Source organism: Cutibacterium nasicola (assembly GCF_052654715.2).
Genome location: NZ_CP199745.2, coordinates 1553414 through 1609225 on the forward strand (window position 1 = coordinate 1553414; position 55812 = coordinate 1609225).

Annotated in this window: 56 protein-coding genes, 1 other RNA gene, 3 pseudogenes and 1 riboswitch (2 of these 61 only partly in view); of the genes and pseudogenes, 30 read left to right on the top strand and 30 right to left on the bottom strand. The window is 63.6% G+C overall.

The annotated features are described in order from the left end of the window. Both ACUCCZ_RS07215 and ACUCCZ_RS07220 read left to right on the top strand, forming a co-directional pair. Nucleotides 1-54: the end of a hypothetical protein gene (locus ACUCCZ_RS07215; protein WP_435916886.1), read on the top strand. Its footprint begins 426 nt before the window's first position; only the last 54 of its 480 coding nucleotides appear in the window; its start codon lies beyond the left edge, outside the window; it ends in the stop codon at nt 52-54. A 9-nt stretch (nt 55-63) separates the two neighbouring features. Next, nucleotides 64-774 carry an A24 family peptidase gene (locus tag ACUCCZ_RS07220; RefSeq protein ID WP_435916887.1) on the top strand — a complete coding sequence of 237 codons (711 nt, stop codon included), beginning with the start codon at nt 64-66 and terminating at the stop codon, nt 772-774. On the opposite strand, the gene trpD is transcribed toward ACUCCZ_RS07220, so the two are convergent. The 3 genes from trpD to ACUCCZ_RS07235 form a co-directional block, all read right to left on the bottom strand. Continuing rightward, nucleotides 761-1813 (bottom strand): anthranilate phosphoribosyltransferase, encoded by a 1053-nt coding sequence (trpD, locus tag ACUCCZ_RS07225; RefSeq protein WP_435916888.1) that lies wholly within the window; start codon nt 1811-1813, stop codon nt 761-763. The two genes, ACUCCZ_RS07220 and trpD, sit on opposite strands and share 14 nt — an antisense overlap. A 14-nt stretch (nt 1814-1827) precedes the next feature. Then, the gene (locus ACUCCZ_RS07230) at nt 1828-2271 is read right to left on the bottom strand and encodes a response regulator transcription factor (protein WP_435916889.1); all 444 of its coding nucleotides are present in this window, start codon (nt 2269-2271) and stop codon (nt 1828-1830) included. A 226-nt stretch (nt 2272-2497) separates the two neighbouring features. Further along, nucleotides 2498-2815, bottom strand: coding sequence for an MGMT family protein (locus ACUCCZ_RS07235; RefSeq protein WP_435916890.1), 318 nt, complete (start codon nt 2813-2815; stop codon nt 2498-2500). On the opposite strand from ACUCCZ_RS07235, the gene ACUCCZ_RS07240 reads away from it, so the two are divergent. Continuing rightward, nucleotides 2814-4340, top strand: coding sequence for a GuaB1 family IMP dehydrogenase-related protein (locus ACUCCZ_RS07240; protein WP_435916891.1), 1527 nt, complete (start codon nt 2814-2816; stop codon nt 4338-4340). The two genes, ACUCCZ_RS07235 and ACUCCZ_RS07240, sit on opposite strands and share 2 nt — an antisense overlap. Before the next feature lie 65 nt (nt 4341-4405). Continuing rightward, nucleotides 4406-5062 (top strand): NAD(P)H-binding protein, encoded by a 657-nt coding sequence (locus tag ACUCCZ_RS07245; protein WP_435916892.1) that lies wholly within the window; start codon nt 4406-4408, stop codon nt 5060-5062. A gap of 490 nt (nt 5063-5552) precedes the next feature. On the opposite strand, the gene erpA is transcribed toward ACUCCZ_RS07245, so the two are convergent. From erpA to ACUCCZ_RS07260, 3 genes are all read right to left on the bottom strand, one after another. Further along, a complete protein-coding gene (gene erpA, locus ACUCCZ_RS07250) occupies nt 5553-5906 on the bottom strand; it encodes an iron-sulfur cluster insertion protein ErpA (protein ID WP_435916893.1) in 354 nt (117 codons plus the stop codon). Nucleotides 5907-6079: 173 nt separating this feature from the next. Next, nucleotides 6080-6370 (bottom strand): PspA-associated protein PspAA, encoded by a 291-nt coding sequence (pspAA, locus tag ACUCCZ_RS07255; RefSeq protein WP_435916894.1) that lies wholly within the window; start codon nt 6368-6370, stop codon nt 6080-6082. Then, complete coding sequence (locus ACUCCZ_RS07260) at nt 6367-7170, bottom strand: PspA/IM30 family protein (RefSeq protein WP_435916895.1); 804 nt, start codon at nt 7168-7170, stop codon at nt 6367-6369. The genes pspAA and ACUCCZ_RS07260 overlap by 4 nt, the downstream gene beginning before the upstream one ends. A gap of 199 nt (nt 7171-7369) precedes the next feature. Between ACUCCZ_RS07260 and ACUCCZ_RS07265 the strand changes: the two genes are divergently transcribed. The 5 genes from ACUCCZ_RS07265 to lipB all read left to right on the top strand — a co-directional run bounded on the left by ACUCCZ_RS07265 (nt 7370) and on the right by lipB (nt 12851). After that, entirely contained in the window at nt 7370-8122 is a 753-nt protein-coding gene (locus ACUCCZ_RS07265) for a DUF3043 domain-containing protein (protein ID WP_435916896.1), read from the top strand. Between the two features lie 80 nt (nt 8123-8202). Beyond that, nucleotides 8203-8421, top strand: a complete 219-nt coding sequence (locus tag ACUCCZ_RS07270; protein WP_435916897.1) for a hypothetical protein — start codon at nt 8203-8205, stop codon at nt 8419-8421. Nucleotides 8422-8574: 153 nt separating this feature from the next. Further along, nucleotides 8575-10101 (top strand): leucyl aminopeptidase, encoded by a 1527-nt coding sequence (locus ACUCCZ_RS07275; RefSeq protein ID WP_435916898.1) that lies wholly within the window; start codon nt 8575-8577, stop codon nt 10099-10101. Between the two features lie 160 nt (nt 10102-10261). Then, entirely contained in the window at nt 10262-11959 is a 1698-nt protein-coding gene (gene sucB, locus ACUCCZ_RS07280; RefSeq protein ID WP_435916899.1) for a 2-oxoglutarate dehydrogenase, E2 component, dihydrolipoamide succinyltransferase, read from the top strand. Between the two features lie 73 nt (nt 11960-12032). After that, nucleotides 12033-12851, top strand: a complete 819-nt coding sequence (lipB, locus tag ACUCCZ_RS07285; protein WP_435916900.1) for a lipoyl(octanoyl) transferase LipB — start codon at nt 12033-12035, stop codon at nt 12849-12851. Between the two features lie 106 nt (nt 12852-12957). On the opposite strand, the gene ACUCCZ_RS07290 is transcribed toward lipB, so the two are convergent. Further along, a complete protein-coding gene (locus ACUCCZ_RS07290) occupies nt 12958-13080 on the bottom strand; it encodes a hypothetical protein (RefSeq protein WP_435917072.1) in 123 nt (40 codons plus the stop codon). A 46-nt stretch (nt 13081-13126) separates the two neighbouring features. Between ACUCCZ_RS07290 and ACUCCZ_RS07295 the strand changes: the two genes are divergently transcribed. The 4 genes from ACUCCZ_RS07295 (at nt 13127) to ACUCCZ_RS07310 (ending at nt 18111) form a co-directional block, all read left to right on the top strand. Further along, the gene (locus tag ACUCCZ_RS07295; RefSeq protein WP_435916901.1) at nt 13127-14119 is read left to right on the top strand and encodes a lipoyl synthase; all 993 of its coding nucleotides are present in this window, start codon (nt 13127-13129) and stop codon (nt 14117-14119) included. A 227-nt stretch (nt 14120-14346) separates the two neighbouring features. Continuing rightward, nucleotides 14347-15117: a DUF4191 domain-containing protein gene (locus ACUCCZ_RS07300; RefSeq protein ID WP_435916902.1), complete on the top strand. Its 771-nt coding sequence runs from the start codon at nt 14347-14349 to the stop codon at nt 15115-15117. 7 nt (nt 15118-15124) lie between these two features. Further along, nucleotides 15125-16927 carry an ABC-F family ATP-binding cassette domain-containing protein gene (locus ACUCCZ_RS07305; RefSeq protein ID WP_435916903.1) on the top strand — a complete coding sequence of 601 codons (1803 nt, stop codon included), beginning with the start codon at nt 15125-15127 and terminating at the stop codon, nt 16925-16927. Nucleotides 16928-17016: 89 nt separating this feature from the next. Continuing rightward, nucleotides 17017-18111 carry a glycosyltransferase 87 family protein gene (locus ACUCCZ_RS07310; RefSeq protein ID WP_435917057.1) on the top strand — a complete coding sequence of 365 codons (1095 nt, stop codon included), beginning with the start codon at nt 17017-17019 and terminating at the stop codon, nt 18109-18111. Nucleotides 18112-18118: 7 nt separating this feature from the next. On the opposite strand, the gene ACUCCZ_RS07315 is transcribed toward ACUCCZ_RS07310, so the two are convergent. From ACUCCZ_RS07315 to ACUCCZ_RS07330, 4 genes are all read right to left on the bottom strand, one after another. After that, the gene (locus ACUCCZ_RS07315; protein ID WP_435916904.1) at nt 18119-18571 is read right to left on the bottom strand and encodes a PTS sugar transporter subunit IIA; all 453 of its coding nucleotides are present in this window, start codon (nt 18569-18571) and stop codon (nt 18119-18121) included. Next, nucleotides 18571-18801, bottom strand: coding sequence for a glucose PTS transporter subunit EIIB (locus ACUCCZ_RS07320; protein ID WP_435916905.1), 231 nt, complete (start codon nt 18799-18801; stop codon nt 18571-18573). Before ACUCCZ_RS07320 ends, ACUCCZ_RS07315 begins: the two co-directional genes overlap by 1 nt. A 129-nt stretch (nt 18802-18930) precedes the next feature. Beyond that, nucleotides 18931-19179 (bottom strand): glucose PTS transporter subunit EIIB, encoded by a 249-nt coding sequence (locus tag ACUCCZ_RS07325; RefSeq protein ID WP_435916906.1) that lies wholly within the window; start codon nt 19177-19179, stop codon nt 18931-18933. Further along, entirely contained in the window at nt 19179-19901 is a 723-nt protein-coding gene (locus ACUCCZ_RS07330) for a GntR family transcriptional regulator (protein WP_435916907.1), read from the bottom strand. The genes ACUCCZ_RS07325 and ACUCCZ_RS07330 overlap by 1 nt, the downstream gene beginning before the upstream one ends. Before the next feature lie 213 nt (nt 19902-20114). Between ACUCCZ_RS07330 and ACUCCZ_RS07335 the strand changes: the two genes are divergently transcribed. Beyond that, complete coding sequence (locus tag ACUCCZ_RS07335; RefSeq protein ID WP_435916908.1) at nt 20115-21503, top strand: PTS transporter subunit EIIC; 1389 nt, start codon at nt 20115-20117, stop codon at nt 21501-21503. Between the two features lie 64 nt (nt 21504-21567). Here the strand turns inward: ACUCCZ_RS07335 and ACUCCZ_RS07340 are convergent, their stop codons facing one another. From ACUCCZ_RS07340 to ACUCCZ_RS07350, 3 genes are read right to left on the bottom strand one after another with little or no spacing between them, the layout of a single operon-like run. Beyond that, the gene (locus ACUCCZ_RS07340; RefSeq protein WP_435916909.1) at nt 21568-22176 is read right to left on the bottom strand and encodes a DedA family protein; all 609 of its coding nucleotides are present in this window, start codon (nt 22174-22176) and stop codon (nt 21568-21570) included. Between the two features lie 23 nt (nt 22177-22199). Next, entirely contained in the window at nt 22200-23312 is a 1113-nt protein-coding gene (locus ACUCCZ_RS07345) for a glycosyltransferase (RefSeq protein WP_435916910.1), read from the bottom strand. A gap of 5 nt (nt 23313-23317) precedes the next feature. Continuing rightward, on the bottom strand, nt 23318-23740 hold the full coding sequence (locus ACUCCZ_RS07350; protein WP_435916911.1) for an RDD family protein: 423 nt from the start codon (nt 23738-23740) through the stop codon (nt 23318-23320). Between the two features lie 112 nt (nt 23741-23852). Between ACUCCZ_RS07350 and glnA (ACUCCZ_RS07355) the strand changes: the two genes are divergently transcribed. After that, nucleotides 23853-25274: a type I glutamate--ammonia ligase gene (gene glnA / locus ACUCCZ_RS07355; protein WP_435916912.1), complete on the top strand. Its 1422-nt coding sequence runs from the start codon at nt 23853-23855 to the stop codon at nt 25272-25274. Nucleotides 25275-25390: 116 nt separating this feature from the next. Here the strand turns inward: glnA (ACUCCZ_RS07355) and ACUCCZ_RS07360 are convergent, their stop codons facing one another. The 3 genes and pseudogenes from ACUCCZ_RS07360 to ACUCCZ_RS07370 form a co-directional block, all read right to left on the bottom strand. Next, nucleotides 25391-25798 (bottom strand): hypothetical protein, encoded by a 408-nt coding sequence (locus tag ACUCCZ_RS07360; protein WP_435917058.1) that lies wholly within the window; start codon nt 25796-25798, stop codon nt 25391-25393. A 356-nt stretch (nt 25799-26154) separates the two neighbouring features. Beyond that, a pseudogene (locus ACUCCZ_RS07365) lies at nt 26155-26262 on the bottom strand (YdcF family protein); the annotation flags it as partial. A gap of 81 nt (nt 26263-26343) precedes the next feature. Then, nucleotides 26344-26970: a hypothetical protein gene (locus ACUCCZ_RS07370; protein ID WP_435916913.1), complete on the bottom strand. Its 627-nt coding sequence runs from the start codon at nt 26968-26970 to the stop codon at nt 26344-26346. A gap of 22 nt (nt 26971-26992) precedes the next feature. On the opposite strand from ACUCCZ_RS07370, the gene ACUCCZ_RS07375 reads away from it, so the two are divergent. Beyond that, nucleotides 26993-28168: a Nif3-like dinuclear metal center hexameric protein gene (locus ACUCCZ_RS07375; protein WP_435916914.1), complete on the top strand. Its 1176-nt coding sequence runs from the start codon at nt 26993-26995 to the stop codon at nt 28166-28168. Nucleotides 28169-28267: 99 nt separating this feature from the next. Beyond that, the gene (locus ACUCCZ_RS07380) at nt 28268-29494 is read left to right on the top strand and encodes a threonine/serine exporter family protein (protein ID WP_435917059.1); all 1227 of its coding nucleotides are present in this window, start codon (nt 28268-28270) and stop codon (nt 29492-29494) included. Here ACUCCZ_RS07380 and ACUCCZ_RS07385 read toward each other — a convergent pair whose 3' ends face one another. Continuing rightward, nucleotides 29495-32446, bottom strand: coding sequence for a bifunctional [glutamine synthetase] adenylyltransferase/[glutamine synthetase]-adenylyl-L-tyrosine phosphorylase (locus ACUCCZ_RS07385; RefSeq protein WP_435916915.1), 2952 nt, complete (start codon nt 32444-32446; stop codon nt 29495-29497). Nucleotides 32447-32575: 129 nt separating this feature from the next. On the opposite strand from ACUCCZ_RS07385, the gene ACUCCZ_RS07390 reads away from it, so the two are divergent. Further along, entirely contained in the window at nt 32576-33379 is an 804-nt protein-coding gene (locus ACUCCZ_RS07390; RefSeq protein ID WP_435916916.1) for a sterol carrier family protein, read from the top strand. A 12-nt stretch (nt 33380-33391) separates the two neighbouring features. Here ACUCCZ_RS07390 and glnA (ACUCCZ_RS07395) read toward each other — a convergent pair whose 3' ends face one another. After that, nucleotides 33392-34693 carry a type I glutamate--ammonia ligase gene (glnA, locus tag ACUCCZ_RS07395; protein ID WP_435917060.1) on the bottom strand — a complete coding sequence of 434 codons (1302 nt, stop codon included), beginning with the start codon at nt 34691-34693 and terminating at the stop codon, nt 33392-33394. A gap of 104 nt (nt 34694-34797) precedes the next feature. On the opposite strand from glnA (ACUCCZ_RS07395), the pseudogene ACUCCZ_RS07400 reads away from it, so the two are divergent. Together ACUCCZ_RS07400 and ACUCCZ_RS07405 are read left to right on the top strand one after the other, a co-directional pair. Further along, nucleotides 34798-34869 (top strand): annotated as a pseudogene (locus tag ACUCCZ_RS07400) (hypothetical protein); the annotation flags it as partial. A 396-nt stretch (nt 34870-35265) separates the two neighbouring features. Next, on the top strand, nt 35266-35667 hold the full coding sequence (locus ACUCCZ_RS07405; RefSeq protein WP_435917061.1) for a hypothetical protein: 402 nt from the start codon (nt 35266-35268) through the stop codon (nt 35665-35667). A 4-nt stretch (nt 35668-35671) separates the two neighbouring features. Here the strand turns inward: ACUCCZ_RS07405 and ACUCCZ_RS07410 are convergent, their stop codons facing one another. Next, nucleotides 35672-35863 carry a hypothetical protein gene (locus ACUCCZ_RS07410; protein WP_435916917.1) on the bottom strand — a complete coding sequence of 64 codons (192 nt, stop codon included), beginning with the start codon at nt 35861-35863 and terminating at the stop codon, nt 35672-35674. Nucleotides 35864-35932: 69 nt separating this feature from the next. On the opposite strand from ACUCCZ_RS07410, the gene ACUCCZ_RS07415 reads away from it, so the two are divergent. The 5 genes from ACUCCZ_RS07415 (at nt 35933) to ACUCCZ_RS07435 (ending at nt 41660) form a co-directional block, all read left to right on the top strand. Beyond that, nucleotides 35933-37318: an FtsX-like permease family protein gene (locus tag ACUCCZ_RS07415; protein ID WP_435916918.1), complete on the top strand. Its 1386-nt coding sequence runs from the start codon at nt 35933-35935 to the stop codon at nt 37316-37318. Then, the gene (locus ACUCCZ_RS07420) at nt 37315-38043 is read left to right on the top strand and encodes an ABC transporter ATP-binding protein (RefSeq protein ID WP_435916919.1); all 729 of its coding nucleotides are present in this window, start codon (nt 37315-37317) and stop codon (nt 38041-38043) included. Before ACUCCZ_RS07415 ends, ACUCCZ_RS07420 begins: the two co-directional genes overlap by 4 nt. Nucleotides 38044-38302: 259 nt before the next feature. Beyond that, the gene (gene map, locus ACUCCZ_RS07425; RefSeq protein ID WP_462981569.1) at nt 38303-39016 is read left to right on the top strand and encodes a type I methionyl aminopeptidase; all 714 of its coding nucleotides are present in this window, start codon (nt 38303-38305) and stop codon (nt 39014-39016) included. A gap of 158 nt (nt 39017-39174) precedes the next feature. Further along, a complete protein-coding gene (locus tag ACUCCZ_RS07430) occupies nt 39175-41448 on the top strand; it encodes a carbon starvation CstA family protein (protein ID WP_435916920.1) in 2274 nt (757 codons plus the stop codon). Further along, nucleotides 41445-41660, top strand: coding sequence for a CstA-like transporter-associated (seleno)protein (locus tag ACUCCZ_RS07435; RefSeq protein ID WP_435916921.1), 216 nt, complete (start codon nt 41445-41447; stop codon nt 41658-41660). The genes ACUCCZ_RS07430 and ACUCCZ_RS07435 overlap by 4 nt, the downstream gene beginning before the upstream one ends. 22 nt (nt 41661-41682) lie before the next feature. On the opposite strand, the gene ACUCCZ_RS07440 is transcribed toward ACUCCZ_RS07435, so the two are convergent. The 7 genes from ACUCCZ_RS07440 to ACUCCZ_RS07470 all read right to left on the bottom strand — a co-directional run bounded on the left by ACUCCZ_RS07440 (nt 41683) and on the right by ACUCCZ_RS07470 (nt 48472). Continuing rightward, nucleotides 41683-42315 carry a (2Fe-2S) ferredoxin domain-containing protein gene (locus ACUCCZ_RS07440; protein WP_435916922.1) on the bottom strand — a complete coding sequence of 211 codons (633 nt, stop codon included), beginning with the start codon at nt 42313-42315 and terminating at the stop codon, nt 41683-41685. Then, nucleotides 42312-43103: an ABC transporter ATP-binding protein gene (locus ACUCCZ_RS07445; protein ID WP_435916923.1), complete on the bottom strand. Its 792-nt coding sequence runs from the start codon at nt 43101-43103 to the stop codon at nt 42312-42314. The genes ACUCCZ_RS07440 and ACUCCZ_RS07445 overlap by 4 nt, the downstream gene beginning before the upstream one ends. After that, nucleotides 43100-44134 carry a FecCD family ABC transporter permease gene (locus tag ACUCCZ_RS07450; protein ID WP_435916924.1) on the bottom strand — a complete coding sequence of 345 codons (1035 nt, stop codon included), beginning with the start codon at nt 44132-44134 and terminating at the stop codon, nt 43100-43102. The genes ACUCCZ_RS07445 and ACUCCZ_RS07450 overlap by 4 nt, the downstream gene beginning before the upstream one ends. Beyond that, a complete protein-coding gene (locus tag ACUCCZ_RS07455) occupies nt 44131-45144 on the bottom strand; it encodes an ABC transporter substrate-binding protein (protein WP_435916925.1) in 1014 nt (337 codons plus the stop codon). The genes ACUCCZ_RS07450 and ACUCCZ_RS07455 overlap by 4 nt, the downstream gene beginning before the upstream one ends. Nucleotides 45145-45185: 41 nt before the next feature. After that, nucleotides 45186-45371: riboswitch (cobalamin riboswitch) on the bottom strand. A 335-nt stretch (nt 45372-45706) separates the two neighbouring features. Then, nucleotides 45707-46237 carry a hypothetical protein gene (locus ACUCCZ_RS07460; RefSeq protein ID WP_435916926.1) on the bottom strand — a complete coding sequence of 177 codons (531 nt, stop codon included), beginning with the start codon at nt 46235-46237 and terminating at the stop codon, nt 45707-45709. A 215-nt stretch (nt 46238-46452) separates the two neighbouring features. Further along, entirely contained in the window at nt 46453-46821 is a 369-nt protein-coding gene (locus tag ACUCCZ_RS07465; RefSeq protein ID WP_435916927.1) for an antitoxin HicB, read from the bottom strand. 505 nt (nt 46822-47326) lie between these two features. Continuing rightward, nucleotides 47327-48472 (bottom strand): HNH endonuclease, encoded by a 1146-nt coding sequence (locus tag ACUCCZ_RS07470; protein ID WP_435916928.1) that lies wholly within the window; start codon nt 48470-48472, stop codon nt 47327-47329. Nucleotides 48473-48820: 348 nt separating this feature from the next. On the opposite strand from ACUCCZ_RS07470, the pseudogene ACUCCZ_RS07475 reads away from it, so the two are divergent. Further along, nucleotides 48821-49729 (top strand): annotated as a pseudogene (locus tag ACUCCZ_RS07475) (N-acetylmuramoyl-L-alanine amidase); the annotation flags it as partial. Between the two features lie 16 nt (nt 49730-49745). Here ACUCCZ_RS07475 and rnpB read toward each other — a convergent pair. Then, nucleotides 49746-50127, bottom strand: an RNA gene (gene rnpB / locus ACUCCZ_RS07480) — RNase P RNA component class A. Between the two features lie 52 nt (nt 50128-50179). Next, the gene (locus ACUCCZ_RS07485) at nt 50180-50917 is read right to left on the bottom strand and encodes a zinc ribbon domain-containing protein (protein WP_435916930.1); all 738 of its coding nucleotides are present in this window, start codon (nt 50915-50917) and stop codon (nt 50180-50182) included. A gap of 421 nt (nt 50918-51338) precedes the next feature. On the opposite strand from ACUCCZ_RS07485, the gene ACUCCZ_RS07490 reads away from it, so the two are divergent. Beyond that, nucleotides 51339-52835, top strand: a complete 1497-nt coding sequence (locus ACUCCZ_RS07490) for an aminopeptidase P family protein (protein ID WP_435916931.1) — start codon at nt 51339-51341, stop codon at nt 52833-52835. Nucleotides 52836-52893: 58 nt separating this feature from the next. On the opposite strand, the gene ACUCCZ_RS07495 is transcribed toward ACUCCZ_RS07490, so the two are convergent. After that, entirely contained in the window at nt 52894-53400 is a 507-nt protein-coding gene (locus tag ACUCCZ_RS07495; RefSeq protein ID WP_435917063.1) for a YflT domain-containing protein, read from the bottom strand. Between the two features lie 107 nt (nt 53401-53507). Between ACUCCZ_RS07495 and ACUCCZ_RS07500 the strand changes: the two genes are divergently transcribed. From ACUCCZ_RS07500 to ACUCCZ_RS07510, 3 genes are all read left to right on the top strand, one after another. Further along, nucleotides 53508-54773 (top strand): magnesium transporter MgtE N-terminal domain-containing protein, encoded by a 1266-nt coding sequence (locus ACUCCZ_RS07500; protein ID WP_435916932.1) that lies wholly within the window; start codon nt 53508-53510, stop codon nt 54771-54773. Continuing rightward, complete coding sequence (locus ACUCCZ_RS07505) at nt 54766-55290, top strand: DUF1003 domain-containing protein (RefSeq protein ID WP_435916933.1); 525 nt, start codon at nt 54766-54768, stop codon at nt 55288-55290. The genes ACUCCZ_RS07500 and ACUCCZ_RS07505 overlap by 8 nt, the downstream gene beginning before the upstream one ends. Before the next feature lie 62 nt (nt 55291-55352). Next, nucleotides 55353-55812, top strand: partial view of an Mrp/NBP35 family ATP-binding protein gene (locus tag ACUCCZ_RS07510; protein WP_435916934.1) — the beginning only. The gene runs 695 nt beyond the window's last position; 460 of the gene's 1155 nt are visible here — the first part of the coding sequence; the start codon lies at nt 55353-55355; the stop codon falls past the right edge of the window.

Consider the following 55812-nt stretch of genomic DNA (forward strand, 5'->3'; position numbering starts at 1 on the left):
GCATGTGAGGCTCGTGGGCTGCTCGCCACTGCCGAGCCCCTCACGTCCTTGTGAGCCACCCCCATGTGGGCCGTCCTCGGGATCGCAGTCTCCTGCGGGCTCGCGCTGTGGCATCTCCTCGTCACCGTACCCCGGCTGACAGAACCAACTGTCGATGAGGTAGGTGAGGGGGTCCTGGGCATCAAGCCGCGATATGACTCCCTTGCCACGCCGATTCGGACCCTCGTCGTCATGGCTACAGCCGCCGTATGTGGTTTTTCCTCGACCTCCGCTCCCAGGTGGAGTTGGGGACTCTGGTGGGTCTGGTCCGGGTCGGTCGCGACCCTCGTGGCCGTCGATCAAGCCACCACCTTCCTGCCGGTAAGGCTATGGCGCCGCTGTGTCGCCGAATCAGCAGTCGCACTCATCGCAGGCCTGGTCGTCACGTGGCCACCACACTTACCAACTCTGGCCGGATGTGTTGCCACGGCAGCGGTAGCGACCGGCTTTTTCTGGCTGATGTGGCGGCTGACTTCCTCCCTCGGGTATGGGGACGTCAGGCTGTCCGCCGGAACGGGGTTTCTCGGTGCGACGACGGGCATCCTTGCCCCTCACCCAGACACCTTCCAAGCTGGCATGACGACCTTGCTTGCCGCAACCATGCTGGGAGCAGTAGTCGCGATCGTGACGACACTCATTCGCCGACACCGACCCTCGCCATGGGGATCAACATTCGCATACGGCCCGGCCTTGTGGGCCGGGCCGTGGGTAGCTCTCGCGATCAGTCTGAGGTGACCGAGATCCAGCTATCGAGGCGATCGCTGGCGGCCCCGGAATCAATGGACTGGGCCGCACGCTCCAACTCGTGTGCCAGCTGCGGGGCGACGTCGTCATCAACCTTGGGACCGTCATATGCCAGCAGGGCTGCCGCCGCGTTCAGCAGGACGATGTCGCGCACCGGACCGCGCTCTCCCGCCAACACCTTGTGGACGACACCAGCGTTGAACTGCGGGTCCCCTCCCACCAGGTCAGCTGGAGCAGCCGGTGTCAGGCCCAGGGCCGCCGGATCAATCTCGTTCTGGGCAACCTGTCCGTCAGAGATGACCCAGACCTGCGACCTCGTCGTGGTCGTCAGCTCGTCGAGACCATCCTCGCCATAGAAGACCAGTCCCCGAGTGCCTCGCGTGGCCAAGGTGTCCGCGATCAGCGGAGCCATGGCACCATCCGCGATACCGATCGCCGCAGCGTGCGGGCGGGCCGGGTTCGTCAATGGGCCAAGAAGGTTGAAGGTGGTCTGAATGCCGAGCTCCTTGCGGGCCGGAGCGGCATGACGCAAAGAGGCGTGGTAGCGCGGGGCAAAGAGGAAGGCCAGGCCCACCTCGTCAAGAACGTCCGCCTGGCGATCCGGGTCAATGTCGACCCCGACACCGAGAGCCTCCAAGCAGTCTGCCGTCCCGCAGGCGGAGCTGGCAGCGCGGTTGCCGTGCTTGACGACCTTGGCCCCGGCGCCAGCAGCAACCAGGGCCGCCATCGTCGAGATGTTGACAGTATTGGCGCGGTCGCCACCGGTACCGACGATGTCAACAGCATCGCGATCCAATTCCAGCGGTGTGGCCCGGGAAATCATTCCTTCCGCCATGCCCGCGATCTCGTCGGCGGTTTCACCCTTGGCCCGCAGTGCCACTGCGAAGCCGGCAACCTGTACTGGAGTCAGTTCACCGGACAGGACCCTCTCCATTGCCATGGCGGCGGTGCCACGATCCATGTCGCGCCTCGCAACAAGATCGGTCAGCAGGTCGGCCCAGGTGAATTCGTCGATGCGATTCTCGGACATGACATTCCTTTGAGTCAGCCGGTCTGTTCGTCGGGCTTCACAGCCTCGCCGCGAGACGCACGAACAACCGCGGCAACCGTCTGGGGCAGGGCCACCGGATCGACGGGATGGGTGGCGATGGCGTCAGCATGGGACCAGGACGCCAACCAGGCATCGGCGATGCGTGACACCAGGAGAACTACCGGAGGGCAGTCCTCAACCTCATCCTTGAGCTGATGGCACACCCCCATTCCGCCGTACGGGGTCGATTCGGCATCCGCAATCAGGACGTCGTGGTGCCCACTGCTCACAGCACCGACGACCGAGGCCTCGGTAGCTGTCTCGATGACCTCGGCACGTGGAAGATCCGAGGCGATCATCCCGCTCAACGCGACCTTCACCTGCTCACGAACAGTGTGATCATCTGAGTAAACGAGAATCTTGAGAGCGCGTGACGGCTCCCCATGTTTGTCACCCATGAGCGGCCCTTTCCCTCGACGACGTGGGACTGACTGAACTGCCGGCCACCAGTAGTGGGCCGGATGCACCACAGTTGATGCTACAGCCTGCCGGGCCTCACTGGGCCGAGGCCGTCCTGACTACTGAGATGACCGGTATCACCTCGGCGGGCAAAGGACCGCTTTTGTCAGGTGCACATCCTGCCGATCCCGTCTGAACCCTGTGAAGGCTCCTCGGCCGGGGCCGTCATGCCTGGATGCGCAACCTCTGCCAGTTGCGTTCCCACTCCTGCGGATCGGGGACATGCACGCGCAGCATTCCTGGGCCCCCATCCAACCCTTCGTCGTCCCAGTGACAGCGAGCCTCAGCCATGAGGTGGTCCGGCAGGGTTCCGCGAACACTCGTAACTCGCCACCACTCCACCTCGTGACCGTGCCTGGCCATGATTGAGCCGACCCGGCGCGGGGAGGTTCCGACGAGCTCGGCAACGTCTGAGTAGGACACCACTGTTCTCGGCGGCAGGGCTTCCACCGCCGCCAGCACGTCATCGACGATCGAGCTCATGACACCAGTGTGCCGCGACTCGTCAAGACATGACCGCAAGGTGACGACGTGGGAGAATGAGGACGTGCGTTTTCTCAATGAGCAGCCGAATTACGACCTGACGTACAACGACGTCTTCATGGCCCCGAACCGTTCCTCGGTTGGGTCGCGGATGAATGTCGACTTGACGTCAACCGACGGACTGAGCACTCCCCTACCCGTCGTCGTGGCCAACATGACCGCAATCTCCGGACGGCGAATGGCCGAGACCATCGCCCGCCGTGGAGGCATCGCGATCCTGCCCCAGGACATTCCCGCCGACTTCGTCGCAAGGTCCATCCGTCGGGTGAAGGCTGCCCACACTCGTTTCGACACCCCGGTCACCGTCAGTCCGACGACGACCGTCGGCGAGGCCATGAGCCTGCTCAATAAGCGCGCCCACGGCGTCGTGCTCGTCATTGAGGACCATCGCCCCGTTGGTCTGGTTTCCCCCGCCGAGGCGGAGGGAGTGGACCGCTTCGCCCAGTGCCACGAGGTCATGACCACCGACCTCGCCCTGGTCGGGCCCGATGCCAGCCCTGACGACGTCTTCCAAGTCCTCGCGGAGCGGCACCAGAAGGTCGCTGTGGCCGTCGACGAGACCGGCGTCCTCGTCGGCATCATGACATCGCGTGGCGCCCTGCGCGCTGAGATCTACCGTCCTGCCGTCGATCCCGACGGTCACCTCATGATCGGTACTGCCATCGGGATCAATGGCGACGTCGCCGGCCGCGCCCGTAACGCACTGGGCTCCGGTTCCGACGTTCTCGTCATGGACACCGCTCACGGCCACCAGGACCAGATGATCCGGGCCATTGGCGTGGCTGACGAGGCCCGCACCACCTTCCAGGAGAGGACCGGACGCCGTATCCCCATCGTGGCCGGCAACATCGTCACCCGGAGCGGCACCCTGGACCTGCTGGAGGCCGGGGCCGACATCATCAAGGTTGGTGTCGGGCCAGGTGCCATGTGTACCACCCGTATGCAGACCGGCGTCGGGCGTCCGCAATTCTCCGCGATTCTGGAGTGTGCTGAAGCGGCCGCCGAGGTCGACGGGGCCATCTGGGCCGACGGAGGCGTCCGCCACCCCCGTGACGTCGCCCTCGCCCTAGCAGCCGGAGCCGGATCGGTCATGATCGGCTCGTGGTTCGCCGGCACCCACGAATCCACCGGAGCCATGCTCGTCGATCACGACGGCCGCCTGTACAAGGAATCCTTCGGAATGGCCTCGGCCCGCGCAGTGCGCCACCGCACCCGCCAGCGCAGCGCCTCTGAGAGGGCCCGCGCTGCTCTGTTCGAGGAAGGGATCTCCCAGTCGAAGATGTACCTCGATCCCCAGCGTCCTGGGGTTGAGGACCTCGTCGACTTCATCACCTCCGGGGTGCGATCCTCCTGCACCTACGCCGGAGCGGCCAACCTCAAGGAGTTCCACGAGAAGGCCGTCATCGGTGTGCAGTCCCCCTCGGGATATGAGGAGGGACGCGCCCTGCAACACAGCTGGACCTGAGCTGATGGCGAACTGTCACCGTCACTCACCTTGACCCGACCTTGGTCGGTTCTAGGGTGAGGGGCATGACAGCAGATCGAATCCTCATCATCGGTGGCCACGGACACGTGGCCAAGCACTTCGCGCAGCACGCTACCTCGAAGGGTCGCCACGTCGATTCCGTCATTCGGCGTGAGGACCAGGCTGCTGATGTCGTCATGTGGGGCGCAAATCCCATCGTCGCCGATGTGACCTCCCTACGGCCTTCCCAGTGGGACGATCTCGTCAACGACCACGACGCCGTGGTGTGGTCAGCCGGGGCGGGCGGCAAGGGCGGACCCGAGGACACCTATGCCGTCGACCGAGATGCTTGCAAGCATCTCGTCGACGCCATCGCGCGCTCCCCCCGCGGGCCGCGGTTCGTGCTCATCTCGTGGTGTGGCAGTCCCGACCACGGCATTCCCTCGGACAACGACTTCTTCCCCTATGCCGACGCGAAGGCAGATGCCGACCGTCACACCATGAGCTCGACGGTGCAGTGGACGATCCTTGGTCCGGTCACCCTCAGCCATGATCCCGCCACCGGCATCCATGTGCTGGAGGAGGACGAGGAGTACGAGGACGCCACAGTGTCCCGCGAGGCCGTTGCTCAGACCGCTCTTGCCTGTCTGGATGACGAGACCACGGTTGGCCGTTTCATTCGCTTCCGCGACGGTTCCCAGCCCATCGCAGAGGCCATCTGAGCCAGAACCGCGTAGCATCCTCCGACGAAGGACGGAGAAGAGCACCCTCAGGGCCATGATCCCCGACAACTCCAACGCCCAGGTACCGGCATGCTGGAGGCACGTGGTGTCGTCCTCGACCGACACCGATCTTCGTCGGAGTGGGGTCCAACTGGTTAAGATCCGGGCTCCTCCCAATGGCGCCCACCTCATGGATGACGACTCCGTCGACATCCGGGATCTTCTGCTCCATGTGGTTGAACGTCCAGGACCACTTCTGACACTTCGGGGCACGTCCCGGTCAGGGTCGTGTCGACAGCTGAATCAGCGTCCCCTGCTCATCCTTCCCCATTGAACGCCCGCCCCGACCCGGTGGGGACAGCTGATTGTTGTGGCTGCTGCACCGAGCAATAGCGAAACTGAGCCGTCCCCGTCAGTCCAGCTGGACTGACGGGGACGGCTCAAAGACCTCCGAGGGTATGCCCGGGAAGTGATCCCAGTAGTCAGCGACTCAGTGGAAGGAATCCCCACAGGCACAAGTACCGGTCGCGTTGGGATTGTCGATGGTGAATCCCTGCTTCTCGATGGTGTCCATGAAGTCGATCGTGGCGCCAGCCAGGTAGGGGGCGCTCATCCGGTCGGTCACCACGTTGACCCCGCCGTAGGTCTTGACGACGTCACCGTCGAGGTGGCGCTCATCGAAGAAGAGCTGGTAGCGCAGACCCGAGCAACCGCCCGGCTGCACGGCCAGACGCAGGGCGAGGTCGTCGCGTCCCTCCTGATCGAGCAGGGACTTCACCTTGGCCGCGGCGGCGTCGGTGAGGATGATTCCATCGGTGGTGGGGGCGTTGACGGTGTCGGTCATGTGGACTCCAAGAACGTGTGGTGGACGGTCCCGGGGAGATGACCCGGGCGGTCGATCCAGGTGGATCGGGCGGGTATGTCGTCCCGTCGCGTCGTCCACTCTATCCGCCGCGCACCGTCGACATCGAACTGTGGCAATTCAGCGTGCAGCTGAACGGGGACGTCTCACCTTCGTCAGCCGGGGATGAGGCCGTCTCCAGCAGGGTTCTCCGAGAGCCAGACCGAGACTTCCTCGATCGTCGCCGAGACATCGGGGACGATGAGGTCCGAGTCGACGATGTTGTCGTCGACAATCGGCGTGCCAGCAGTGCGGACGATCGTCACCAATTCCGAGAGAGCCTCGGTGAGCTCGCTCTGCGACGTGGTCTCGATGGCGTGTTCGACGCGGGAATCGATGCGGTTGAGATGGTCCATCTCGGTGTCGGGCACCTGCCACTGGCCCTCACCAACGATACGAATGATCATGACTGGTCCTCCTGACGCCGCACAGCACGCGATCCAGTTTCCGGGTTCATCCCCATATCGGAGCCGGGCTCCAGCTCCGGAGTTGAGTTGTCGTGGCCGGTACCCAGCTGTGCCTTGAGGGCAGACAGCTCAGCGTCGATGGAATGGTCACTGGCAAGGTTGTCGAGCTCGCGAGTGATGTCGTCTCCACAGCTACTGGTGGGATCCTCGATGGCCCCACTGGCCATGAGCTCGTCAACGGCTCCCGCGCGGGCCTGGAGCTCCATGGTCTTGTCCTCGGCACGCGTGATCGCCATGCTGATGTCGCCCATCTCCTCGTTGAGACCGGTGAAGGCCTCATTGATACGGGCCTGGGCCTCGGCCGCCGAGTAGGTGGCCTTGATGGTCTCCTTCTTCGTGCGGAAGGCATCCACACGGGCCTGAAGACGCTGGGAGCCGCGGATGAGCTTCTCCTCCTCAGCCTGCAAGGTGGCGTGCTGGGTCTGCAGGTCGTTGAGCTGAGCCTGCAGGGTCGCCTTACGGGTCAGTGCCTCCCGAGCGAGATCCTCACGGCCCTGCTCAAGAGCACGAGCAGCCGCGTTCTGCATCTTGTCGACGTCAGCCTGCAACTGGTTCATCTGCAGCTCGACGCGCTTGCGGCTCGTGGCGACGTCGGCGACGCCCCTGCGCACCTTCTGCAACATGTCGAGCTGACGCTGGTAGGAGTAATCGAGGGTCTCGCGAGGGTCCTCGACCTTGTCGAGGGCCTTGTTCGCCTTGGAACGGAACACCGTCGAAAGTCGTGCAAATATGCCAGCCATAGGTGGAGTCGAATCCTTCCCCTTCGGTGCTTGATGACTCCGGGAAGTCGTCAGCGTTACGGTTGCCTGATCCTTAGCGTACGGGACTGCGCAACCACGGCCCAGAGCAATACCCGTACAATCTTCTCAGCCCAGACAGGGTCGCCCCGGCTGGAACAGGCCACCGCGGGCACGAGTACGACACCAAAAAGGATGGATCGTGGGACTGTTCCGCCCCTATGAACAGGGAGACAGCAAGAAGGCCGGAACGGCGGGCAAGACCGTCGAGACAAAGCCGGTGTCCAGCACCGAGTCCTCCCCGTCCTCGACCGCAGCAGCTCTGAAGCCCGCCTCCGAGGCGTTGAGCTCCAGCACGGAGCAGCAGTCGACCAAGCGGCACCGCGTCGACAAGGAGCGTCGTCCAGCTGCCTCTGAAGCACCAGTTACCCACTCGAAGACCCAGGCCCGCCACGTGGCGAAACAGGGACCGACCCCGTCCCGCGCCGAGGCCGAGGCTGCCCGTCGGGAGCGTCTCAACCCGACCCTGAGCAAGAGGGAGGCCCGCAAGCGGGAGCGGCTGGCCAAACGCGAGCGTCAGGCTACGGCCATGAAGGCGGCCGAGCACCGCCCGGAGCGGGGATACATCCGCGACTACGTCGACTCCCGCTGGACCTTCAGCGAGTTCATCATGCCGATCTTCCTGGCCGTCATGGTGATCTGGTTGGCCATGCTCTTCATCGCCCCCACCGCAGTTGGCGCGATCAATGCCATGTCCTTGGGCATGCTCATCGTCATGCTGGTGTGGTTGGTCGACTCCTGGCGGTTGTGGCACGGTGCCAAGAAGGGCATCCGCGCCCGCTACCCCAACGCTCCCCTGCGCGGTCTGTGGGCCTACCTCAACAACCGAGCCATGACCGTGCGTCGCTGGCGCAACCCGGAACCACGCATCGAACGCGGCGAGAAGATCGACTGATCCCAGGCCTCCCGGTCCTGCAACCCCACGTTGATGCGTCCGTGTCCCTTTCGGGGCACGGACGTGGTTGTCTTGTGGATATGAGTTACTCGTGGATTTTCACACAGCCTCGCGTCACCGTCGAGGGGGCAGAGCACCTTGGTGAATTCGGTGCCGGCCAGCAGTTCGAGTCCCAGGAGGAGGCCGAAGCATGGCTCTCCGGAACCTGGCCCGAGTTGCAGGACGCCGGTGTCGACGCGGTCACCCTCATGGAGGACGATGAGGTCGTCTACGGTCCGATGGGGCTGTCCGAGGAATGAATTGACGCCGTCGGTGTCCTGAGAGGTGGCGGAACTCACACACCGTACGCGGCACGGGCACCGCGCCGTCTCGCACCCGAGGCGCCTCGACTAGGCTTCACGACGAGGCGTCGGCCCGGGTCTGCCCGGGCCCCATCCTGAACCGACCCCTGAATGAGAGGAATCCTCGTGGCCAACAGCACCGAGCTGCCCATCCGTCCGCGTCCCGATCTCAAGGTCTCCCGTAATGCCAACGGCGCCGACGTCGTGATCGCCGGCCTGGTCGAGAGCTCCCAGGGCCCCGCCGTCCAGGGGCTTGCACCGCGAGCCGTGAACGAAGCCGAGGAGATTTTCGGTGCTTCGCTGGCCGAGGTTGCCATCCGCGCTGGTGGCTCGACGAAGCTGGGGTCCACCGTGGTGCTGCCCTGGTCCGGGAACAGCCTCGTCTTGGTCGGCTGCGGGACTGAGGGAAGTGATACTGAGGTCCTTCGCAAGGCTGCCGGCGCCGGTGCGCGCGCTGCCGCTGCCCTCTCCCACGGCACACCCCTCAAGGTGGCCGTCGACATCGGAACCGCTTCGGCCGAGCAGGTCCGTGTCGCCGCCGAGGGTGCCCTGCTCGGTTGCTACAGGGTGCCTGTCATCACCGCGAACGCGGGTGCACCCGAGGTCTCCACCGTAACCATCGTCTCCAATGCCCGTGGCGCCAAACCCGAGCTCGACAAGGCCCGGATCCTTGCCGACGCCGTCTACACCGCCCGTGACTGGGTAGACGCTCCTGCCAACCTCCTCTACCCGAAGACCTTCGCCGCCTCGGTGCGGTCGTGGTGCAAGGACCTCAAGGACGTCACCGTCGAAGTCCTTGACGAGAGGGCTCTCGTTCGTGGCGGTTTCGGTGGCATTCTGGCCGTCGGTGGCGGTTCGGCCCACTCCCCCCGCCTGGTTCGCGTGGAGTACTCCCCGGAGGGCGCCACCACCACCCTGGCCTTGGTCGGCAAGGGCATCACCTTCGACTCCGGTGGCCTGGACATCAAGACCGCTGCCGGCATGTACACCATGAAGTGCGACATGGGCGGTGCTGCCGCCGTCCTGGCCGCTGTCGGTGCGGTCGCGCACCTGGGCCTCAACATTCGTGTCATTGCCTACGGCTGCATGGCCGAGAACATGCCCTCCGGATCGGCATGGCGACCCTCCGACGTCGTCACCATGTACGGCGGCAAGACCGTCGAGAACGCCAACTCCGACGCCGAGGGCCGCATCGTCATGGCCGACGGCCTGGCTCGCGCCTGCGAGGACGAGCCGGACTACCTCGTCGACATCTCCACCCTCACCGGCGCCTGCATGGTCGCCCTCGGCAACCACACTGCCGGGGTCATGACCTCCGGCGCCCAAGCCGCCGACACCCTGTTGGATGCCTCTGAGGCAGCCGGTGAGGACTTCTGGGAACTCCCGATAACTGACGAGGTGCGCGACGGATTGCACTCCGACATCGCCGACGTGAAGTCCTCGGGGGTCCGCGAAGGCAGTGCGATGGCCGCCGCGGCCTTTCTGCAGCACTTCGTGACGCCGGGCGTCGACTGGGCCCACCTCGACATCGCCGGCCCGGCATACAACAACGCCATGCCGCACGACTACACCCCGATCCAGGGAACCGGGTTCGGAGTGCGCACCTTGGTACAGCTCGCCGCCAATCTGGCTGACTGACGACCTTCATCGCCGCGAGGGGCAGGACTTGGAGGTTCTGCCCCTCGGCGTGTTCGGACGAGATTTTTCTGATTCCAGGAATGGGGACAACTGCACATTTACCCATCGTCCGGCTAGGCTTGCAACGAATCCGTCGCGGTCTGCAAAGGAGCTCCAACACATGTCGACCGAAGTCACTCTTCCCGCACTGGGCGAGTCCGTCACCGAAGGCACCGTGTCCCGCTGGCTCAAGGCCGTCGGAGACACCGTCGAGGCCGACGAGCCCCTGCTCGAGGTGTCCACCGACAAGGTCGACACCGAGGTCCCCTCCCCCGCCTCCGGCACCCTGATCGAAATCAAGGTCCCCGAGGACGAAGACGCCGAGGTCGGCGCCGTGCTCGCCATCATCGGCGACCCCTCCGAGTCCGACTCCGCTCCAGCCGAGGCCCCCGGTGGACATGATGATGCCCCCACACCGCAGCTTCAGCCTGAACCCGCAGCCGACGAGAAGTCTGGTCCCGCCACTGGTGGCGCGGCCAAGGGCGTCGAGGTGACTCTTCCCGCACTGGGCGAGTCCGTCACCGAAGGCACCGTGTCCCGCTGGCTCAAGGCCGTCGGAGACACCGTCGAGGCCGACGAGCCCCTGCTCGAGGTGTCCACCGACAAGGTCGACACCGAGGTCCCCTCCCCCGCCTCCGGCACCCTGATCGAAATCAAGGTCCCCGAGGACGAAGACGCCGAGGTCGGCGCCGTGCTCGCTATCATCGGCGACCCCTCGGTCGCCGAGTCTGCTCCCGAGCCGGTGAAGAGCAAGACCGAGGAGACCCCGGCCCCCGCGCCGACTGCTCCGAAACCCGTTGAGGCTCCGAACCCGACTGGCACCAACGCGGTCGCCCCACGTGCCACCAACCCGTCCTCCGACGTCTACGTCACCCCGCTGGTCCGCAAGTTGGCCAAGGAGAACAACGTCGACCTGTCCATCATCACCGGAACTGGCGTCGGTGGCCGCATCCGAAAGCAGGACGTGCTGGCTGCTGCTGGCAAGCCCGAGGAGGCCCCGACCCCCGCGCCGACTCCCGTCTCTGCTCCTGCTCCAGCCGCCCCGAAACCCGCTGGTTCAGCTCGCAAGGCCTCCCAGGAGGTCTCCCCGGAGGCCGTCGCTCTACGCGGTACCACCGAGAAGATGAGCCGTTTGCGCAAGGTCATCGCCTCCCGCATGGTGGACTCCCTGCAGGTCTCGGCCCAGCTCACCGCCACCGTCGAGGTGGACATGACCGCAATCTCCCGCGTTCGCAAGGCTGAGAAGGCTTCCTTCAAGGCTCGCGAGGGAGTTGGCCTGTCCTACCTGCCATTCATCACCAAGGCCGTCGTCGAGGCCCTCAAGGCCAACCCGAAGTTCAACGCGAACATCGACACCGAGGCCGGAACGATCACGTACGGCGCCTCCGAGAACATCGGCATCGCCGTCGACACCCCGCGTGGCCTGCTGGTTCCGGTCATCAAGAACGCCGGCAACCTCAACATCGCTGGACTGGCTCACCAGATCGGCGACCTGGCTGCTCGCGCCCGCGACAACAAGGTCACTCCCGACGAGCTGGCCGGTGGTACCTTCACCATCACCAATTACGGCTCGGCTGGTGCTCTCTTCGACACCCCGATTGTCAATCAGCCCGAGGTCGCCATCCTCGGCACCGGTGCCTTGGTGAAGCGCCCGGTCGTCGTCACCAACGAGTTCGGTGAGGACACCATCACCATTCGCGACATGATGTACCTCTCGCTGTCCTACGATCACCGTCTCATCGACGGTGCCGTGGCGGCTCGCTTCTTGTCAGGCATCAAGGCCCGCCTGGAGGAGGGTGACTTCGCCGGAGAGTTCTGATTCGACACCTCAAGGGCCCGGTGTGGAATTCCGCACCGGGCCCCGCCATGTATCCGGACTACCATGGGTCAGCGTGACAGACGCCCAGGCAACCCCACAGCCCACCACACCCCAGGTCGTTGACGGGGTAGTTCCCAGGGGATGGGTGGATCATCCCGCTGGCTTGGAATTCGAATGTCTGGGCATCGCGGACAACCCCCCGGTACGCACCGAGTACAACGAGTGCTGGGCCCACCAGCGTGAGGTGCACGCCGAAGTCTCGCGCCATCAGCGCCCCAGCACGGTCATCTACGTCGAGCACGACCCTGTCTACACTGCGGGCCGACGCACCCGCCCGGAGGCCTATCCCTTCGACGGTACCCCTGTCATCCCGGTGGATCGCGGCGGTGAGATCACCTGGCATGGTCCGGGCCAGCTCGTCGGATACCCCATCGTCTTCCTGCAGCGCGGCATCGGTGTCGTGGACTACGTGCGTCGGGTCGAGGAGTCGATCATCCGCCTCGTTGCCGAGTACGGGTTGAAGGCCGGACGGGTCCCCGGACGTACCGGCGTCTGGTTTCCCTCTGATGGCGTCGGCCCGGAGCGCAAGGTCTGCGCGATCGGCATCCGGGTCTCTCGTCAGACGGCGATGCACGGATTCGCCCTCAACGTCGACCCCGACACCGCCTGGTTCGACAACATCATCCCCTGCGGTATCACCGACGCTGACGTCACCAGCATGGGACGCGAACTGCGACGTCTGCATGGCCCCGACGCCGAGGTGCCCTCCATCCTGGAAGTGGCAGGCAAGCTCGAGCCCATCCTCACCGAGATGATGTCCTTCCAGCCCTATGAGATGAGCCCGGACATCCCGCGTCCGGAGCACCCGGCGTTCCTTCACCCCATGTCGTGAACCTGTCCGTCATCCCGGCTACGGTCCCCACCGCACCGGAGATGCTGGTGACAGTTCTGCCTGCCCCGCCGATACCGATGACCGGAGCCATCTCGGTGGGTCCCCATCATGACTTCGCCACCGACTCAGGAGCCCCTGCCGCCACCGGCATGATGATCGCGGTTTCCGGGCAGCTCAATCCACTGAATGGTTCGTCAAGAGCCTGTCCAGCCTCTTCGTCGTCACCCATTCGCTGAGGCTTCGCAACGTTGGTGCACACAGTTAAACTGGCCGACGTGAGTGTCGAGGCAGACGGCAGAAGGCTCCTCCGAGTCGAGGTCAAGAACTCCCAGACCCCCATCGAGGACAAACCTCGCTGGATTCGTACCCGGGCTACGATGGGTCCGCAATACCGCGACATGCGACGCCGAATGATAGACGGTGATCTTCACACGGTGTGCCAGGAAGCTGGCTGTCCCAACATCTTCGAGTGCTGGGAGGACCGCGAGGCCACCTTCCTCATCGGCGGCGATCACTGCACCCGCCGTTGCGATTTCTGCCAGATCGAGTCGGCCAAGCCGGAGGGCTACGACAAGGACGAGCCACATCGTGTCGGCGAGTCGGTCATGCAAATGGGCCTACGTTACGCCACCGTCACCTCGGTCTGCCGTGACGACCTCGAGGACGAGGGAGCTTGGTTGTGCGCCGAGACCATCCGCCAGATCCACCAGTTGAACCCGGGAGTCGGCGTCGAGATGCTGGCCCAGGACTTCTCCGGCAGGCAGGAGCTCCTTGACGTCGTCTTCGAGTCCCGCCCGGAGGTCTTTGGGCACAACCTCGAGACAGTCCCACGCATCTTCAAGCGCATCCGCCCCGGATTCCGCTACGACCGTTCACTGGCCGTCCTCAACTCGGCCCACGAGGCGGGTCTCATCACCAAGTCCAACCTCATCCTCGGCATGGGAGAGACTCGTGAGGAGATCTCGGAGGCCATGCAGGCCCTGCATGATGTCAAGACCGACCTGCTGACGATCACCCAATACCTGCGCCCGAACGCCTACCTGCACCCGATCGACCGCTGGGTGGCCCCGCAGGAGTTCGACGAGCTGGCCGAGGAGGCCCGCGAGATTGGATTCGTCGGTGTCATGAGTGGCCCACTGGTGCGCTCCTCCTACCGCGCCGGACGTCTCTACCGTCAGGCCATGGAGGCTCGCGGGGAGAAGCCGGTCACCATCGTCACCGGCTACCGGGACGGGGAGAAACCGGCTCCGTTTGCCGCCAAGGAGTAATCAGAGGAGCTTGATCAGCTTGACGAGGGGCAATGACGACCACCCCGAAAGTCAATGAGGATGATCGACGCGACAACGAACAAGGCCACGGCAACTCCTCCCCGGCCGTGACGCCAGGCGGCGGTGCCCCGGGTACATACGGAGGAACCACGTCGAAGTAGGGTCGCCGTCACGAAACCGGTAGAATGCCGCGGAGTCCGTCCATCAACGTCGTCGGGAGCGTGTCAATGCCCAAGAGCCAGGCAGCCAAGGAACTCGCCGCCAAACAGAAGGCGCAGGCCAAGGCCGAGAAGGAGCGTCGCAAGAATTCCGACAATCCCAAGGACTGGAGCACCGGCAAGCAGCTCGTCGAGACTTTCAAGCTGACCCGCCAGGTTGATCCCCAGCTCCTCTGGTGGGTCATTGGCGCCTTCGCCCTTGTTGTCGTGGCGATCACCGTCCTCGGTCTCATTTTCACTGACCTGTGGTGGGCTTGGCTCATCGTCGGCATCTTCGCTGGCGCCGCTACCGCCATGTGGGTATTCCAGGCGCGCGCCAAGCGTTCCATGTACACCCGCTTCAAAGGCCAGACCGGCTCAGCCGAGGTGGCTCTCTCCCTGCTGGACAAGAAGAAGTGGACCTCCACCCCGGCGATCGCCTTCACCCGACAGCAGGACGTCGTGCACCGCGCCGTCGGACCGGCCGGGATCGTCCTCATCGGCGAGGGCCACGGCAACGGTCTGCGCAATCTGCTGGCCACCGAGACCAAGCGTCACGAACAGGTCGCCTACGGTACCCCGGTGACCTCGCTCATCATGGGCGACGGCAAGGGTGAGGTTCCGCTGGAGGACCTCGACAGGCACATCAAGAAGCTGCCCAAGGCCCTCAACGCCTCCCAGGTGGACGAGGTCGTCAACCGTCTCAATGCCCTCGACGCCATGCGTCCGAAAGTGCCGCTACCCAAGGGCCCGATGCCCAATTCCATGAAGGGCGCCCGCGCCGCCATGCGGGGACGCTGAGCCTCCGTTGGCCGGCACGAATCTCGTCAACGCCGATCGCATCTCGAAGTCTTGGGGCACACGGACGGTCCTCTCGGAGACGTCCCTGGGACTCTCGACGGGAGATGTCATCGGCGTGGTGGGGCGCAATGGGGACGGAAAATCCACCCTCCTGGCCCTTCTCACCGGCTCGTTGAAACCCGATTCCGGGACTGTGACGCGCACCAATGGGATTTCCATCGGGGTGCTCGCCCAGGCCGAATTCCCCAAGGGCGACGAGACCGTCCGTGACCTTGTCGTCGGTGGCCGTCCCGACCATGCCTGGGCGGCGGATCGCAAGGCTCGCCCGATCGTTGAGGACATGCTCACCGACATTGACCTCGACCGTCCCATGGCCGATCTGTCCGGTGGTGAGCGCCGTCGGGTTGCCCTGGTCTCGATCATGTTGGGTGACCACGACCTACTCGTCCTCGACGAGCCCACCAACCACCTCGACGTCGAGGCCGTCGCCTGGCTGGCGGGGCAGCTGCGCCACCTCCAGGAGCGCGGTGTGGCCATGCTCGTCGTCTCCCACGACCGCTGGTTCCTTGACGAGATCTGCACCGACATCTGGGAAGTCCACGACGCCACTGTTGAGGCCTATGAGGGCGGATACTCCGCCTACATCCTCGCCCGGGTGGAGCGAGCCCGCATCGCCGCCAGCAACGAGGCCACGCGTCAGAATCTGGCGCGCAAGGAGCTGGCATGGTTGCGTCGCGGCGCCCCCGCCCGCACTTCCAAACCTCGTTACCGCGTCGAGGCCGCGAATGCCCTCATCGCCAATGTCCCCGAGCCCCGCGACAAGCTGGAACTGGCGCGGTTCTCCGCGGCCCGGCTGGGCAAGGACGTGCTGGATCTCAAGGACGTCACCGTAACCGTCGCTTCCGACGAGCTGGGCGTGCGCACCCTGCTGGACAACGTGACATGGTCGATCGGACCAGGCGACCGAATCGGCCTGGTCGGCGTCAATGGTGCCGGCAAGACCACTCTGCTGAATCTCTTCGACGGATCCCGCCAGCCTGACTCCGGCCGCGTCAAGCAGGGCAAGACTCTGCGGCTTGCCCATCTGCGTCAGGAGGTGGACGACCTCGACGCGACGACGACGGTGCTGGAGTCGGTCAACGATGTCAAGGCGAGGACGAAGCTTGCCACCGGGCGCGACGCCTCTGCCGCGGACCTGTTGGAAGGATTCGGGTTCACCGGACAGAAACTCGTCACCCGTATCGGCGACCTCTCTGGTGGTGAACGCCGGCGTCTTCAACTATTGCGTCTCCTCATGGATGAACCGAACGTCCTACTCCTCGACGAGCCAACCAACGACCTGGACATCGACACATTGCGTCTCCTGGAGGACTATCTCGACTCCTGGCCAGGAACCCTCATCGTCGTCTCCCACGACCGTTGGTTCCTGGAAAGGGTCTGCGACGTGGTGTGGGCCCTCATGGGCGACGGGACGGTCGCCCTGCTTCCCGGAGGGATTTCACAGTATCTGGAGCACCGTCGCAACCGTGCGACCGGCCCGTCGAAGTCGAGCCGCGTGGGCACCGAGAGCTCCCAGCAGAAGGTCAACACCGCTGCTCTGAGGCAGGCTCGCAAGGACATGGACCGGATTGACCGCAAGATGGGCAAGGTCCGCGACAAGCTGGCCTCGTTGCACGAGGAGATGGCTACCAAGGCCGACGACTACCATACCCTCGCCGACCTGCAGACGAAGGCCAATGACCTTGACGAGCAGATGTCGAGTCTGGAGGAGCAATGGCTGGAGGCTGCCGACGTCGTGGAGAATCAGTGATGGCACGCGGTGATGGTCCCCGGATCCGAGGATCCGGGATGTGGCCCACGATCGTTGTCTTGGTCATCACCGTGGCGTGGACGCTCATCATGCCCAATCCGACCGACCTCAGGATCTACCGGGACTGCGTGCGAGCCATGCTGGACGACCCGGACAAGCTGTACACTGCCACCTCGGTCAGTGGTCTGGGATTCACGTACCCACCCTTCGCCGCAATCGCCCTCGTCCCGTTGTCCCTCCTGCCGTTCCGCGCCGCGACGATCCTCCACTGTGCCGTCAGCGCGACCGCTCTCGTCATCATGATCGACGTGACGTGGCGGCACTGCGGACGTCGACCATCGGGCATCGTGACGGCCGCTGTCGCCGCAATCCTGGTGGCCAGCGAACCGATCGCCAAGAGCTTCTCCTACGGCCAGGTCAATCTTCAGCTGGCTCTCCTGGTCATCCTTGACGTCTTCGTTCTTCCACGCGCATGGCGCGGCGTCGGCGTTGGTGTGGCCACCGGATTCAAGCTCACCCCCGGCATCTTCGCGCTGTGGTACCTCGTCACCGGCCAGTTCAAGGCAGCACTGCGGGCCGCTGCTGTCGGAGTGTTAACAATGGCTCTCGGCTTCGCCATCGCACCGACGGCGTCGTGGAGGTACTGGACCCACTACATGGTCTCCCCGAAGCGGCTCGGCGGGCTGACCTGGGCTGGCAACCAATCCTTGTCAGGGATGCTGTTACGACTGGGACGAGGAGAGCTCACCCCAGTCTGGCTCATTCTGGTCGTCCTCTGTTGTCTGCTAGCCGGGATCGCGTCTCGTCGGCTGTGGCAGCAAGGAGGGGCCGATCGGGTGTGGTCCCTGCTGTGCGCGGGAATCTGCGGATGCCTCGTGAGCCCGGTGTCATGGTCCCATCACTGGGTGTGGACCGCGCTGATCATCGTCGCAGGACTGGCAGATCGACGCCGAGCCCGCCACTGTCTCGCCCTACTCTGGGCCTTCGCCACCCTGACATGGATGGTCTGGTGGTTCCCAGCAGGTCATGACCAAGAAGTTGCTGCGCCTTGGTGGCAGAAAGTCCTCACCGACTCCTACGAGATCCTGGGTGCCGGGTCCCTCCTCGCCTTGGCCTGGAGCCACCGTGCATCAGTCGCACGGCATGAGGAGGGCGGACCGTCATCCGGCCCGCCCCACCCGTAACGCTCACTCACGCCACTGTGAACAAGTGATCACTACTGCTCACCGACTGGCCGACAGGGGCGACATCACCGAGCTTGTCAGGGGCGGTGTCGAGAACGATGACTGGGCACACCACGCTGCGCCCTCCCTCGGCGACACGGGCGGGGTTCCACGTGATGAGCTCGTCTCCGACGGAAACCTCTGCGCCCTCCTCGGTGTGAAGGGTGAATCCCTCCCCTCCCAGCTGGACGGTGTTGATGCCAAGATGCACCAGCATCCCGAATCCGTCCGCCTCAATGACGAAGGCGTGCGGGTGCAGCTTGACGAGGCGCCCCGACACCGGCGCCACGACGGTGACATCGCCGTCGCCGGAGGGATGCAGGGCGACACCGGGACCCACTAGGCCCTGTGCGAACACCGGATCGGGGACCTCGGGCAGGGCCACCAGGGTGCCATTGAGAGGAGAGAGGACCGAGGTCATCAGCGCAGGTCCTCGATGTCCTCGGCAAGGGTGTCAGCCTCGGGTCCGACGACCACCTGGACGGACGTTCCCTGCTGGACGACGCCGAATGCACCGGCAGCCCTGAGAGCGGCCTCGTTGACGAGGTCGGGGTCGTCAACCTCAACGCGCAGCCGGGTGATGCAGGCCTCGAGGTCGCCAATGTTGTCGTCGCCACCGAGGGCCGTCAGGATCTGTTCTGCCTTGCTCATGATGTCTCCTTGTCGTGGCTCGAGGTGCACTCCGCCGTGGAGGATCCCCGAACACATACTGACCCACCTTCCAAGTGGTCCAGACAATTAACACTGAACTCCATCGGGCCGCCGGATGTCAAGAGGCGGTCAGGCCTCGTGATCCTCTCCCCACAAATCCTCCAGGTCGGAGGCAAGCAGGTCCGCGTCAGGTCCGACGATCACCTGGACGCCCTGTCCCTGCACCGTCACACCATGGACGCCAGCACGACGCAGCGCTTGCTCGTCGACCTGCCCGCAGTTTCGGACCTGACAGCGCAAACGGGTCACACACGGCTCGATCGACACCACGTTGTCGACTCCCCCCAACGCTGCCAAGATGTGTTCAACACGCTTCATCACGAGCCTCCTCGAGGTGGATACAGGGTCCTGCGCGGCCCGGAGATCGGCACCCACAGTTTGTAACGGTCTCCCCGGTACCAGGACCGGGAGTAGGCAACGGCAAGATCATCGGCATAGGTACGGCGGTTGATGGCCAGCAGAGGCGATCCCACCGGAATGTGCAACAGCTCACAGATCACCGCATCCCCGCTGACGGCCTCAATGGCATCCTCCCCCCAGGTGGGGACGAGACCAGCGTTCGCCAAGACCCCGTAAATGCTCGCGGGTACGCCATTCGCCAGTAGATTCGGCATCACTCGTGTGGAGATCCAGGTTCTCTCGACTACCATCGGAACCCCGTCGGCCAACCGCACCCGGTAGATGAAGTGGACGGATTCACCGGGCTCAATCCCCAGCCAGACGGCCACGTCCGGGGCCGCCGGCAACTCTTCCCCGCGCAGCACCCGTGTATCGGGAATCATGCCACGTTGACGCATTTCCTCGTTGAAGGACGAGATCCGTGACTGGACGTCAACCTTCGGAGCCCGGACATAGGTCCCACTCCCGCGGCGACGTTCCAGCCGTCCGCTGTTGACCAGCGAATCCACCGCCTGGCGGACCGTCATCCGTGAGATTCCGAAACGTTCGGCAAGCTCACGCTCACTGGGAACGACATCTCCGACCGACAGGCGGGTGTCGATGAGCTCGACGAGATAATCCCGCACGGTCACGTACTTCATGCGTGAATTATGCCCCGGATGCAGGGTTGACCACCGAGGGGAGATCCAACCCGACCGAAATGTTCACGTTCACACATTCTGCGCACCCTCTTGAGGTGGCAGTACCGGCGGCCTACACTTCATCAGGTGGTCCATACCACACCATGGACCACCTGATGCCGAACCGATGTGGGCAAAGGCGTCGGACATGAGAACTCACTGCGGAGGAACTCCATGGCGAAAGACGCTGTTACCACCAGCACGAAGAAGAAACGGCAGATACCCGGGTTCTCCCAGATGCAGCGCATCGGACGCTCCCTCATGCTGCCCATCGCATCCCTGCCGGTCGCAGCACTGCTCATGCGATTCGGAGCGGCCGATGTGCTGGGCGCGGACGGCGTGGCCAGGCACGCATCCTGGATGCAGCCGGTCGCTGATGTGCTCGCCGGCGCCGGTGGCGCGATCTTCGACAACCTGCCCCTCATCTTCGCGCTCGGCGTGGCTGTCGGTTACGCCAAGAAGGCCGATGGTTCCACCGCACTGGCCGCCCTCATCGGCTACCTCACCTTCACGGGCGCGGGCACCTCCGACAAGACCCAGGGTGGGGTCCTGCACGCACTGGCCCCATACTTCGCCAAGGACACCGGAGTCATCAACTACGGCGTCCTTGGCGGCATCGTCATCGGCATCATCGCCGCCAAGATGTACGAGAAATACCGCCGCACCAAGCTGCCGACCTACCTGGCCTTCTTCGGCGGGCGTCGCTTCGTTCCGATCGTCACCGCTGCGGCCTCGGTGGTCGCCGGTGTCATCATGGCCCTTGTCTATCCAGCCTTTGACTGGCTGTTCAACAAGCAGGTCGGCGGGTTCATCATGACCCACGGGTCGAACCCGGCCACCGGATTCGTCTTCGGCACCATCAACCGTCTGCTCATTCCCTTCGGCCTGCACCACCTGCTCAACTCCCTGCCGTGGTTCCAGCTCGGTAGCTGCACCAATGCCGCCGGCGAGACCCTGCACGGCGACATCACCTGCTTCTTCAGTGGCACGGCCGGCACCAATGCCTGGACCGGCTCTTTCATGACCGGGTTCTTCCCGATCATGATGTTTGCCCTGCCCGGTGCTGCCCTGGCCATTTACCACACCGCCAGGCCGGAGCGTAAGAAGATCACCGGTGGCGTCATGCTGTCGGTCGGCCTGACCGCCTTCCTCACTGGTATCACTGAGCCCCTCGAGTACGCGTTCGCCTACGTAGCCTTCCCGCTGTACCTCGTGCACGCCCTGCTCACCGGCTCGTCCTTGGCCCTGTGCAACGCTCTGGGCATTAAGGACGGGTTCGGATTCTCGGCCGGCCTGACCGACTACATCATCAACTTCGGACGAGCTGCCGAGCTGTCCGGCAGCGCAGGAAAGGTCCTGCTGCTCCTTCTCATCGGTCTCGTCTACGCCGCCATCTACTACGTGGTGTTCCGATTCGCCATCACGAAGTGGAACCTGCGCACCCCTGGCCGTGAGGAGGACGGTGACGAGTCGAACGCCGGGACCAGCGTCTTCGACGAGGCCCAGCTCGCCGCCACCAAGTCCACCGGCAAGGAGAACGCCCAGAAGGAGGGCCGGGCCTGATTCCACCCCCTCCCATCGCATGACGGCGCCCCCTGCACGCCGGAGGCGTCGTACCCATTTGCCCTCAGTCGTTCTGCGGAGCGGGCATCACTCGCCGCAGGACCTGATCCAGAATGACGCCAATGACGATTGCACCAGTGATCCCGACCGTCGCGGCGAGGATATGGTTGTTGCCCAGAAAACTTGCCGCGCCAGCACCAATCGCGGTGGCATATCCAGCCCACAGAACCCCGGCCAACGTGTCAACAGGAAAGAATACGCGATAGGAAAAGCGGGTGGCCCCCGCCATGGTATTGACGATGACACGCCCGCCGGGAATGTATCGGGCGACCAGGATGCACAACGGCCCGCGCACTCGCAGTTGGTGAGTCGCCCAGGTGACGGTCTTCTGCCGTTTCGGCCCACCGTTGAAAAGTTTGGTGTGTCCGAGCTGACGCCCAATCCAGTAGGCAATGTTGTCCCCGCACATCGCACCGAATGCTGCCACCGGGATGATTAGCCACCACGGCGGATGTCCTATTGCTGCCAGGGCGACGACGAAGGACTCGCTCGGGACGGGTGGGAAGAACCCGTCAATGGCGCACAGTCCCCACAGCACCGCAACAACCCAGGAGTGGGAGGCGTTGGCCGCGATGACGCCGTTGACGCTCGCCATCCATGCGGTCAGATCCATGTCTGCCAGTCTTCCACCCGGGCTCAATAGGTCGTCGCATGGCGGGAGATCGCCCGTCGGTAGACTGCCTCCAGCTGATCAACGACGGGACCAGCCGCGAATCGGGAGCGAGCCTGCCATGCGATCGCCTCGCGGTCCCATGACCGACCGAGCACCTGTTGCAGACCATCTGCCAACGCATCGACGTCCCTCACCGGGACGACCACGCCGTTGCTGTCGTCGATGAACTCCTGCGGACCACCGCAGGCCGTCGTCAGCACCGGTAGGCCAGCCGCCAAGGCTTCGGCACAGGCGACCCCGAAGGTCTCGGAGTGGGAGGCCAGGGCAAAGGCGTCAGCACCCGCGAGCTCTTCCGCTATGCGCTCTCGCGGCTGGGTACCCAGCAGGACGACATTCGTGTTGTTGGCCGCAATGGCCTCCAGGGGCCGACGTTGTGGTCCATCCCCGATGATGCGCAGCTGAATTCCGGGCAACTGCTCGACGGCATGGGCCAGTTCGACCACTCCCTTGCCAGGATTGAGGGTGGCGACGCTGACGACCACCGTTCCTTCATGGCGCCGTGCCGGACGGTCGAAGAGGTCGACATCAACGATGTTGGGCACGACCGTCGAGGTGACCCCGTACCCGGCCAACCTCGAACTCAGGCCTTGGGAGACGCTGATGACGGCGTCAGCCCGGTCCCCGGCGACGGAAATGTCCTCCTGGAGACGTTGGTCCGGGTTCGCCAGATGGGAATCATGTTCGGTCCACACCAGCGGTCCGGGACAATCGGCCCGTGCCGCAGCGGCGGCAAATCGTGCAAAATGAGCATGGACGACGTCAGGTGTCCCCCACTCCGCGATGACGGTCCGGTGCAGCCGTCGGGCTGCTCTGGCGTGCACCCGGTGATCGGCGCGTGCGGACACCGCCCCCAGCGGGACGTCCAGCCTCGCCACCGTGATGCCGTCATTGCGTTCCGCGGCGTGCTCGACACGCGTGCCAAACTTGCGCCAATGCCGAATGGACCGCGCGTCGAGGACAGCCAGCACGACCTCGTGGGCCTGCTGTCGTAGCGCCACTGCCTGGTCATACTCGAAGAGTCCTCGCAGCGGAGCTTCCGGGCTCGGAATCCCCCGAGACAAAACCATGACACGCATATGACTCACTTGCGATCGACGACGACGGTGCCGTGCACGAGGTCGTCGGGACCTCTCCTTTCGGCTCTGATGACGAGAGTGGGAACGACGAGGCTTGTCATAGATGTATGCACGATCGCTCGCCGCCCCCTGATGAGGCCAAGGGCACCAAGCGGGACGCCGGCCATCCGAGCGACAATCTGGCCGAAGGACCCGCCTGCCATTGTCGTGAAGAACAGGAACTCAAGGCAGAAGACCGCCATCGGCATCCACATGGGCCAATCGCCGCCTCGAATCACTGTCTGCCCAACAATCGATCCGGCAAGCACCACGGATGCTCCCAGGCCGACGATGAGCGCACCGATGCGCTCGTCCCGACTCGCCGGCGATCCACACCCTTCCGCGGGCAACCCAATCGGGGTGCCTGGTGCTGCCTCGATCCCACTCACCCGATGAATTCTACCGGCAGCAGCTGTTACACGCTCGAAACACAACGGTGACGGCTGAGCAACCCGTACGGACTACCGTGAACACATCACCAGTCGTGTCGATGGAGGAAAGATGTTCGAAGGTCCCGACGACCTGCTCGCTTATGTCAAGAAGGAAGGCATCGAGATGATCGATGTCCGCTTCTGTGACCTCATCGGTGTCATGCAGCACTTCACCGTACCCGCCCGAGAGTTCGACAAGGACCAGTACGAGAACGGTCTGGCCTTCGACGGATCCTCCATCCGGGGCTTCCAGAAGATCAACGAGTCGGACATGGCTCTGTTGCCCGACCCGACGACCGCCTGGATCGATCCGTTCCGCGAGCGCAAGACGCTCATCGTCAACTTCAACGTCCACGACCCGATCACCAAGGAGGCCTACAGTCGCGACCCGCGCAACATCGCGCTCAAGGCCGAGGCGTACCTCGCTTCCACCGGCATCGGCGACACTGCCTTCTTCGCTCCCGAGGCCGAGTTCTACGTGTTCGACGACATCCGCTTCGACACCCGTCAGAACACCTCGTACTACTCGATCGACTCCGAGGCCGGCGCCTGGAACACCGGACGTACCGAGGACGGCGGCAACCGCGGTTACAAGGTGAAGTACAAGGGTGGTTACTTCCCGGTGGCCCCCACCGATCACTTCGGGGACCTGCGCGACGAGATCGTCACCATCATGGAGGGTCTGGGTATGCAGGTCGAGCGCGCCCACCACGAGGTCGGCACCGCTGGCCAAGCTGAGATCAACTGGCGTTTCAACACCCTGTCCCGCGCAGCTGACGACGTCATGAAGTTCAAGTACATCGTCAAGAACGTCGCCTGGCAGCACGGCAAGACGGCGACCTTCATGCCGAAGCCGATCTTCGGTGACAACGGGTCGGGCATGCACGTCCACTCCTCGCTGTGGGAGAACGGCGAGCCTCTCTTCTTCGACGAGTCCGGCTACGCACAGCTGTCCGACATGGCTCGCTACTACATCGGCGGCATCCTCAAGCACGCCCCGTCGCTGTTGGCCTTCACCAACCCGTCGGCCAACTCCTACCATCGCCTGGTTCCGGGCTTCGAGGCCCCAGTCAACCTGGTGTACTCGCAGCGCAACCGCTCCGCCTGCATGCGTATCCCGATCACCGGCCCGAACCCGAAGGCCAAGCGTGTCGAGTTCCGCTGCCCTGACCCCTCGGCCAACCCGTACATGGCCTTCGCCGCCCTGCTGCTCGCGGGTCTGGACGGCATTCAGAACAAGATCGAGCCGCCGGCCCCGGTCGACAAGGACATCTACGAGCTGCCTCCGGAAGAGCACGCTGTCATGGATCAGGTCCCGGGCAGCCTTGGTGCCGTCCTCGACAATCTCGAGGCCGACCATGAGTTCCTGCTTGCCGGTGACGTGTTCACCCCGGACCTCATCGAGACCTGGATCGAGCTCAAGCGTGGCGACCTGGCTGCCCTGCAGCAGCGTCCGCATCCCTACGAGTTCGACCTGTACTACGACATCTGAGTCGACCTGACGTGATCCCGTGACGAGGGGGACGACTTCGGTCGTCCCCCTCGTCACGTCGTGGAGAATTGGGCCCGATACACGAAGAGCGTGCGAACCGTGGGGCGCGGTTCGTTTCAGTCCAGAAACCGCACGGTCCCCTGAGGGATCGGGATGGCGTCAGAACCATTCGGCCCAGTCGAGGATTCATCTGTCAGTGCGTGGACGTCGCCTAGGTCCAGACAGCCCTCGAGGATGGCCGTCGTCGTCCCTACCGTTGCGACGAGCCGTCGTGCTCCGCGGTGCTCACAGTCACCATTGCTATGCCAGGACAGTTCCCAGCCCGAGACCTTTCCGGGAGCCAGCCGTTTCGGTATGGACTTGGAGTCATCAAGCTGCCACGCCACCGGCACGAACTCTCCTGTCTCGGTGGCCTGTTGAAGTTTCGGCATGGCGGGCAGGCTCATCGTCGACGTGCCGCAGTTACGGATCATGAGCCGGGTCACTCGTGCTCCCAGCGCCGCCCCGACGTCGTCAAACCCCATTGCCACTTTCTCGCCCTGCCGACACGTCAGAGCGCCCCCACCGCCGCCAACGCTGGTCACCCGTTGTGGGGATGTGCTGGGTTGGGGACGAGGATGCGGCGAATACCTCGGCGTCGAGGTCACCGACGAGGTCGGGACAACAGCCTCGGGAACCGCTGGGATCGGTCGCGAGCACCCAGAAACGACGACCGCTGCCGCGATTGCGCCAGCTATCAGACACCAGATCCTCGTTCGAACACCACCGCCGCCATCGGCCAGAACACCAGCACGAGAACCAGCATGACGACGTTGAGCCACGGCTGCACGCACGGCGTGATACGGATTCGTCACAACGATCACCGATGGATTCTAACGCTCCCCAGGATCATCGCCGGGGAAACGCCCGCCACGGCCCACGGTTCGAGCCGGGAGAAGACGGACCTCAGGCACCACGCCATGAGGACCACCAACGAGGCGTACAAAGCGAAGATCGCGAGGCATGTCGCCGGACCGGCGATCATCCATCACACCTTCCCCGTCGTGGCATTGCAGTGGCAGAACATGCATCAGTCTGACCACACTACCGATCCGTGGACGGGCTTGGGAGATTCCAGCTGGTCGGGGTTCCCAGCGTGCTCGGGGTTCGGCGTGGCCGGTGGCTTCACCGTGGGGATGAAGCATCCTTCGCCACTCACGACCTTGCCGGCAATCTCAACCGACATCACCTGGAGGTGGGGACCACAACTGCCTTGCCCAGGCCACGACAAGGTGACCTTGCGCCACATTCCGGTGAGCACTTCTCCCGGAATGACACCGTACGAGTCCCATGCGATCTTGACGGGCGAACCGGCGGACGTCACCTCGATCGTCGGCACGGCAGGCACGGCCAAGGGTTTCTCAGTGCAGTTCCGGACGATCAGTTCAACGGAGTTGGTTCCCTCCTTCGCCTTCATCGGAGACATCTGGACGACCGGTGCTGACCCCTTGCACGCCGGAACGGCCAGAGTACTTGCGCCGGAGGCTCCCTTCGACGGTGTCGGCTGCGCTGGCTGAGGAGGAACCGAGTTGGCAATCGGTGTTGCCCCGGGTTGATTCGCCATGTCGGAAACGGTTGGGGGCTTCTCGGCGCACCCTGCTGCAGCCATGACGGCAGCCAGGCACACAAACATCGTCACTGGTCGGGGAGCAGTCATACCTCCAAGCTACCGTGAACCCATGGCAGCTGATACATCCCACACCGCCTCCCCTTCTGACGCCCGTGTGACCGTTGGTCGAGTACGTGACGTGCTGGACCAGTGGTACCCGCCATCCCTGGCGGAGTCGTGGGATGCGCCGGGGTTGGTGTGTGGAGACCCCGACGACACCGTCACGAAGATCGTCTGCGCACTGGAGGCGACCGACGAGGTCGTCAATGCCGCCATCGAAGCCCATGCGGACATGCTCGTCGTCCATCACCCACTTCTCATGAGGGGAGCCACATCCGTGGCCGCCGACACCGCCAAGGGACGCATCATCCACCGCCTCATCCTTGACCGCATCGCCCTCATGAGCGCTCACACCAACGCCGACGCTGCCGTTGGCGGTGTCAACGACGTCCTCGCAAGGCTCCTCGGCGTCATCGTCGTACGACCCCTTGAACCCGTCACCCAGACCGTGGATCTGTGGGGGGTTCAGGTGCCTGTCGACTGTGCCAAGGCGCTGCGTCATGCCCTCTTCGATGCTGGCGTCGGGCGCTTCGACGGTTATGACCAGTGCAGCTTCGAGACGGTTGGGCACGGCCAGTTCCGCCCGCTCGATGGCTCCCATCCCACCCTCGGCACGACCAATGAGGTCGAAACCGTTGAGGAGGTGCGCATCCACGTCGTTGCCCCCACCTCGGCACGCTCCGCGGTGCGCTCAGCTCTCATTGATGCCCATCCCTATGAGGTGCCTGCCTACGACGTGACGGCCATCGACTCCGGAACCCGCCCCGGCCCCACCACGCCAGGAATCGGTCGCATCGGCCACCTCGATGAAACGATGACGCTGCGCTCCTTCACCCAGCGGGTCTCCGAGCGTCTCCCCCGCACCGTCTGGGGAGTGCGGGCTGCCGGAAACCCGGACCAACCCGTCACCACCGTGGCGCTGTGTTCCGGAGCGGGAGACTCCCTCCTCGACGCCGCGGCAGCCAGCGGCGCTGATGTCTACCTCACCAGCGACCTGCGCCATCACCCTGCCGACGAACATCTACGCGTCGGAGGACCAGCCCTGGTCGACACCGCTCACTGGGCCTCCGAGTCGCCGTGGTGCGCAGATGTGGCACGACGTCTCCACGCGGAACTTGGTCTGCCCTGTCGGGATCTGGGCATCCGAACCGACCCGTGGACCATTGGAACCGCAGTGGCACAATAAAGGGACGTGACAGGCACTGATTCCCCGAGCCCCACCGACGACCTGAGACACGACCACGAATTCGTCAATGACACCGAAGCCGTCATCCGGCTGGGATCAATGTTGCTGTCGTCCGGTACCGGGTCCTACCGGGTGAAGAGGGCCATGTCGGACGCCGGTCAGGCCCTCGGCATGGACCGTATCGACGCCACCGTCGGACTCACCGAGATCACCGCTACCGCCCACCGCGGAGACAACTTCCGCACCGTCGCCCGCGAGGTGTACCGGGTTCGCGTCGACTCCTCCCGGATATCATCGTTGGAGGAGTTGGCCCATCATCTGCCGGCAGGCACCACGGGACGTGACTTGGAATCACGGCTGGACCACATCTCACGAACCGTGAGTCCGAAATGGGCCGAGTGGCAGACCGTCCTGGCAGGCGGGGTCGCGTGCGCCGGATTCGCCATCCTCAACAAGTTCTCGCTGGCCGACTCCCTCGTCGTCCTGGTGGCGGCCTCGGTCGGACAGTTCGTGCGTGGTCGTCTCAACCGACGCTGGCTCAACCAGTTCGGGGTGGCGGCTCTCGCCTCGAGCGCGGCCTGCCTGGTCTACCTACTGCTCGCTGACTTGTTGACCGGGGCCGGCCTGCACACCATCCACGGTCCCGGATACGTCGCCTCGTTGCTGTTCCTGGTGCCTGGGTTCCCGATGATCACCTCGATCCTCGACATGGTCAGGATGGACTTCACGGCCGGTCTGAGCCGAGCGACCTATTCCGTCGGCCTGATTCTGGCAGCGACGATGTCCGCCTGGGTGTTCTCGGCTGCCACCGGGCTGCAGCCGCTACCGGCCCAGACGGTTTTCCCGAATCCTTGGGCTTGGCTGGCCTATGCCCTCGCAACGGCGTGCGGAGTTGCCGGATTCGCCATCCTCTTCAACTCGTCGCCGCGCATGGTCGCCTGGGCAGCAGCATTGGGAGTGTGTGGGAACCTGTGCCGTCTGGCCTTGGTCAACGTCCATCTACCAGTTCAGCTGGCAGCCGGTGTCGGTGGTCTCGTCATCGGCTTCCTCGCCAGCCCGCTGTCAGCCAGGACGAAACTGCCACGTATCACCTTGACCGTCCCGGCCTGCGTCATCATGGTCCCGGGGGCTGCGATGTACCGCACCGTCTACTGGCTCAACGGCGAGGACATGACGAAGGCCCTTACTTTCGGAGCTGACGCCGTCCTCACCGTCATCCTCATCGCCTGCGGACTTGCCGTAGCCCGGATGTGCACCGACCCGGCTTGGGCCCGCAACCTTCCGGTGCCCAGCCCGCACGCCTTCAAGTTCTCCGATCAGGACTGATCACTGGTTCCAGAACACGGCGTCAACGACCTTGGACGCACGCCGACAGTGCCGCAGGTGGTCCTCGATGAGCTGTTCAGAAGCTCCTCGGCCCATCCTCAGAACCCGTGCGATGACGTCAAGATCAATGGAGTCCGAGGGGATGACGTCGCTGGGACGCCCCCGCACCACCGTGATCGCATTGCGCAGTCGGCTGGCTGCCAACCAGGAATCGCGCAGTTCTGCATGCTGCCCGCTGTCAAGGTATCCGGAAGCCAGTGCAGCGTCGAGGGCCTCGATCGTCGACGTCGTGCGCAGTGCAGGCTCCGTGCCAGCATGCTGCAGCTGAAGAATCTGCGCAGTCCACTCGATGTCGGACAGACCCCCCGGCCCGAGCTTGAGATGACGTCTCGGATCGATCCCACGCGGAATCCGCTCAGACTCCATTCGTGCCTTGAGCCTACGGATCTCGGCCAACTGGCTGGACGTCAGGCCATTGGCCGGGTAACGCAGGTTGTCGACGCACTGGAGCAGCGCAGTCGTCAGCTCTGGGTCTCCGGCGCCGTGGTTCGCCCGCAAGAGAGCCTGGGACTCCCAGGTGCTCGACCACTTCCCGTAGTACGTGCGATAACTCTCCAGGCTACGAACCATCGGCCCGGAGCGACCCTCCGGACGTAGGTCCGCGTCGAGCACCACAGCTGGATCTGCACCGTTCCTGCCGAGCAGGTTGCGCAACCTGGTGACGATGCGCAGTGCCTTCTCAACGGCGCCCGGACCGTCCCCGACGACGAAGAGGCAGTCGGCGTCGGAACCGTAGGACAACTCCCGGCCGCCCCAGCGGCCCATTGAGACGATCCCGATCGGGGGGGCATCCTCAACTCCTCGCGAGACTGCGCCCAGTGCTGCGTCGATCGTCGCTCCCGTCAGATCGGTGAGGGCCTGACCAATGCGCAGGGTGTCGGTGACGTCGAGAGTGTCGGCCACCAGAATCCGGAACAATTCACGACGCCGCACCGCTCGGATCGCCCCGACCGCCTCCTCGACATCGTGATGGCGTCTGGCGACGGCATTCATCTGGCGAGTCAGGTCATCGCGGTCTAGCGGGGTCAAGTCATCGTCAACGAGTACCTGTGCGGTCTCGGGGGCGCGGGTGAGGACGTCGACGGCATATCTCGACGTCGCCAGCACTGTTGCCAGTCGTTGAGCCATCGCCCCCTCGTCGCGCATTGCGCGCAGGTACCACGGTGACTCTCCCAGAGCCTCGGAGACCTGGCGGAAGGCCAGCAGGCCATTGTCAGGACTGGGGCCGTCGGCCAGCCAGGCGAGCATGGCCGGCATGAGGGCTGTCTGGATACGCACTGCTCGGCTGGTACCACTGGTGAGGGCCTCGATGTGACGCAGACCGGCGTCCTCGTCATGGAATCCCAAGGCACTCAGCCGCACCTTGGCAGCCTCCGGGCTCATCCGCAGATCCTCGGTGGGGATCCGGGCAACAGCCTCCACCACTGGTGAGTAGAACACCTGGCCGTGAGTCCGCAGGACTGCCTTCGAGGTCGCGGTCCACACACCGCGCACCTCGTCGGGGGTGTGCAGCCCGACTGCCCGAGCCAGCCTGCGCAAACCTGACTCATCATCAGGAAGGAGGTGGGTACGACGCAACCGGAACATCTGCACCCGATGCTCCATCACCCGTTCCAGCCGGTAGGCCTCCTCGAGACGTTCAGCTGCGCCTCGGGAGATGTAACCACCAGCAGCCAGTGCGCGCAGAGCAGGCAAGGTGGCTCTCACCCGCAGCGACTCGTCGTGACGTCCGTGAACCAGCTGCAGCAACTGGGCGGTGAATTCGACGTCCCGCAATCCGCCCGCACCCAGCTTGATCTCGCGTCCCTTCTCCTTGGCCGCGATGAGGGAGACGACCCGGGTTCGCATGGCGCGGGTTTCCGGGACGAAGCCCTCGGCCTCTCCGACCTGCCACACCATCGGTGAGACCATCTCGACGAATCTCTGACCCAAATCGAGGTCACCGGCCATCGGGCGAGCCTTGAGGAGTGCCTGGAACTCCCAATTCTTCGCCCATTTCTCGTAGTAGGTGGACATCGAGTCCATGGTTCGCACCAGTGGGCCGGCATTGCCCTCGGGACGCAGGGCAGCGTCGACCTGCCAGATCGAGCCCGCTGCGGAATGAGCCGAGCAGATCCGTGCCACCGAGGCTGCCAATGTGGTGGCGATGTCAACAGCCCGAGCTCCTGAGATGCCCTCGCGGGCCGGCTCAGCGACATGGATGACGTCGACGTCGGAGATGTAATTGAGTTCTTGGGCCCCGCACTTTCCCATTGCGATGACGGCCAGCCGGGCGTCGGCGTGGTCCGGACAGTCAGCGCGCGCCAAAGCCAGTGCGGCGGTGACGATGGCATCAGCCAGGTCTGCCAGTTCACCGGCGATGTCCTCGATGATCTCGGTCGGGTCGGCTGCGCCGACGTCTCGGCAGGCGATCCGCACCAGATGACGTCGGTTGGCCAATCTCAGCCGATCTGCTGCCGAGCCGGTGGGCGTCTCGGCCACCAGGAACTCACCATCCTGGTGAGCTCCGACGACCTCGAGAAGATCCTCGCGGATCTGGTCACGACTGTGGCGCACGGGATCATGAGCAATGTCGTCCAGGTCGTCCGGATGGGTGATGAGGTGGTGACCCAACTCCCTGGAGGCTCCCAGGAGGCGCACCAGTCGGCATGCCGAGTCATCGGCGCCAAGCAGGTCGATGACACGGTGCGGGGATTGCCGTGAAAGATCTGCCAAGGCGTCGAGGGCAAGATCAGGGTCACATGACGTCTCGAGATGATGCTCCCATCCCGCCAGTCGGTTGGGGTCAGCCCCGATCGTTTCTGTCACACGACGGTGGTGGGTCAGGGCCGCCTCAGCGTCCATCACTCCCAAGCGCAATAAGTCCACCCTGACACTCGGCTTGCGATCCACCGTGACCACCCCCTTGAGGGCACATTAGCCGACGAGGGACACTGACGTGTTGCTCAGTCGTTACGTCAGTGTCGAATGGGTGTACGGTCCCTGCAACTAGCTTCTCCTAGTGTCCTTGAGGTGACGATCATGGCAGCACGCACAGAACGCGGCGTGAGGCGGTTGGCGACGACATGGGTGGCCACCGCCCGCTCGTTGCTGCCGCCGGCCACGAGCGGGACTCCCGGTCCTGCCGATGCGCGACTGTGGGGACGTCACCACATCGCCCACCTCATGGTCATCCTCACCGACACCTTGCAGACCGTCACCACCCCGACGACGATCAGGCCGATCACCCTGGCCAGAGTGGTCGACGAACGTCGCAAGGCCGCTGGAACCTTGACGACAATCGGCGATGACGTCGTCGCCAACGACACCGCCACCCGCCTTGCCAGTCAGGGCCAGCATCTTCTCAGCGAGGTCGAATCGGTTCTGCTGGCCTCTCCGGGCCCCTCGGCGACGGTGGAGTCCCTCGTCGGCCCGGTCCGTGTGACTGACCATCTGCGAGCAACCCTGCTTGCCATGGTTGCCATGGGCCTACACGACGGGGGCGACGTCGCGTCGGTCGCCATCACCGAGAGCTGCCGGACGCTCGCAACCGTCCTTGACGAGTCCCACGGCGGACGCACCATCGAGCTGCGGGTGCCCCCGGCCTGTGCGGTCCAGTTGGCGGCCACCGAGTCGGGACCGAACCATCACCGTGGGACCCCTCCCAATGTTGCCGAGATGGATCCCGTCACCTTCTTGCAGCTGGCCACTGGCTTCTCCCACTGGCAAGAGATGCGCGAGGCAAGACGGGTCCAGGCTTCCGGGTCCCACGTCGACGACGTCGCCGACATCCTGCCGGTGGTGAACATGGCCGGAGTTCTCGACAAGATCCTCGCCGAGGACTGATCGGCCTCTCGCTCACAGGTGGGGCAGATAACGATCCAACTCGAACTGGCTGACCTGTCGGTTGTACTCCTCGAACTCCGCCCGCTTGTTGCGCAGGAAGAAGTCGTAGACGTGCTCGCCGAGGGTCTCGGCCACCAGCTCGGACTCCTCCATGCACCGGATGGCGGCACCCAGGCTCTGTGGCAGCCGTTTGATACCGAGGGCATGGCGCTCCCGAGCCGACAGCTGCCAGACGTCGTCGGAGGCCTCCTCTGGAAGCGGCAGCTCCTTCTCGATACCGTCCAGACCAGCAGCCAGTACCAAGGAATAGGCCAGGTACGGGTTCGCAGCCGAATCAATGGAGCGCAGCTCAACCCGCGCCGCCGACGCCTTGTCCGGCTTGTACATCGGGATCCGGACGAGGGCCGAGCGGTTGTTACGTCCCCAGCAGATGTAGTTGGGGGCCTCCCCCCCGCCCGAGAGCCGTCGATACGAGTTCACCCACTGATTCGTGACGGCGGTGATCTCCGGAGCGTGGTGAAGCAGGCCCGCCACGAAGTGTTTGGCCACCGGCGACATGCGGAACTCGTCAGCCACGTCGTAGAAGGCATTGGTGTCGCCCTCGAACAGGGAGACGTGGGCGTGCATTCCCGATCCGGCGTGGTTGGTGAAGGGCTTGGGCATGAAGGTGGCCTTGATGCCCTTGAGGGAGGCGATCTCCCGAATGACCACGCGGAAGGTCATGATGTTGTCGGCCATCGTCAGGGCGTCAGCGTAACGCAGATCAATCTCGTGCTGACCGGGAGCGGCCTCGTGGTGACTGAACTCCACCGAGATACCCATCTGCTCCAGAACGTTGATGGCGTCACGACGGAAGTCGGTGCCCGCGCCCAGGGTGGTGTGATCGAAGTAGCCGCCGTTGTCGAGGGCGACGGGAGCCCCACCAGGCTGGTGCTCCTCCTTGAGCAGGTAGAACTCGATCTCCGGGTGCACGTAGAAGGTGAACCCCATGTCAGCGGCCCGGGCCATCGTCTTCTTGAGGACGTGACGCGGATCTGCTGCCGAGGCCGTGCCGTCGGGATTGGTGATATCGCAGAACATCCGAGCGGTGCCGGTGCCCGAGCGCCACGGCAGCACCTGGAAGGTGGCCGGGTCAGGATGGGCCACCATGTCTGCCTCGTAGACGCGGGCGTAACCCTCAATAGCCGAACCGTCGAAACCGACGCCTTCGGCAAAAGCACCCTCGACCTCAGCGGGGGCGATGGCGACGGACTTGAGTGATCCCAGGACGTCGGTGAACCACAGCCTCACGAAACGAATATTGCGTTCCTCCATGGAACGCAGGACGAAATCATTCTGCCTGCTCACCCCTCCAGTGTGCATGGCGCGTGTTTCGAGCGGGTAACAAGCGCGCTGAAACGTCTCGGTAGACTACCGACATGGCTTCGGGTCCTCAGGCAGGGTGGTATCGAGATCCTGATGGCACCCCAGATCGCTATCGCTGGTTCGACGGCGAGCGCTGGACGGACCGCACCGCCACCTCCCCAGAGCCTTCTCCGCAACGCAGCGGAAGGCGGAAGCCTGGCAACAATGGTGGCCGCGGTTCGGGCTGGGTGTGGGCACTCATCGTCGTGGTGCTCATCGTCGCCGTCATTGCTGCTCTCGGTCTGCGACAACACACGGCATCCGAGCACCACGCAGAACCCGATCTCAATTCCTCCTCACCGACCATCTCGGCGTGGAACGAGAAGTCGAGCACCCCGTCGGCCAGCTCCTCGGCGGTCACTTGTCCGCAAGGCCAGCACCCCGGGGACTCGGACACCACTGACGGCCGGTTGCATGGTGGTGGCGTCTCGGTGGACTCCATCCCCAACTGGCGTCACCAGAACCTGGTTCTGCCGTGGGTGATGGGTCAGTCGGCGCAGATTGATGACGTCTACCCCGGTTGGATGAGCGTGTCCGGGGTCGGTGGCCTGCCGGTCGCAGAGGGATTCTCCGATCCCCAGACCGCGGCATCGATGATGATGGACTGCTTCGCCAGCTCTGACTACTACATGGGCTACACCGGTGAGAAGGAGCTTCGCTCGGAAGCCCTCACGATTGATGGTCATTCGGCCTGGTGGAAGCGCAACGAGATCTACGTGACGCTGCCGAATCTGCCACAAGTGCGTGGTGACGTTGTCGACGTGGTGGTTGTCGACACCGACGAGACCGACTTCCTTGGCATGTATTTCAATTCAGCCACGATCGGGGACTCCGCCCGCCAAGCTCAAGTCGATCACGCCAGAGAATCACTGACAGTGGGCTGAGAACTCACTCATCTTCCAGATCGTTGAACTGCGGATCATTGTCCCAGACGTCGTCGCGCGCTTCCATTGTCTCCAATGCCTCAGCCGCCGTTTGCAGGTTCGAGTATCGGCCGGGGCGATCGGCAGCCTGACAGTGGTCAGCCCCTTCAACGGTGTGGTGCCATGAGCACCAGAAGCCTTCCTGCCCGTCAGCCATGAGTTCTCCTCACCCCCGATTGATACGATTCAAGCCCCACACGCCCCTTCCTTCGATTGGTGAAGCTTCATGACCTTCAGAATTGCCATGAATTCGGTCATCAAAGGCGCGACATCATGGCTGACTCTCATCGTGGCCTCGGTAGTGCTCATGGTGGTAGTGACGCTGAGCCTCGGCCTTGTCGTCGCCGGGGCGAGCACCCAGGGAGAGGCCCAAGAAGCCTATGCATCAATGGGAGGGGTCTCATTGGGATTCACCGTGCTTACTGGGCTGGCATCCTTCCGACTCGTGGTAAGCATCTGTGTCGGACTGCAACGTCGGGACGTCGCATTGTGGCAGATCGTCGGCGTCATGCCAGCCGCCGCCTTGGCCATCATGGCTATCGAGGTCGTGCTCGTCACGGTGATCTCGGGGCTGATCGGAGCGTTAGTCGCCGTGGCGCTCTGGCCCGGCTATGCCAGCCTCGTTGATGGCAGTGGACTGCCGCACAGCGATGTGCTCGCTGGACCGCTACCTGCCCCGGCAACGGTCATCGGAGTGGCGACAACGGCTGTTGTAAGCCTGTTGTCAGGACTCAGATCGGCAAAGAAGACTGTTCGCGCGAATCTGGTCGCAAGTTCCCAGCAAGACACTCCGGCGCACACCACGGTAGGCGTCAAAATTGCTACTGCGATGGCAGCGCTCACGCTCACCGCCGGGGCAGTGACGCTCTACATTGTGATTGGCCGCACGGATCGAGTGACCAACCCCGAGCAGGTGGCCGAACTCCTCACGTCCTATCCGGGAATGGGCCTACTGGACTGCCTGATATTCGCAGTGGTCGCCGGGCCGGTGACGCGCTTCCTGACGGTGACGATGAAGGCTGTCCCTGCTGGAATCCCTGGATTCCTCGCCTCCCGCGAAGCCGCTGCCAGACCGGCACTCACTCGTGCCCTCATCGTGCCCATCACCCTGGCAGCCGCCGCCGTTGGCGTCATGTCCAGCTGGATCAAGGTGGTGGCAACGGTCATGGACACCAGCGCCCCCGGGACGGATTCAGTTTCAGCCCCACCACGATTGATGGCCTTGTTGTTCGGTGGCCCACTCATCGTGGCGTGCGTATGCGCGGCCTCAATCGTGTTCGCTACCGCGTCCCACCGACGCCGTGACAACGCACTGCTTGCCGTATCGGGAGCCACGACTCGTGACATCCGGACCAAGATCTTCGTCGAAACCGCAATCTATGCCGTGATCTGCCTGGTGTGTTCGTACGCAATCGTCATCACCAACGAGATCGCCATGGCAACCGCTTTGTCTGCTGGACCAGCAGGTTCAGTACCAATTCAGGCTCCTGACTGGAAGGCCGCCGCCGTCGTGGCATTTGGTATCTCCCTGACCCTCGTCATGCTCCTCATGATCACGACATCTGGTATGCGCCGGGAGCCGGTCGCCGTCGTCTTGGGATCGCGCTCATGACGGCACTGATTAGCGCACGCGACGTGCACAAAGGATTTGGTCGCGGCTCCCAACGTGTAGACGTTCTCAAAGGCGTCGATTTTGATGCCCATCCAGGCGAATTCGTCGCCATTGTCGGTAGCTCAGGGGCCGGGAAATCGACCCTTTTGTACTGCTTGTGTGGACTCGTCGCAGCCGACAGCGGTCAGATCAGCCTGGCCGGAAATGATCTGGGCTCGGCAGGCAGATCACGGTTGGCACGAATCCGCCGCGACCATGTCGGGTTCATCTTCCAAGACCTCAACCTCATCAGTTCTTTGAACGTACGCGACAATGTTGCCTTGCCGGCCCGTCTCACCGGGATGAAACCCCGTAGGCGCGACATCATGGATGCCCTGGAAACAGTCGGACTCACGTCTTGTGCCGGTAAGTACCCCAATCAGCTATCCGGTGGCCAACGTCAGCGAGTAGCCATCGCGCGATCCCTGGTGCGCAAACCCCAGGTCCTGTTCGCCGACGAGCCGACCGGCTCGCTGGACGTAACCGTCCGAGACACCGTCTTGGAGCTGCTACAGCACACGGTGACCCCATCGACGTCGCTGGTGATGGTGACCCACGATCTTGATATTGCCGCGACAGCGGACCGGGTGATCGTGCTCGCGCACGGACGTCATGACCAGGAGCTCACCCACCCAAGTTCGGCTGAGATTTTCGCTGCCCTGCACCGCCCCGGGGAGCATATGTGACATCGGGAATTGCCCGGCACCTCGACGCACAAGACGACGCGATCACCGAAGACCAGAAGAGAGCCAGCACTCATCGCTGATGCCCAGATCCTGGCTGCACGACCTACACTGAATTGATGTGAGTGCCATCAAGCCGTATCCCCAGAGCCCCCGTCGTCACGTCCCCGGCAGCATTGCCCGTCCCCCATACGTGGGTCTGGGCGACGTCTCGGAAACCTACGACGGCTCCCACGTGCAGAGCCCAGAGACGATCGCCGCCATGGAGGAGGCCGGTCGGATCGCGTGCGGTGCCATGCACGAGGCCGGCAAGGCGGTGGCACCGGGAGTCACCACCGACGAGCTCGACCGTATCGCCCATGAGTACATGTGCGACCACGGCGCCTACCCGTCGACCCTCGACTACCGCAACTACCCCAAGTCCTGCTGCACCAGCGTCAACGAGGTTATCTGCCACGGCATCCCCGACACCCGCCCGTTGGAGGACGGCGACATCGTCAAGATCGACGTCACGGCCTACAAGAACGGCGTACACGGCGACAACTGCTACACCTTCCCGTGCGGCAACGTTGATCAGGAGTCCCTCGACCTCATCAAGCGCACCGAGGAGTCCATGAACCGCGCCATCAAGGCTGTCAAGCCTGGTCGTTCGATCTCCATTATCGGTCGCATCATCGAGAACTACGCCAAGCGATTCGGGTACGGCGTGGTGCGCGACTACACCGGGCACGGGGTCCACAGTGCCTTCCACTCCGGCCTTGTCGTCTTCCATTACGACGAGCCGCGTTACGACGTCACCCTCGAGGAGGGCATGACGCTGACCATCGAGCCGATGCTCACTCTCGGTGACCAGTCCAATCATCAGTGGGACGACGGCTGGACGGTCCTCACCAATGACGGCTCCAGGTGCGCCCAATTCGAACAAACTCTCGTCATCGAGAAGGCTGGAGGGCGCATCCTCACCACCCTCGACTGACCCAATACCTCTTTGACAAGCCCCGGAACCAGCCATGGTCCCGGGGCTTCGATCGTGTTCTCGTGTGCGCTGTTCCACCATGAGTAAACATTAAGGTAACCTCACCGATGCCAATGGCACTGCGCGGTGCCACGACCAATCGACACAGAGGTCAACCTATGAGTTCACAGACTCACCCAGCCACCGCAGACAGTCGCGACGATCGACCCCCAACACACATCAGCGCGGGGGATCGCGCCAAGCACGACGCCTGGACGCCCGGCAAGGTCATCCTCTGGGTGATCATCTGCCTCATCGCCGGACTCGGGTGGTGGATGCTCGCCATCCACCGGGGCGAAACCGTCAACGGCATCTGGTTCGTCTTCGCCGCCGTCGGCTCGTACTTCATCGGCTACCGGTTCTACGCACAGTACATCCAGGACAAACTCGTCCATCCCGACGACGAACGAGCCACCCCAGCCGAGTATGACTACAACGGCCGGGACTTCGTGCCCACGGATCGCCGCATCCTCTACGGCCATCACTTCGCGGCCATCGCGGGTGCCGGCCCTCTCGTCGGCCCGGTGCTGTCGGCTCAGATGGGCTACCTGCCGAGCACGATCTGGATCATCGTGGGCGTCATCCTCGCCGGTGCCGTGCAGGACTACCTGGTCCTCGTCATCTCCATGCGGCGTGGCGGACGGTCCCTGGGCCAGATGGCCAAGGACGAACTGGGACGTGTCGGCGGCATCGCTGCCCTGGTCGCCACTCTGACGATCATGCTCATCATCGTGGCCATCCTCGCCATGGTCGTCGTCAACTCGCTGGCCGCCTCGTCATGGGGAGTGTGGAGCGTCGGTCTGACGATTCCGATCGCCCTTCTCATGGGCTTCTACCTGCGTCACTTGCGCCCCGGCAAGGTGCTCGAGGTCTCCCTCATCGGCATCGTCCTGCTGGTACTGGCCATCGCCTCGGGAGCCTGGATCGAAAACACCGCCATCGCCAGCACACTCCACCTGAGCAAGCTGTTCCTGGCCTGGGCCATCATCCTCTACGGATTCATCGCCGCAGTACTCCCCGTCTGGATGCTGCTGGCTCCCCGTGACTACCTCTCGACCTTCCTGAAGGTCGGCGTCATCGCGATGCTGGCCGTCTCGATCGTCGTCGTCCGACCGGTCATCACCGTCCCAGCCATGACGGTGTACGCCCACACCGGTACCGGCCCGGTGTTCTCCGGAAAACTGTTCCCCTTCCTCTTCGTGACGATCGCTTGTGGCGCCCTGTCTGGTTTCCACGCGACGATCTCCTCAGGTACTACCCCGAAGCTCATCGAGAAGGAGTCCCAGGCACGCTTCATCGGTTACGGCGGCATGCTCATGGAGTCCTTCGTCGCGATCATGGCCCTGGTGGCTGCCCTGTCGGTGGACCGTGGCATCTACTTCGCCATGAACTCACCCGCCGGAGCGACGGGCAACACCGTCCAGAGCGCGGTGGCCTACGTCAACTCACTCGGTTTGTCGGGTGTGCACACCGATGCCACCTCCCTGACGACGACGGCCAAACTCGTCGGCGAGACGTCGATCATCAGTCGTACCGGTGGCGCACCGACCCTTGCAGTGGGCCTGGCGACGATCATGCGTCAGCTCTTCGGTGGCCCGGCCATGATGAGCTTCTGGTACCACTTCGCGATCATGTTCGAGGCATTGTTCATCCTCACCTCAGTCGATGCCGGTACGCGTGTCGCCCGGTTCATGCTCTCGGACGCCCTGGGCAACTTCTGGCCGCATCTCAAGGACCACTCCTGGAAGGTCGGCTCCTGGCTCACAACCGCGATCATGGTTGCCGGCTGGGGATCGATTCTGCTCATGGGAGTCAATGACCCGCTGGGCGGCATCAACACCCTCTTCCCGCTTTTCGGCATCGCGAACCAGCTGCTGGCTGCCGTCGCCCTGTCAATCTGCCTGGTCGTGTTCGCCCGCGCCGGTCACACGTGGAGGTTGCTCATCATCTTCGTGCCGACGCTCTTCACCGCCGTCATCACGGTGTACGGCTCCTGGCTGAAGATCTTCTCCCCCGACCCGAAGATCGGTTATTGGGCCAACCACATGACGTACAAGCGAGCCATTGCCGCCGGCAAGACCTCGCTCGGCCAGGCCAAGAACATCAACGAGATGCACACCGTGGTCGGTAACACCGCCATCCAGGGGACGATGTCGATCGTCTTCGTCATCTGCGCTCTCATCGTCATGATCGTGGCCTGCATCCGCACCGTCCAGGCACTGCGCGGCCACAACATCATCAACACCGAGGATCCGGCCAGGCCGTCCCAACTCTTCGCACCCAGTGGCCTCGTCGCCAACAAGGTCGAAAAGGATCTTCAGGCCGAGTGGGACAAGTTCTACCAGACTCATCCCGAGCTTGACCTGGAGCACGTTCACAAGGAGCATGCGTGACCGACGCACCACGACATCTGCCCACCGATCCACTGTGGCGACGATGCTGGTCGTCGCTGCGGTGGTGGGTGCGCGGGGTCACCGGAGCTGACGCCTACGACAACTACCTCGAGTGGTGTCGACGCACGGGTCACGAGCCGATGCCGGAGAAGGCCTTCTGGCGTGACCAGTGTGACCGTCAGGACCGCAATCCCCAGGCACGATGCTGCTGACCCCTACCACCGGGCTTTCGTGTCAGTGACGGGAGGGCCCGGTCAGGTCCGACACGATGCGATCAAGGTTGTCCTCGGTCACCTGGATGCACTCACCATCCGGCCACACCACTATGAGAGGGGCATGATTGCATGGGAACATGCACCCCGTCACCGTGACGAGAACCTCCGTGTCCAGGGCGTGTGCCTGTGCCAGTTTCTCCTGAAGACGTGCGTGTAGGTCAGCGGCGCCGGCCGCGCTGCAGCGAGGGCCTCGACAGGTGAGCAGATGATGTCGGAAAGAGGGGAAATCCTGCCAGGCCGGGCTGTGCAACGGTGCTTCGGCGCCTGTCACGGTTCGCCACTGGCCACGGAGTTCCTGATTCGGACGGACAACCCCGACGTGCACGACAACGGTTGGCCCGTTCTCATGACCACGCACCCATTGACCAGCAACCCGCCGAAGCCAGGACAGCGGCACCGGTCCGTCGCCGCGACTCCATCCGACAAGCTCGACCCGGTCGTCGTCAACGGCGTCAAGAACATCTGCGAGCGCTGGGCCAGGGCCCTGCAAGCATGCACTCCGGTCGGCAACCACGTGACGGGCCACCACTTCCGCGCTGGCCTCGTCACAGGCATCCTCCCAGCGCAGCGAGACAGCGATGCGCGTCGTCACGGCTGCAACCTCCGCCAGGTGAATCCACGTCTGGAATCTGACCAGACCTCGCCGTCAACCCCGAAATGGTCGCGGACGAGGTCAGGGGTCAATACCTCGGAGGTCGGCCCTGCCGCGACCATCCGGCCCGAGTCCAGCACGATGAGGTCATCTGCGTAGGCAACGGCCAGGTCAAGATCGTGGATGACGGTCACCGTTGTCAGACCAAGCCCGCGCACTCTCTCCAGCAGGTCAATCTGGTGACGCAGGTCGAGATGGTTCGTGGGTTCATCCAGGAGCAGGATCTCAGGTTCCTGGGTGAGGGCTCGGGCCAACTGGACCCGCTGCTTCTCTCCTCCTGAGAGGGACGACCACGCTCGATCGGCAAGATCAGCAATCCCGGTCGACGCCATCGCGTTCTCGACGACCTCCCAGTCACGCCCCCTCCGACGATTCACGCTGCCGATCCCCCAACCTCCCAGGTGCGGGATACGACCCAGCTGGACGACGTCGCGCACCGTCAGTTCCACGTGGGCCGAAGGATTCTGCTCGAGAAGGGCCATCGTCCGGGAGCGCTGCTTGGCACCGATCTTCGCCAGGTCCCGCTCCCCCAGCCACACCCGTCCCGCGCTGGGCTTCCGCAACCCCGCCAGCAGGTGCAGCAGGGTCGTCTTCCCAGATCCGTTCAGTCCAATGACCATCGTCACGGTATTCGGCCGAATCTCCACGTTGATCCCGGACAGGATCGTCGTGCCATCGACGTCCCACCCGAGGTTCTCGGCCCGCAGAGCGGTTGCCGTCGATGTCATGATCGAGACGCCTGACGACGTAGCAGAACGACCAACACCGGGGCTCCGACAGCCGCCGTGACGACCCCGACCGGGATCTCGGTGTCAGGGCGCAAGCACCTCGCTGCGGTGTCTGACCACACCATGAGCAGAGCCCCGGCGAGGGCAGATGCCGGCAACAGCCGCGCGTGCCGTGGCCCGGTCCAGAACCTCACGATGTGCGGAACCGTCAGACCGACGAAGCCGATGGGACCGACGAAGGCGACGCTGAGAGCGGTCAGCAACGCGGTGCCCGCCATGATCATCCAGCGCACAGCGTTGACCGGTACTCCCAGGGACATCGCGCTGACGTCGCCAAAGGCGAAAGCGTCAAGGGTGTGGCACAACGCCATCCCGGCGATGAGGGCCGGAACGGTGGCGACGGCCAGGGTGATCGTCGATCCCCATCTCAAACCGGTGAACGACCCGAGGGTCCAGGACAAGGCTGATCGAGCGGCGTTCGACTCGCCGAACACCATGATCATCATGGACACCGCCGCCCCGCACAACTGTCCGACGGCCACCCCAGCCAGGATCGTCCGGCTGGCGGGTAACTCCCCGGACTTGCCAGTGGCCATGGCCAGCACCATGATCAGGGCTCCGACCGCCCCACCGAATGAGGCCAGTGCCATGAGGACGGACTGCCCCAGAGCGCTGGAGATCCCGACGATAAGGACGAAGACCGCACCGACCGAGGCTCCACTGGAGATGCCGAGCAGATAAGGATCAGCCAGGTCATTACCCGTCAGGGTCTGCAACACCGCGCCACACATCGCCAGCAGGGCACCCACGGCCATTGACCCGATGACACGCGGGGCCCGCAGCTGCCAGACGATCTGATCGTCGAGAATAGTAACGTCGGCACCCTCGATGAGGCGGAATCGTCGGGCCATCACCTTCGCGACGTCATGGACAGGAAGGTGCACCGCCCCGATTCCCAGCACCACGAGGACACTACCGACCAGGGCGATGATGAAGCCGGCGACGATCAGCCAGCTGCGCCAGCGACTCACTTGCCGGCGATCTTCGCCAGACCGTCATTGAGAGTCTTGGCACCGTCCACGAGTTCGGCACCAGGGGTGCTCTGGGAGAACGGCACGGTGACGAATTTGTTCTCCTTGACGGCCTTCATCTGGCTGAGGACGGGGTCCTTCCTCATATAGTCGATCTTCGACGTCGCCGTGGACCAGCTGGCATCGGCGACGACGATGACGTCAGGATTGGATGCGACGATCTTCTCCCAGGAGCCGTCTGACCAACCGCCGTCCAGACTGGCGAACAGGTTCTTGGCACCCACCGCATCCATGAGGAGCTGCGGACCGCCATGACCGGCACCGATGAACGGGGTCTTGTCCCCGGAGTCGAACCACACGATGGACGTACCGGTGCCGTGCTTGTTCCCGGTGACCTCCTCGAGGGCATCGCGTTGCTCGGAAATAGCCTTGTCAGCAGCCTTCTTGGCGCCGATCAGGGTTCCGACCTCGCGCATCTCCTTCCAGACGTTGTCCCAGGTCGCCTCGACTGACGGCGTGCCCTTCGGGCAGCCGAAGGGACTGATATAGGTGGCAATTCCCTGCTTCTTCAGCTCATCGCGGGTACCGACAGCCTTGTCGGTGAAGGCACTGGAATACGACGACAGTGCCAGATCAGGCTTGGCAGCAAGGAAGGTCTCCTTGGACGGGTATTCCTTGGAGAGCACCTCGACCGAGTCATAGGCCTTCTTCCACTTCGTCGGGATGTCACTGTCAAGGTACGCGGTGCCGACGAGTTTGGACTCACCGCCGATGGCCAGCACGTCCTCGGTGGCTCCCTGGTTGAGGGTCACCGCCCGCGTGGCAGGCTTGTCAAGGGTGACCTGCTGACCGCAGTTGGTGATGGTGACCGATCCAGAAGCCGATACGGAGGCGGAAGCCGATGGTGAGGACGCGGAATCCTTGGGGGCACCGGCACATCCCGCGAGCAGGAGGGTGGAAAACACCGACGCCACGAGGGCGCGGCGAAGGAATGACGAGGTGACGGGCATGAGGAAACCAACTTTCTGTGTCCGGCGTGCGCGGCCGAGTACCGACAGGGCGTCGTCAGGTGGTCTTCGGGCTCGACCTCGTCTCCGTTCCCGGCTCCTTCCCAGTGCTCACGGCACCAGTGGCGTCGGCCGGGGCAGATCAGTCATACCGCTGCGCGTCAGCTCCGGCTTCTCACCGGATTCCAGCGCTGATGGGGGCACCAGCAACCTGACCCGAGGATGTTATCACCCCCTTCGTATACCCTCCGTCAGGGGTGATTCACCTCACTTGAACCGATCACCGAAACGAATCGTCGTCTTCCGGTAAAAACTTTGTTGTAGGCGGCTCGACGCGGGTCCCGCAGCCATCCCATTCCCCTGCGGCCGTACCGGGGACGAGGGTGCGCTTGACGGTCCTCGTGACTCGGCCACGCATCCTGTCCGAGATGGACTTGGACAGGCTGGGAGTGCGAATTCCGAACTTCATCGACCCGATGACTGGAGGACGAGCCATCCTGTAAGCCAGGTCGGATGCGGAGACATCCCCGCGTGAATGAGCAGCGAGGCGTGAAAATGCCTCGGGTCATGCCACCCCGACCTCGGCCACAGCTCGAGGCCCTCCACGGCGCGACGTCACGATCGCCCCAGATCCGCCCGGCCATACGCCAGACCACCCTGGTCGCCCACACCAGCCCCTCAGGCCCCCGCCAAAGCTCTCGCGCCGCCCCTCAAGGGCCTGTCTCGCGACCCGCCCCAGCGCAATCGTGCGCACCGCCCGGGGAGTCTTCGGAGGCCCCCAGGTGGCATCAGCGCCGCCGGACAACAGCTGTCGATCAATCCTCATGCGATCGCCAGCGACTCGATCCCATGTCAGTCCGCGTAACTCCCGCTGCCTCATGCCAGTCGCAGCCACCACCACGACCATCGACCGCTGACGTGGTGTCATCACCGTCGCGATGTGATCCACCTGGTCGATTGAAAGAATCGCCAGCTTCGACGGCCACACAGCTGGCAGGCGGACCCCCACGCGCGGATTGACCTCAATGATCTCGTCATCAACAACCTGTCGCGCCGACTCGCGCCAATCCAACCGCCCCGTCATCCACCGATGCATCCACTCATCCAGCGTCACACCGGCAGCTTTGACGGACTGACCTCATGCTCGCGGATCAGGGCCGCCGCCTCCTTGTGGGCACACGAGCGCCAATGGCGCCAACCGGTCGTCCACCCAGACCACCTGCCAACGCTTCCCACGGCTCCAACGTGCACTGCGCACCCTTTTACCGCCGTTAGGGTTGGCGTCGTTCCATCGATCCCGCACATTCCCCATCAGCGGGCAAGCTGGGCGACCCTGCCCCGGGTGACACCGAGAATGGACGCACACTCAGCCATCGTCAACCCCTGCGCGCGAAGCGTCCGCACAGCTTCGCGTGAGGCGACAGCGGCGGCTGCCTGGGCCTCGATGGCTGCGCGGGTTTGTGCCCGCGCAGCCATCGCCTGATCGTATCCGCCGATCTCGGGAATAATGGTGATGTCCCAATCGTCATGACTGGTGGCCTCGTCGAGGGTGTCGAGGTAGTCGCGTACCTGCCGGTCTGCCTGGTCGAGGGTGCGAACTTGGGTGCAATTGTCGTCGTCGAGGTGGAGTTCCCATCCTCCACTCCAGCGGATGGCGTGAACAGTGAGTTGGCTGGTCATGCTTTGCTCCTCTCGATAGCCGCGAGGGCTTGCCGGACGACGCCGGGGAAACTTCGCGGATGCGTGTAATGATCACCGTGTGCGAGCCGTTGGTCCACTTCACGTGGTCACCCTTGCCCGGCGTCGAGGTGAATCCGGCGCGGGACAGGAGCTTGGCGAGTTCGCGGTACTTCATCGGCTTGACCACAACCGACAGTCTACCCCTCCTAGACACGTGCGTTTAGGAGGGGTAGACATTCGGCTGGCCGTCGCGATGCCTTCATGCCCACCTCGCCATCAGCGACACCGTCTAGCGGGGGCTCCCATGCCACGCACCAGCCCTCGAGGGGGTCTCAATCTCGGCCATGGATGATCCATACCTCGATCATGACCATGGGGTGGGACACATCTCCGCCGATGGAGACGAACAACGTAGTCAGGGCCCAAGTGGTCATGTCCGCTTGGTCCCTGACTACTCGAGTGTGCCTGGCTGCACTGAGCTGCTAATGCAGGCAAATCCATTGATTCACGCCGGATATGTCTCCCCATCATCGACACCAGCCAGTTGGCGACTCTCAATTACTGGCAGCTTGTTCGATTTCGACCTGTTGCATCTCCAGCACAGCGTTTGGAGGTTCTCGTCAACCGACAGACCGCCCTTGGACACAGGAAAAATGTGGTCAACTTCAAGGAGCAGGTGAGGCTCTTGACTGAGCGAGACTCCGCAGCTCCTGCATGTGTAGTTATCACGAGACTTAATACGCTCACGGACCGCCGATGTCATCAAGGCTCGCTGGCCAGCTGCACTCGCCCTGTACTTCACTTTATCCGATACCGTTGATATCAGTTCATCCATGACATCGGTGGTCACTTTGATGTCAGTCTTCTGACTGCTGTTCCCGCCAGCGCTGACATACTCAAACCTGTATTTAGGATAGGGGACGTCAATTGAAGATAGATCAACGCCTACTTTATCCATGAACTTTTCATGGTAGTGCTTGAGGATGAACTTCGGAGGCGTGAGGTCAGTCTCGATCGCTCGCTCACGTTCGTGCAGGTTGTCGACAGCGTTCTCCAGCCTGGACATGCGATCTGCTATTCCTTCCAAGCGCTTCACTTCGTCCTCGGTAGTGCTAATCCCGAAATACTTGATGAGGTACTTGATGGGGTCCTCGGCCGCCTTCCTGACGACCTGGAGAGAGCAGTTGTGAACGTTCACCTCAGTCAGGTGAGCGACGTTCCTGTCGCGCCGGTATGCATGGCGACTCGTGTTTTCGGTCGTGGCAAGATGAGCGTTCCCGCCAGTCCTCGAGTACCCGATTTCAAGGGAACCATCTCCGCTGATCTCAGAAGCATACTGAACGATGTCATTGTGCTCATTGACGATTTCCTCAACCTGATTGGCGCGGGAGACAAACTTGTCCGACTTGAAGTAATGGACCATCATGGTGTACCGGATGATTCGATAAACAAGATAGGCACCAACGATAGCGGCGAATACATACCAAAAGTTAATAATTAGTACGATCACTACCACAATCACAATGACTACAATTAGCCACTCCATAACCCTGTCCAATCTGTTCGAGGGTGCCCGTACGGCAACCTCCTCACACCTCGGCCCATCCGCCGGGGTCTTGGTTTTCTTCGCCCGCCTCGTCGTGTTCAGCATGGCCGTGGCAGCGATGGCTATGTCGAAGAGGATGCTCTCTGGCGGACGAGAACAGGTTAATCATAGTCACATGTGAATCTGGATGACTTCGAATGTGATGACCTGACCGCCTGGACCATCGGACATGTGTTCGATGACCTCGATCGTGTATTCGGTAAGGCTTTCCCAGTTGACCTTTATGAAACCATCAGCTGTTTCAAGCTCGAGGTCTCGGCGATTGCCGACCGTGGCGGTTTTCCCAGTCAGGCTCATCTTCGCATCAGTGAGGGAGCGGTTGTCGATTGCAGTGACGGCACGTTGCGCATCGGATGCGTCGACATGTGTGCAGGCTGGCGGCGTCGACAAGTTGCTGCTCATCATGGCGGCAAGTCCAACACGCCGGTCACCCGGCTGGTCATCCACGCCACCTGCCCAGATGTCGGATTCCCGTCCGCCTCCAAGGCAGGCAGGGCCGTCTCGACGGCGAAGTATTTCGCGTCCACGCCGCGATCGGCATCAGCGCACCATATCTGCGACATCTCCACTACGGTGCAATGCCTGCCCGAGGAGACCATCGGCTACCACGCCCCACCCAACGCTCATTCCATCGGCATCGAAATCTGCTCCGGCGGCGGCTCCCGCACCTCATTTGCGAACCCTGCTCACGCCTACACCCGTGAACAATGGCTGTCACCACAGGTATGGCCCGCCGTGGAGCGCGCCGCCACTTTGGCTCGAGAGATTTGCCGCCGCCAGCGCATTCCCACCCGCAAGCTGTCCACCGCCCAGGTTAGGGATGGCATGGCCGGCATCTGCGGCCACGACAACGTCTCTGACGCGTTCCACCAATCCGATCACGACGACCCCGGACCCTACTTCCCGTGGGACCGATTCATGGCACTCGTCCAAGGAAAACCCGCCACACCAGGAGACCTCACCATGTCCGACGTCAACACCCTCACCAATCTCATCAAGGCAGCCAATAATCAGCTCCACCACGACATCGGCGTAGTACAGACCCAAAACGGAAAACTGCGCGAACAGATCGAGAAAATCACCTGGGTCAAGAACCCAGTCACCGGCAAGAAATGGCGAATCACCGACGCCCTGAAGATCCCCGACGACGACCCCGGCATGATCGAGCCCATCACCGATGATGTTCCCAGCCGATGGCGAGCCCGACTGTGCCGCTCTCTTGCCGCTCCGCACTCGGCCCTACCCGGATCTACTAGGCCCTTTACAGCGGCACGATCGCCTCAAAACAGACAAAACCCCTAGTCATAGCGGCAATAGAGGGACGAGCCATCCTGTAAGCCGGGTTCTGTGGCCCATCAGGGCCGGTGATCATCCATCTGTGAACGCCATTACTGGCGTCCTCCAGCCTTTCGGCTGCGCAGCCTACCCGGACGCTCGGGCGAGCAGCCCTCGAACACGTCCGCGACCTCACGGTCTTCTTGGCCTTGCTCCAAGTGGGGTTTGCCGTGCCGTCACCGTCACCGATGACGCGGTGGGCTCTTACCCCGCCGTTTCACCCTCACCGGCCCACAAGCCGGCAGTTTGTTTTCTGTGGCACTTTCCCGCGGGTCACCCCGGGTGGGCGTTACCCACCACCCTGCTCTGCGGAGCCCGGACTTTCCTCGACAACTCAAGGTTGCCGCGATCACCCGGATGGCTCGTCCAACCGTTGATTCTACGGTCATCGCCGCCACCCGGGCAACGACGCACCCCTCAGAGGGACTCCCCGGTACGCACCAGGATCCGGTCGCATTCCTCGCACCGCACCACGTCGTCCTCGGCTGCTGCGGCATAGGCGCGCAGATCGGTCCCATTCGCAGCGATGCCACACGCCTCACATACCCCGTGGACGAGCTTGGCACATCCCATCCCGGTGCGCTCTCGTAGCGACTCGTAGACCTTGAGCAGGTCGGCCGGGATACCCCCCGCCTGAGTCTCGCGAGACCGGCGCAACTCGTCGAGCTCGTCGTCAATCCCCTTGAGGCCGACATCGCGAGAGGCCAGGACGGTGCGGATGTGGCCATCCAGCTCAATACGACGACGATCCGCGTCGGCGTGGGCGGCTGCTGCGTCCTCGACGGCCTGCATGGCCTCGAGCTCGGTGTCCTCCAGCAGACTGATGCGTCGTCCGAGATGCTCGATCTCCTCCATCAGCCCCTTCAAAGCTTTGTGGTCGGTGATGGAACCGGAGTCAACGGTCTTCTGATTGCGCTCCATGCGGGCACGGGCCGGCTCGAGGTCACCCTCGATGCGCTCCTGCTCCATCTTGGCGTCCGACAGCGCGGTCGACTTGGCGACGACCTCCTCCGCTAGGGTCCTGCGCTGGACAGCGAGGTCCTTGAGCTCGGCCAACTCCGGCAGGGTCTGGCGACGGTGCTCGGCCTGGGCGATCAGACGGTCGGTCCGTGCAAGATCGAGAAGCTTCCACTGATCCTGTGCCGCGGCTTTCACGCTGACCTCCTAGGTTCCGGGCCCTGTACCCGTTGAGCGTGAGCAGGCCCTGTTGACATGTGAGGCACAGCCTACCTCTCGTCGGTTAGGTGATGCGCATGGACGACAACCTGCCCAGCAGCGAATATGGTGTCCCGGTCCGCTGCGTTACTGTCTCGTGACAGTCATCCTTCGCCGGAGACACGACCGCCACCTCATGTCTTGTGGAGGAGTACGCCCGTAGCGGGGGAGAGGACTTCGCCAACCGTCAGGAGTGACATTCAGCTCACCTGGAGTTCTGGACCTCGCCGACATACTATCGAAGATCTCGGTGATCCTGATCGAGATCACGGACGAGACGGTCGTCGTCTGCCAGCACTTCCATGTCATCGACACCTACACTGGAAGTCACACCCATCAACCAGCGGAGGTCCTGACACACATGACCGAGACGAAGTCGTCAGATCTGAACGAACAGACGGAGCACGCCGAGGAACAGAAGGTCCCCAAGCGTCAGACCCCGTTCTCCAAGGCCTTCGTCGACTTCATCCCCACGGACTGGGCCCCTTACCCCGACGAACTCCCTGAGGCCCTCGGCTCCGTGCCCTCGGCGGCTGCCCACCGTGACGTCTTGGCCGCCCGCTTCGACGGGGGCCGACTCGTCATTCCGGCCGGACATCTCGTGCGCCGCAACAATGACTGCGACTACCCCTTCCGACCCAACACCACCTTCGCCTACTACTCGGGCCTGGGTACCGACCGGGAGCCCAATGCGGTGCTCGTCGTTGACACCACTGCCGAGACCCGCGACGTGCTGTACTTCAAGCCCCGTGCCCCGCGCACCGACCGGGAGTTCTATGCCGATTCGACCTACGGAGAGATGTGGGTCGGCAAGCGTGAGTCGCTGGAGGAGATGGCGGCCATGACTGGGCTGACCTGCCGCGACATCTCCCAGCTCAACGACGCCCTGTCGACCGATGACGTGACGGTTCGTGTCATTCGTGACGCCGACGAGAACGTCACCGCGACCGTCGACTCCCTGCGTACCAAAGGCTGCGAGGAAGCCGACGAGGAACTCTACGAGTTCTCCTCAGCGGCTCGTTTCTGCAAAGACGACTGGGAGGTCGAGCAGCTGCGCGACGCCTGCCGCAAGTCCAAGGTCGGCTTCGAATCCATGATCGCCGAGATTCCGGAGGCCGTTCGCAAGGGACGCGGTGAGCGCTGGATGGAGGGCACCTTCGGACGGGTCGCCCGTCACCTCGGCAATGAGGTCGGCTATGGCTCGATCTGTGCTGCCGGTGACCACGCCAACACCCTGCACTGGGTGCGTAATGACGGCGACTTGCGTCCTGGTGAGCTCATCCTCATTGATGCCGGTGTCGAGGTCGATTCCCTCTACACCGCCGACATCACGCGTACCCTGCCGATCTCGGGCACGTTCTCCCCGGCACAGCGTCGGGTCTACCAGGCCGTCCTGGAGGCCCAGGACGCTGCTGCTGCCGTCGCCAAGCTCGGACACGACCACGCAGAGATCCACCAGGCGGCCATCCGCGTCATCTGCGAGTACCTGCACGAGTGGGGAATCCTGCCGGTCAGCGTCGAGGAATCCCTCTCGCCCGAAGGTGGCCAGCACCGTCGTTGGATGGTTCACGGCACCTCTCACCATCTCGGCATGGACGTCCACGACTGCAACCAGGCACGTCGTCAGGACTACTCCGGACCGTTGAAGAAGGGCATGTGCATCTCTGACGAACCGGGCATCTACTTCAAAGAGACGGACCTGCTGGTCCCCGAGGAGTTCCGAGGCATCGGTGTTCGCATTGAGGACGACCTGTGCATCACCGAGGGTGAGCCCGAGTGGCTGTCCAAGGACTGCCCCCGTCAGATCGACGAGGTCGAGGCCTGGATGGGCGACATCTGGGGACGCGTCTCCCATTGATCATCAGCACCCGCCGCTGGTCACACGCACTGACGATGCGCAGTGATCCCGACGGGGATCAGCCCTGGAATGCCTTGGCCCTCATGAAGGGCATCTCGGCAACCATCTCCCGGGCCTTGGCAGCCACCTTGTGCTCGGCCAGCACCTCATAATGAGTGGCGAGAACCTGCTGGACGGAGTTGAAATCGCGCTCCCCACCCGACATCGCGTACGTGATGGCAGCCGTGATCATCCCGATGATGACGCCCACGAGAAGACCCGTCAGCAGCACCACGAAGATGGCCTCTCCGGTGGTGAAGAACATCATCATGAGGCCGACCAGCAGGCCCATGCCAAGTCCGGAGACGGCACCCTGGCCGAGCACCGAACCCCAGGTACGACGACCGGTGACTCGCTCCATCGTCTTGAGGTCGGTTCCGACGATGCACAAGTTCTCGACCGGGAACTCCTTGTCGGACAGCTCATCGACAATCTTCTGGGCCGTCTCGTAATCGTCGACTACAACGACCGACTGCGGGTATTCAAGAGTGAACATGGCACTTGCCCTGCCCGGCATCACACTCATCGTCACAACTACCTCCTTGATCTGGACCACAGTGTACGGACAGCCAGCGACAGTCCCCAGTCGTCAGGTCACGCATCGTCGCTGGCCCTCCAGGTAGATTGTGCGAGGTGAACAGGTCCCAGTCGGTATTCATTTCTCGGATTCGTGGCCTTCCCGTCATGGATGCCAGTGGCGATCAGGTCGGCAAGGCCAAGGACGTCGTCGTCCAGATGCGTATCCCTGGCCGCGCCCCACTCGTCCGTGGCCTCGTCGTCGAGCTCTTCGCCCGTCGGCGGATATTCGTGCCCATGGCCCGAGTGCACGCCATCGACGCGGTGCAGATCATGATCTCGGGAACCGTCAACACACGGGTGTTCTCCCGCCGCGTCTCCGAGAACCTCGTCGTCGAGGACCTCTTCGACCGCACCTTCACCCGTAATGGCATACAGGTGTGGGTGATGGATGTCTCGATGGCCCCGGTGCGCAGTCGCGAGTGGGAGATCAACGAGGTGGCTCTCGCCGAGTCCGGACGGGGCCGATTCATCCGCAAGACCCCCAGCAACCCGACCATCGTCGACTGGCGCGAAGTGCCCTCCCTGGTACTGGCCTCCCGGCAGTCCACCGAGCGCACCATCGCCGAGATGCACGAGATGAAACCGGCCGACATGGCCCGCGAGTTGCACGACATGAATCCTCGTCGTCGCGCCGAGGTGGCCATGGCCCTCGACGACGACCAACTTGCCAACGCCATCGAGGAACTGCCAGAGGACGAGCAGGTCTCCCTCATCACCATCCTGGACCGTGACCGCGCCGCTCACATCCTCGAGGAGATGGACCCCGACGACGCCGCCGACCTCATCAAGGAATTGCCGGACACCACAGCTCACCAGTTGCTGGCCCGCATGGAGCCTGACGACGCCGAGGACGTCCGCTCCCTGATGGCCTACGACGAGTTCACCGCCGGCGCCATGATGACCCCAGAGCCGGTCATCGTCGCCCCCGATGCCACCGTTGCCGACGCCCTGGCTCTGGTCCGCATCGAGGACATCACCCCTGCCGAGGCTTCCATGGTCTTCGTGTGTCGTCCTCCCACCGAGACCCCGACCGGTCGGTATCTGGGAGCGGTGCACGTCCAACGCCTGCTGCGCGAACCACCCTCGACGATGGTCTCGGCCATCATTGACACTGATCTCGAGCCCATGCGCACCGACACCCCGGTGGGTGCGGTGAGCCGATATTTCGCCACCTACAACCTCGTCGTGGTCCCGGTCGTCAACGAGACGAACCAGCTCGTCGGGGCCGTGGCCGTTGACGACCTGCTCGACCACCTGCTGCCCGCTGACTGGCGAGGCGACCAGATGGACGGTGAACTCTTGGAGGTGAACCATGGCTGACGGCGATCAGAGGACCTACGATGCCGATCGTCTCGACATTCCGGGACCGCGCAAGGCCAAACGCCCCAAGGTGCAGCTGGACTCCGAGAAGTTCGGCCAGTTCGCCGAGGCCACCGCCAGGTTCATGGGAACCGCGAAATTCCTCGCCTACATGACGGTCATCGTCCTCACCTGGGTGATCTGGAACCTCGTTGCGATCTACAAGCTGCGCTTCGACCCGTACCCGTTCATCCTGCTCAACCTGTTCTTCTCCACCCAGGCGTCCTACTCGGCCCCTCTCATCCTGCTGGCCCAGAACCGTCAGGAGGACCGTGACCGGGTGTCGATGGCCGAGGATCGCCGGGTGGCTGCCCAGTCCCGCGCCGACATGGAGTTCCTGGCCAGGGAGGTGGCCTCCATCCGAATGCAGATGGGCGAACTGGCCACCCGCGACTACCTACGCTCCGAACTGCGCGACGAATTGCGCTCCCTCCTGGAGGAGATTGAGGCCACTCCGGCGCCCTCCGGATCTCGCTGATCGGAATCGGTTCGCGACCGGCGAGTTGTCCGAGGGGCCCAACGGTGTGTAGACAAGTCAGCATGAGCACCGATAACCCGTTGGTCGAGGCCATTGCCGAAGCCCTCACGCACGTCAATGACCCCGAGATCAAACGCCCCATCACCGATCTCAACATGGTTGATGAGATCACCGTTGACGACCAGGGGCGTGCCTTCGTCCGCGTCCTGCTGACCGTGTCCGGATGCCCCCTCAAGACTGAGCTGCGCGAGCAGGTGACCGAAGCCGTCCGCGGTGTCGACGGGGTCACCAGCGTCTCCGTGGAACTCGGCACCATGACCGACGAGCAGCGTGACGCCCTCAAGGTGCAGCTGCGCGACGGCGTCCCCGAGCGCGTCATCCCCTTCGCCCAGCCCGGTAACACCACCAAGGTCATTGCGGTGTCCTCCGGCAAGGGTGGCGTCGGCAAGTCCTCCGTGACCGTCAACCTGGCCCTGGCCTTGGCCCGGCTGGGCCGCGAAGTGGGTCTGCTGGACGCTGACA

Coding starts and splice junctions, on each gene's coding strand:
- ACUCCZ_RS07220 (WP_435916887.1), top strand. CDS start 64: ATGTGGGCCGTCCTCGGGATCGCAGTCTCCTGCGGGCTCGCGCTGTGG.
- trpD (WP_435916888.1), bottom strand. CDS start 1,813: ATGTCCGAGAATCGCATCGACGAATTCACCTGGGCCGACCTGCTGACC.
- ACUCCZ_RS07230 (WP_435916889.1), bottom strand. CDS start 2,271: ATGGGTGACAAACATGGGGAGCCGTCACGCGCTCTCAAGATTCTCGTT.
- ACUCCZ_RS07240 (WP_435916891.1), top strand. CDS start 2,814: ATGACACCAGTGTGCCGCGACTCGTCAAGACATGACCGCAAGGTGACG.
- ACUCCZ_RS07235 (WP_435916890.1), bottom strand. CDS start 2,815: ATGAGCTCGATCGTCGATGACGTGCTGGCGGCGGTGGAAGCCCTGCCG.
- ACUCCZ_RS07245 (WP_435916892.1), top strand. CDS start 4,406: ATGACAGCAGATCGAATCCTCATCATCGGTGGCCACGGACACGTGGCC.
- erpA (WP_435916893.1), bottom strand. CDS start 5,906: ATGACCGACACCGTCAACGCCCCCACCACCGATGGAATCATCCTCACC.
- pspAA (WP_435916894.1), bottom strand. CDS start 6,370: ATGATCATTCGTATCGTTGGTGAGGGCCAGTGGCAGGTGCCCGACACC.
- ACUCCZ_RS07260 (WP_435916895.1), bottom strand. CDS start 7,170: ATGGCTGGCATATTTGCACGACTTTCGACGGTGTTCCGTTCCAAGGCG.
- ACUCCZ_RS07270 (WP_435916897.1), top strand. CDS start 8,203: ATGAGTTACTCGTGGATTTTCACACAGCCTCGCGTCACCGTCGAGGGG.
- ACUCCZ_RS07275 (WP_435916898.1), top strand. CDS start 8,575: ATGAGAGGAATCCTCGTGGCCAACAGCACCGAGCTGCCCATCCGTCCG.
- sucB (WP_435916899.1), top strand. CDS start 10,262: ATGTCGACCGAAGTCACTCTTCCCGCACTGGGCGAGTCCGTCACCGAA.
- ACUCCZ_RS07290 (WP_435917072.1), bottom strand. CDS start 13,080: ATGGGTGACGACGAAGAGGCTGGACAGGCTCTTGACGAACCATTCAGT.
- ACUCCZ_RS07300 (WP_435916902.1), top strand. CDS start 14,347: ATGCCCAAGAGCCAGGCAGCCAAGGAACTCGCCGCCAAACAGAAGGCG.
- ACUCCZ_RS07310 (WP_435917057.1), top strand. CDS start 17,017: ATGCCCAATCCGACCGACCTCAGGATCTACCGGGACTGCGTGCGAGCC.
- ACUCCZ_RS07315 (WP_435916904.1), bottom strand. CDS start 18,571: ATGACCTCGGTCCTCTCTCCTCTCAATGGCACCCTGGTGGCCCTGCCC.
- ACUCCZ_RS07320 (WP_435916905.1), bottom strand. CDS start 18,801: ATGAGCAAGGCAGAACAGATCCTGACGGCCCTCGGTGGCGACGACAAC.
- ACUCCZ_RS07325 (WP_435916906.1), bottom strand. CDS start 19,179: ATGAAGCGTGTTGAACACATCTTGGCAGCGTTGGGGGGAGTCGACAAC.
- ACUCCZ_RS07330 (WP_435916907.1), bottom strand. CDS start 19,901: ATGAAGTACGTGACCGTGCGGGATTATCTCGTCGAGCTCATCGACACC.
- ACUCCZ_RS07335 (WP_435916908.1), top strand. CDS start 20,115: ATGGCGAAAGACGCTGTTACCACCAGCACGAAGAAGAAACGGCAGATA.
- ACUCCZ_RS07340 (WP_435916909.1), bottom strand. CDS start 22,176: ATGGATCTGACCGCATGGATGGCGAGCGTCAACGGCGTCATCGCGGCC.
- ACUCCZ_RS07345 (WP_435916910.1), bottom strand. CDS start 23,312: ATGCGTGTCATGGTTTTGTCTCGGGGGATTCCGAGCCCGGAAGCTCCG.
- glnA (WP_435916912.1), top strand. CDS start 23,853: ATGTTCGAAGGTCCCGACGACCTGCTCGCTTATGTCAAGAAGGAAGGC.
- ACUCCZ_RS07360 (WP_435917058.1), bottom strand. CDS start 25,798: ATGGGGTTTGACGACGTCGGGGCGGCGCTGGGAGCACGAGTGACCCGG.
- ACUCCZ_RS07370 (WP_435916913.1), bottom strand. CDS start 26,970: ATGACTGCTCCCCGACCAGTGACGATGTTTGTGTGCCTGGCTGCCGTC.
- ACUCCZ_RS07375 (WP_435916914.1), top strand. CDS start 26,993: ATGGCAGCTGATACATCCCACACCGCCTCCCCTTCTGACGCCCGTGTG.
- ACUCCZ_RS07380 (WP_435917059.1), top strand. CDS start 28,268: ATGTTGCTGTCGTCCGGTACCGGGTCCTACCGGGTGAAGAGGGCCATG.
- ACUCCZ_RS07390 (WP_435916916.1), top strand. CDS start 32,576: ATGGCAGCACGCACAGAACGCGGCGTGAGGCGGTTGGCGACGACATGG.
- glnA (WP_435917060.1), bottom strand. CDS start 34,693: ATGGAGGAACGCAATATTCGTTTCGTGAGGCTGTGGTTCACCGACGTC.
- ACUCCZ_RS07405 (WP_435917061.1), top strand. CDS start 35,266: ATGGGTCAGTCGGCGCAGATTGATGACGTCTACCCCGGTTGGATGAGC.
- ACUCCZ_RS07410 (WP_435916917.1), bottom strand. CDS start 35,863: ATGGCTGACGGGCAGGAAGGCTTCTGGTGCTCATGGCACCACACCGTT.
- ACUCCZ_RS07415 (WP_435916918.1), top strand. CDS start 35,933: ATGACCTTCAGAATTGCCATGAATTCGGTCATCAAAGGCGCGACATCA.
- ACUCCZ_RS07420 (WP_435916919.1), top strand. CDS start 37,315: ATGACGGCACTGATTAGCGCACGCGACGTGCACAAAGGATTTGGTCGC.
- map (WP_462981569.1), top strand. CDS start 38,303: ATGGAGGAGGCCGGTCGGATCGCGTGCGGTGCCATGCACGAGGCCGGC.
- ACUCCZ_RS07430 (WP_435916920.1), top strand. CDS start 39,175: ATGAGTTCACAGACTCACCCAGCCACCGCAGACAGTCGCGACGATCGA.
- ACUCCZ_RS07445 (WP_435916923.1), bottom strand. CDS start 43,103: ATGACATCGACGGCAACCGCTCTGCGGGCCGAGAACCTCGGGTGGGAC.
- ACUCCZ_RS07455 (WP_435916925.1), bottom strand. CDS start 45,144: ATGCCCGTCACCTCGTCATTCCTTCGCCGCGCCCTCGTGGCGTCGGTG.
- ACUCCZ_RS07460 (WP_435916926.1), bottom strand. CDS start 46,237: ATGCATCGGTGGATGACGGGGCGGTTGGATTGGCGCGAGTCGGCGCGA.
- ACUCCZ_RS07465 (WP_435916927.1), bottom strand. CDS start 46,821: ATGACCAGCCAACTCACTGTTCACGCCATCCGCTGGAGTGGAGGATGG.
- ACUCCZ_RS07470 (WP_435916928.1), bottom strand. CDS start 48,472: ATGCTGAACACGACGAGGCGGGCGAAGAAAACCAAGACCCCGGCGGAT.
- ACUCCZ_RS07490 (WP_435916931.1), top strand. CDS start 51,339: ATGACCGAGACGAAGTCGTCAGATCTGAACGAACAGACGGAGCACGCC.
- ACUCCZ_RS07495 (WP_435917063.1), bottom strand. CDS start 53,400: ATGAGTGTGATGCCGGGCAGGGCAAGTGCCATGTTCACTCTTGAATAC.
- ACUCCZ_RS07505 (WP_435916933.1), top strand. CDS start 54,766: ATGGCTGACGGCGATCAGAGGACCTACGATGCCGATCGTCTCGACATT.